The organism is Allobosea sp. 05T439, from assembly GCF_056396005.1.
Map to the genome: position 1 here is coordinate 57,672 of NZ_JBFTKP010000020.1, position 50,161 is coordinate 107,832.

Genomic DNA, 50,161 nt, shown 5'->3' on the forward strand with positions numbered 1-50,161 from the left:
CGTCCCGGCGTCGTCGGACGGMGACAAGCGCTTGCTCCGGGATTATCAGGGCGATCAGCGAAAGCCGGTGCCCATGCTCGAATCGCCCCTGTTCCTGCGCGTCATCCCGCTCGTCTTCACGCTTCTCTGGTCGAGCGGCTGGATCGTTGCCGGCTATTCCGCGCGCTATGCCGACCCGCTGACCTTCCTGGCCGTCCGCTATGCCTGTGCCGGCCTGCTGCTCATCGGCCTGGCGCTCGCCGTCGGTGCCCCCTGGCCGAAGGGCCGCCGCGCGATCATCGACTGCATCGTCACCGGTATCCTGCTGCATGCCGTTTATCTCGGCGGCGTCTGGTGGGCGGTGCGCCATGGCCTGCCGGCCGGAGTTTCCGGCCTGATTGCCGGCCTTCAGCCCGTGCTGACTGCGCTGTTTTCCCCCCTTCTGGTCGGCGAACGCATCTCGCCGGTGCGCTGGGCCGGGATTCTCTGCGGTTTCCTCGGCATCGCCCTGGTGCTCGAGCCGAAGCTGGTCGGCGTCGATCCGCAGGCGCTCGCCGGCATCCTGCTGCCGGTCGGCGTCAATATCGTCGCGATGTTCGCCGTGACCTTCGGCTCCTTCTATCAGAAGAAGCGCATCGTCACCGGCGATCTGCGGACCGTGACCGCCTGGCAGTACACCGCGGCCTTCCTCGTCACGCTGCCCGTCGCCTATGCGCTCGAACCGATGCGGATCGAGTGGAACCTGACCATGGCCCTGGTGCTGGCCTGGTCGGTCCTGGCGCTCTCGCTCGGTGGAATCGGGCTCTATCTCTGGCTGATCCGGCGTGGCGAAGTCTCGCGCACCGCGACCTTCCTCTATCTCGTGCCGCCGGCCGTCGCGGTCGAGGCCTGGTTGCTCTTCGGGGAGACGCTGACGCCGCTCCAGCTCGTCGGCATGGCTGTGGCGGTGCTCGGCGTCGTGCTGGCCAGTCGAAAATAGTCTGGCCCCCAGCCGAAAGGTGGATTTCGGATTCGCCAGGTTCTCTCCTATGCTGCGTCGCAACAAAGGGAGAGAGATCATGAGCGCCAACGTCGCCCGCCACTCCGAGGCCCCTGGCTCCGCCGTCGAGCTGATCGGTGCCGCGCTGCCAGGCTTCGAGACGCTGCTCGACCAGGCGATCGCTGCGGTACGCCAGAAGGTGCTGGTCGACGGCAAGATCTCGTCTTCGAGGCTCGAAGCCGAGCAGCACGCGGCGCATGGCCTGTCCTGGCTCGCGACCTATGTCATGGCGTTGCGAGAGCTGAAGGCCTATGGCGAGCGCCTGCAGGTGGAGGACCGCTACGGCGCCACCGAGGATTACGCGCTGCGCGTCGGCGCCGGTGAATATGCAGCCCAGATCTTTGGCGGCATCCCGATGAGCCAGGGCGAGATCGTCAGGCTCCCGGCGCTCGGCCTTGGCCAGAAGTCGATCGCCGCCGCGCGTGGCGAAGCGGCGGAAACCCTGATCTCCGAGGGCAACACGCCGGAAAACCGCGCGCGCCTCGTCGCCTTGTTCAGCCAGTCGCAGGGGCTCGCCAGTGTCGGCGATCCCGGCCTCGACGAGACCCTGGAAGCGATCCGCTCCGAGATGCGCCGCTTCTGCGAGGCGGAGGTGACGCCGCATGCGCACGAATGGCATCTGGAGAACCACTACATCCCGATGCCGGTCGTCGAGAAAATGGCCGAGCTCGGCGTCTTCGGCCTGACCATTCCCGAGGAATTCGGCGGCATGGGCCTCAGCAAGGTCTCGATGTGCGTCGTCTCGGAGGAGCTTTCGCGCGGCTATATCGGCGTCGGCTCGCTCGGCACCCGCTCCGAAATCGCGGCCGAGCTCATCCTCTGTGGCGGCACGCCGGAGCAGAAGGCGCATTGGCTGCCGAAGATCGCCGCGGGCGAGACCTTGCCGACGGCCGTCTTCACCGAGCCCAATACCGGCTCGGACCTCGCTTCGCTGCGCACCAAGGCGGTGCGGGATGGCGATGTCTTCAAGGTCCATGGCAACAAGACCTGGATCACCCATCCCGTTCGCGCCGATATCATGACGCTGCTTGTCCGCACCGATCCGGACGCACCGGGTTATCGCGGCCTCTCCATGCTGATTGCCGAAAAGCCGCGCGGCACGGACGAAGATCCGTTCCCGGTTGCCGGACTGACCGGCGGCGAGATCGAGGTGCTCGGCTATCGCGGGATGAAGGAATACGAGCTCGCCTTCGACGGTTTCGAGGTCAAGGCCGGGAACCTGCTCGGTGGCGTCGAAGGCCAGGGCTTCAAGCAGCTCATGCAGACCTTCGAGGCGGCCCGAATCCAGACGGCGGCGCGCGCCATCGGCGTGGCGCAATCGGCTTTCGATCTGGGGCTGCGCTATGCGCAGGAGCGCATCCAGTTCGGCAAGCCGCTGATCGCCTTCCCGCGCGTCGCCGACAAGCTCGCGATGATGGCGGCTGAAATCCTGATCGCCCGCCAGCTCACCTATTTCGCCGCTCGCGAGAAGGATGCCGAGCGCCGCTGCGACCTCGAGGCCGGCATGGCCAAGCTGCTCGGCGCCCGGGTTGCCTGGGCCGCCGCCGATAACGCGCTGCAGATCCATGGCGGCAATGGTTTTGCGCTGGAATACCCGATCAGCCGCGTCCTCTGCGACGCCCGCATCCTGAACATTTTTGAGGGTGCGGCGGAGATTCAGGCGCAGGTGATCGCACGGCGGCTGGTCGAGGGCTGACAGCCCCCGGACCCGCCGGAGGAAGCCGGCTGTGTTTGCATCGGCTTTTCCGAAAACCGCAATCCACTTTTCGGGTCGATGCGTTAGCGCTTCGCCTTCCCGGCAGGCTCCAGGGCGGTCGCGCCATCGAACGGGTAGGCCGCGCCGGAGACCTCGATCGCCACATGCGTTCCCGGCTCCGGCGGGGACAGGTCGGATGAGCGCAACTGCAGCAGGGTGTCCGTATCCGCATCGAGCGCGATCGTGACGAGGCTGCTGGCGCCGCCGAACTCGACCTCGACGATCCGCCCTCCGGTGCCGCCAGCGAGCTCTGAGGCGGCCGATGGCCGCAGGCGAAGCTGTTCGGGGCGCAGCAGGATCGTTGCCGGGCCGCGCCGGGTTCGGTCGGTGATCGCAATCTGCCCGAGTGCGCAGCGCGCCGCGCCATCGGCCAGCTCCGCCTGCAGCAGGATCGCGTCGCCGAGGAAACGAGCGATCGCGGGGTTGCGGGGTTGCATGTAGAGCAGCCGCGGCGGCCCGGCCTGGACCAGCCGGCCCTCCTTCAGAACGACGAGCTGGTCGGCGAAGCCGAGCGCTTCGCCCTGGTCATGCGTGACGAGGATCGCGGTCACCGCGAATTCTCGCAGCACGTCGGCCACCTTGCGGCGCATGGTCTCGCGCAGCCCGGTATCGAGGGCGGAGAAGGGCTCGTCCAGAAGCATCAGCCGCGGCCGCCGGGCGAGCGCACGGGCGAGGGCGACGCGCTGCTGCTGGCCGCCGGACAACTGGTGGGGGCGCCTCTCAGCCATGCTGCGCGGCAGTTCGACAATGTCCATCAGCTCTGCAATCCGGGCATCCCGGTCGGTCTGGTTCCGCGTCAGCCCAAAGCCGATATTCTCGGCGATGCTGAGATGCGGGAACAGGGAGCCGTCCTGCGTCACGACGCCGATCCCGCGCAGATGCGCGGGGACGCCAAGCCCGCCATCGACGATGATCTCGTTGCCGATGGTCACGGTGCCCGCAGCGGCCGTCTCGAAGCCCGCGATGATGCGCAGCAGGGTCGTCTTGCCCGATCCCGAGGGGCCGACGATCGCGGCCCGTATGCCGGGCGCGACCGAGAAGCTGATATCGTCGAGGGCAAGCGTCGCGCCGTACTGCTTGCTCAGGCCGGAAACGGTCAGGACGCTCACAGGCCGTTCGCCTTTCGCGACTGCCGGTGCAGCATCACGGCCATCGGGATGGAGAGGATGATCATCAGGACCGCATAGGGCGTCGCCGCGACATAGTCGATCTCGCCGGTCAGCGACCAGAACTCCGTCGCCAGCGTCCGCGTCCCATTGGGCGAGAGCAGGAGCGTGGCGGTCAACTCCGTGGTGATGCCAAGTCCGACCAGCGCCATCGCCGCGCCAAGCCCGGGCGCGGCCAGGCGCAGCGTGACCTGCAGCACCGCCAGCAAGGGCGGCCGCCCGAGCGCCGAGGCTGCCCATTCGAGCTCGACCGGCACCTGCGCGAGGCTGCCGCGCAGACCGATCAGCGCGCGCGGCAGGAAGATCAGCGCATAGGCGACGAGCAGCATGAACCAGTTCTGGTACAAGGGCAGCGCCACGCGGACGGTGATCGTGACCAGCGCGAGCGCGACGACGATGCCCGGCAGCGAGCCGACATAGACATGGCAGGCTTCGAGCCGCCGTTGCCAGAGCCCCGGCCGCCGCACGCACAGCCAGGCGATCGGGATAGCGGCAGCACTCGTGAGGGCGGCGCCGGCCACGGCATAGAAGACGGTCGTGCCGAAGGCGCCGACGAGATCGGAGATCCGCCAGGCGTCCGCTCCGCCGAGAACGAGCCAGCGTCCGAGCGTCAGGCTGGGGACGCCGAGCGAGAGCAGTGCATAGGTGAGAAGCAGGCCGAGGCACGGCAGCGTCCAGATTCGGCCGGGCTTCAGCCGGGGAGCCGTACGCGGCGCCCCACTGCCGACGCGGGCCTGACGTTCACGGCCGCGCAATGCTCGGTCGAGCACCAGCAGGCCGAGACAGCACAGCACCAGCACGCCGGCCAGCATGTTGGCTGCCGGACCGTTATAGCTCGACTGGAACTGGTMGATGATCGCCGTTGCGAAGGTGTCGAAGCGGATCATCGCGAACAGCCCGTATTCGGCCAGCAGGTGCAGGCCGATCAGAAGTGCTCCGCCGGAAACCGGGAGGCGCAGCTGCGGCAGCACGACCTGGGTGAAGACCTGGCGGGGCGAGCGTCCGAGGGAGGTCGCAATCTCTTCCAGCGCCGGGTCGAGCCGGCGGAGCTGCGCTACCACGGGCAAATAGATGAAGGGCGTATAGGCCAGTACGGAGATCAGGGTCGCGCCGGGCAGGCCATGGAGGTGGGGGGCAAAGCTCGCCCAGGCATAGCCCTGGACGAAGGCCGGTACCGCCAGGGGCGCGACGGCAAGCCATGACCAGGCGCGTGCCCCGGGGATCGTCGTCCTCTCGGTGAGCCAGGCGAGCAGGATGCCGAGCGCAGCCGCGGCCGGGACGACGCAGAGCTCGAGCAGCAGCGTGTTCAGCAGGAGTTCGCCGACGCGCGCGCGGAAAACCAGCGCGATGACCGTGTCCGCGCCGGTCTGGATGGTGATCGCGATCAGGAACGCGAGCGGTGCCAGGCAGAGCAGGGCGACAAGCGCGGCTGCAACCGTCACGGCCTCGTTCAGGCGCCCGTGCAGCGGCCGCAGGGCTGGGTGTCTCTGCAGCGACGTGCTGACAGCGGGCTCGGATACCGTGCTCATAAGATTCTCGATTTGCACGGGCAGCGATGGCGGCTCGCTGCCCGGCAGAGGGGCTGTCAGAGCAGCCCGGCCTTGGTCATGAGTTCGGTGACCGCCTTGCTGTCAAGCTTGGACGGTTCGACCTTCGGCGCTTCGAGTTGCGGCAGGGGCACGAGCTTGGGGTTGGATTCCGCGCCCTTGGCGACGGCATACTCGAAGGAATCCCCGATCCTCAGGATGTCCTGGCCACCCTTGCCGGCGACCCATTTCACGAAGGCCTCGGCCTCCGGCTTGTGCTTGCTCGAGGCCAGCACACCGGCGCCGGAGACGCTGACGAAGGCGCCTGGATCCTGGTGCCGGAAATAATGCAGCGCGACATTGCCGCTGTTCTCGGCGGTCTTCGCCTGATCGCCGAAGAAGTAATAGTGGTAGATCACGGCGCCTTCGACTTCGCCCGTATTCACCGCCTTCATCGCGACGCTGTTGCCGCGATAGGGCTTGGAGCCCGCCTTCATCGCCTTGAGCCAGGTCGCGGTCTCCGCCTCGCCCTTGAGGACGAGCATCGCACCCACGATTGCCTGGAAATCGGCGCCGGACGGCGAGGCGCCCCAGCGATCCTTCCAGGCCGGTGAGGCCAGATCCATGATCGACTTCGGCAGCTTGTCCTCGCTCAGCTTCGTCTTGTCATAGGCGAAGACGGTCGAGCGAGCCGCAACGCCGAGCCATTTTCCATTGGCCGGACGCAGCGCGTCGGGGACGAGGTCCAGCGTGGCGGGCGAGAGCGGGGCGAACAGGCCGGCATTGTCGACCAGCACCATCGCGGGCGAGTTCTCGGTGATGAAGACATCGGCCGGGGAGGCCGCGCCTTCCTGGACGATCTGGTTGCCGAGCTCGGTATCGCTGCCCTTGCGGTGCGTCACCTTGATCCCGGTTTCCTTGGTGAAGGCGTCCGACCAGGCTCGCGTCAGGCTCTCATGCTGGGCGTTATAGACGACGATTCCCTCGGGGCTGGGGGCCGGCGCCGCCTGGGCGAGCGCAAAGCTCGAAACCCCGGACGAGAGGATGCCCAGCATCAGGGCGGACGCCAGATGTCGGAAGGAGAAAGCCATGGCGTGTCTCTGGGTTGAAATCTATCGGCGCGACAGTTGATGTCGCGCGAATACGTATTGGCATCAAAAATATCGCTGTCAACGAAGATGACAGTTATTAGAATTCATCTAAACTGAGGTTTGGGAAGGTAAGATGATTTGCCGACAGCTTACTCTCTGTATTAACGACTGTTTGCTGTGCGTGATGTCGTAAGGTTGTCTTACAGAAGACGGTACTTCACGAATCCGTCACCACCATCGCCAGCCGGTTGCGCCTTCAAATCAGCTGGCAGTTTTCCGGCTGCGGCTGGCGAAGTCAGGAAGGTGACGTTCACGCCGGCCGGAAGTGCTACTAGCGACCAGTTGCCATCGGCCTTGGGTTCGATCGTTTTCTTCTCGATGATGTAGCGTACGATCACGTCGCGGTTGAGATCGGGCGCCTCCAGCACCACGGTCGTCCTGGTGCCGGGAAAGTTCCCGCCGCCCGAGGCACGGTAATTATTGGTCGCGATGATGAACTCGGCCTGGTCGTCGATCGGCTTGCCAGCATAGGCGAGGTCAACGATGCGGCGAGCGTCGCGCGCGACAAGCGCGCCATTGCCGTCATAGCGCGAGGGCTGGGTCACATCGATCCGGTAGGTCACGCCGTCGATCACATCGAAATTGAAGGGGGGGAAGCCGGGGTCGATCAGCGGCTGCTCCTCGGTCTTGGCCGGGTCGATGCGGTTGAAGATGCCGGCCGAGCGCTCCAGCCACTCGCGCACCTCGGCGCCGGTGATCTTCACCACCTGCACGGAGTTCGGGTACAGGTAGATATCGGCGACGTTCTTGATCGCGATCGGGCCGGCCGGGATATCGGTGTAGAAGCTCGGCCCCGCGCGGCCGCCGGACTTGAAGGGCGCGGCCGCAGAGAGCACGGGCAGCCCCTTCCACTGCGTCTGCGCCATCAGGCCTTCCACATAGGCCGTCTGCGCCTCGGCCACGATCTGGACCGAGGGATCGTCGGCAACCAGCGCGAAATAGCTGTTGATCGGGCTCGCGGTGGAGCCGACCGGCTCGCGCATATAGATCAGCGTCGCCTCGTGATCGGCCTTCACGGTTGCGAGCACCGATTGTTCGGTGGCGGCCTTCGACACGATCTTGCGGTCCGGCGTGCGCTCGAAGATCGGGCGCGGTTCGACCTTGAAGGCGGCAACCTTCCAGCGCCCGTCGCGCTTTTCCAGTTCGAGATCGATCAGTCCGAGATGCGACCCCCAGAAGCCGGGCTGGCAGGCCGGCTTGCCGTGCAGAGAGCCCAGCTTGTTGTCGACGCCCTCGATGCCGTCAAAGGCCTTGCCGCCCGGGAAAACCAGATGCTGGTGGCCGGTCAGGATCACGTCGATGCCGTCGAGCCTGGCGAGATGCAGTGCCGCATTCTCCTCCATGCCCTTGCGAACGCCGCCTGCGATGCCGGAATGACAGAGCGCGACGACCAGGTCGGGTCCGGCCCTGAGCAGGTCGGGCAGGTGCTTGCGGGCGGCATCGACGATGTCGGTTGCCACCAGCTTGCCGTCGAGATTGCCCTTGTCCCATTGCATGATCTGCGGCGGCACGAAGCCGATCACGCCGATCTTGAGCAGCTGCCTCTGGCCGGCCTCGTCCTCGAAGCTCTGGTCGAGCATGATCCAGGGGTCGATCAGCGGTGTGCCTTCGGGGCGCGTGACATTGGCGCAGACCAGCGGGAATTCCGCCTTGGCGAGGCCGTTCTCGAGGAACGGGAGGCCATAATTGAACTCGTGATTGCCGAGCGTACCGCAGGCATAGGGCAGGGCGTTCATGGCAGCGAGCATCGGGTGCGTCTCGCCGGGCTTCAGCCCCTTCTTGTAGGCGATGAAGTCCCCGAGCGAAGAGCCCTGCAGGAAGTCGCCATTGTCGAACAGGATGCTGTTCCTGGCTTCCGCCTGCGCCAGCTTGATCAGGCTCGCCGTCTTGGCGAGGCCGACCGTGTCGTCGGCGGCGTCACGAAAATAGTCGTAGGGCACGACATTGACATGGAGATCGGTGGTCTCCAGCACGCGCAGCTTGAGCTTCACGGGGCTCTGCGCAGCGAGGCCGGAAGGCAGCGTCGCTGCGGCGGCCATGGCTGCTCCGGCCTTGAGGGTTTCACGGCGGCTGAATTCGGTTGCGCGTAACATCGGACCCAGCCTCTGGATATCTGTTCTGAATGTCGCGAGGCTAGAGCATGCTGCGAAAAACTGGCAACGGTTATTCGCATAAAGCATGCTCTAAACTATTAGAGTCGACCGCGTTTCCTGCGTTTGGATGATTTCGTCCAAACGCAGCTTGGGCGAGCATCGTGCCGGTCGTATGGCACGCCAAAGATGAGTGGCTGCTTGCAGCTCTCCCGCCTTGCTTGCCTGGACGCGTCGGCCGATGGCAGGCTTCGACAGGAGGCGCCCCGCATGATCCTGATCGGCCAGTATGATTCCCCCTTCGTGCGGCGCGTCGGCATCGCATTGAGGCTGTACGAACTGCCCTTCGAGCATCGGCCATGGTCGGTCTTCGGCGATGCCGAGAAGATCCGGCCCTACAACCCGCTGACGCGCGTGCCGACGCTCGTGCTGGATGACGGTCTCGTGCTGGTCGAAAGCCACGGGATGCTCGACTATCTCGACGGTCTCGTCGCCGCCGAACGCCGTCTGTTCCCGGTCACGGAACCGGCCCGGCACCGGGCGGTGCGCACGGCCGGGCTGGCGATGGGCTTCGCCGAGAAGGCCGTCAGCCTGTTCTACGAGTTGAAGCTGCATCGGGAGGTGTCCCAGGTCTGGGCCGAGCGCTGCCGCGCCCAGATCCTCGCGTCGCTGACCGTCCTGGAGACAGAGCGCAGCCAGCACAGTGCAAGCGGTGCGTTCGCCGGGCGTGTCGGGCACGCCGATATCGCGCTTGCGGTGGCCTGGCGCTTCCTGATGGAGGCCCATCCCGGTATGGCCTCGCCCAGCGACTACCCGACACTTGCCGATGAGGCCGCAAGGCTGGAAGCGCTGCCGGTCTTTCAGGCGATCGCGCAGCCCTTCATTCCTCCGGCCTGACCGCTACGCAGCGCGGCTGACGCCTTCCATGCGTACCCGGCCATCGGAGCCTTCGGTCCAGGCTGCGATGCCGCCATCGGGCAGGCGCTTGGCCTTGACCAGGAAGTCGTCGCCTGCGATCAGTGGCGCGACGCCGCGGTAATCCAGCCTGATCGGTTCGCCGCCCGATAGCGTCGCGATGATGTTGAGCAGCAGCGTCGCCTGGATCGGCCCATGTACGACGAGGCCGTCATAGCCTTCCTCACCAGTCACATAGGGATAGTCGAAATGGATGCGATGGCTGTTGAAGGTGATCGCGGAGTAGCGGAACAGGAAGACCGGTGAACTCGCGACCTGCCAGACCAGATCGGCTGGCCGCGGCTGCTCTGGTGCCGCGGGGGAGGCCGGCGTGCCCGGCTTTGCGGCTTCGCGGTAGACGATGTTGTGGCGCTCGCGAAGCGCGACGCCGCGCGGGGTGACGAGTTCGTGGTCGACGGCGACGAAGCAGAGCGGCCCCGTGCGACCCTGCTTGTAGGAGATGTCGCCGATCACCGAGCGGCGCGTGACCTCGTCGCCCGTGCGCAGCGGCGCAAGGGTCTCGATCGTTCCGCCAGCCCACATCCGGCGCGGGAGCGGCACGGGCGGCAGGAATTCGCCCTTGGCGGCATGGCCATCAGTGCCGATCGCGCCCATCGGGGCGATCGGTGGCGCCAGACACCAGTGCAGGGCAAGCGGCGCCTCGCCCTCGGCATAGGGCGCCAGATGCGGCGCGAAGGTCGCTTCGAAGCTCCGCACCAGGCGCGGCGTGACCAGGTCGGCGGCTTCTTCGGTCCTGCCGGTCCAGCGCTTGAGGGCGTCAAGATCGATGCTCATCTCAGTAGGACCTCGGCATGCCCAACACATGTTCGGCGAGATAGGACAGGATCAGGTTCGTCGAGATCGGCGCGACCTGGTAGAGCCGTGTCTCCCTGAATTTGCGCTCGATGTCGTATTCCTCGGCAAAGCCGAACCCGCCATGCGTCTGCACGCAGGCATTGGCCGCCTCGAACGAGGCGTCGGCCGCCAGCATCTTCGCCATATTGGCTTCGGCCCCGCAATCCTTGCCCTGCTCGTAGAGCCGCACCGCCTCGCGCACCATCAGCTCGGCGGCGCGCATGTTGGCGTAGGCCTTGGCGATCGGGAACTGGACACCCTGGTTCTGGCCGATCGGCCGGCCGAAGACCTGCCGTTCCCTGGCATAGTTCGAGGCTTTCTCGATGAACCATTTCGCATCGCCGACGCATTCGGCGGCGATCAGGATACGCTCGGCATTCATGCCGGACAGGATGTAGCGAAAGCCCTTGCCCTCCTCGCCGATCAGGTTCTCGGCAGGCACGCGGACATTGTCGAAGAACACCTCTGTGGTGGCATGGTTCATCATCGTCCGGATCGGCCGGATGGTGAGGCCGGCTTTCAGCGCTTCGCGCATGTCGAGGATGAAGACCGAGAGCCCCTCGGTGCGCTTGGCGACCTGCTCGCGGGGCGTCGTGCGGGCCAGAAGCAGCATCAGGTCGGACTGCGCGGCGCGGCTCGTCCAGATCTTCTGCCCGTTGACGACATAATGGTCGCCCTCACGCCGGGCGAAGGTGCGCAGCGAGGTGGTGTCGGTGCCGCTGGTCGGCTCGGTGACGCCAAAGGCCTGCAGCCGCAGGGCGCCGGACGCGATCCTGGGGAGATAGTTGCGCTTCTGCTCGGCCGAACCATGCCGGAGCAGCGTGCCCATGATGTACATCTGGGCGTGGCAGGCGCCGCCATTGCAGCCTTGTCGCTGGATTTCCTCCATGATCACGGTCGCGGCCGAGAGCGGCAGGCCGGCCCCACCATATTCCTCCGGGATCAGCGCCGAGAGGAAGCCGCTTTCGGTCAGCGCGGTGACGAACTCGGCGGGATAGGCCATCTCGCGGTCGAGTTTGCGCCAGTACTCGCCGGGAAAGCCGGCACAGAGTTTTGCGACGGCGTCGCGGATCTCGGTGTGATCGAGGTCTTGCATGGCGTGCTGCTTGTCTCAGGCGGATTGGGTGGCGGCTGTCGCGGCGAACTCGGCCCGCAAGCTGGCTTCATGCTCGCCGAGCTCCGGCACGCGCCGCATCTGCGCGCGCTTCCCGTCGACGATGGCGGGAGGGGCCAGGACCTCGATCGGACCCGCCGGCGTCTCGACCGTCAGCGTCGTCGCGGCCGGGTGGGTGATCAGGTCGCCGACGCTGGACACCGTGCCATAGGCGATTGCGGCCTGATCGAGCGCGGCGGTGACGGCCGCAAAGGGCCTTGCGATCAGGATCGCCTGGATCGCGGCATCGAGCGCGGCCCGTTCCCGGACGCGGAGCACATTGCTGGCGAAGCGCGGGTCGTTGGCCAGGGCCTCGTCCTGAAGCACCTCGCGCGCCAGGACCTGCCATTCGCGCTCGCTCTGCACTGCCAGAAGCACATTGCCATCGGCGAGCTCGAAGACGCCATAGGGCGCGATCGAGGGATGGGCGAGGCCGAGGCGCGGCGGCTCGATCCCGCCATAGCGCCGGGTCAGATAGGGCACGTTCATCAGGTCGGCGATGGTGTCGAACAGCGAGAGCGCAATCTGCGAGCCTTCGCCGGTGCGGGCACGCCGGAGCAGAGCCTCGAGAATCGCCGCATAGGCGGCATTCCCGGTGGCGATATCGGCGATGGAGACGCCGATCCGCGTCGGTCCGGAGCTTTCGTTGCCGGTGATCGAGGACAAGCCGGCCTCCGCCTGGATCAGCAGGTCATAGGCCTTGCGCGTGTAATGCGGCGTGCCGGGCGCATAGCCCGAGACATCGCAGGTGATCAGGCGCGGATGGCGCTTGCGCAGCTCGGCGCTGCCGATGCCGAGGCGGCCGGTCGCGCCGGGAGCGAGATTCTGGATGAAGACATCGGCCTTGGCCAGCATCGCCTCGACCATGGCGAGGTCGTCGGGCTGCTTCAGGTCGACGCGGCAGGATTCCTTGCCGCGGTTGATCCAGACGAAATAGGAGGACAGGCCATTGGCGTAGTCGTCATAGCCGCGCGAGAAGTCGCCCTCCGCCCGTTCGAGCTTGATGACGCGCGCGCCGGCATCGGCCAGCCGGCAGGTCGCCACCGGCACGGCGACGGCCTGTTCCAGCGCCACGACCAGGATTCCTTCGAGAGCATTCGTCATCACGTTGAGCCAGTTGGTCTTGTCCTGCGGGCGAAACGGACCTTTCGAGCCACGCAAGTCAAATAGAGTTTTGCGATGGCATCCATAGCGCGGCGAACCGAGCGCGTCCGGCGGACGGACTATAGAAAATCGCTATGGCCTTCATCGCTTTATTCTTCTTGTCGGCCTCTTTCGCCTATGCGCCCCTTTCGGCCCCGGGAGACGCGCCGCCGCAAGAGCGCGCCCCAGTGCAATGAGGGAGATGCACCATGGTGAGGATGAAATGGGCGGCGGCGCTTGCCGCTGCTGCGATGCTCGGCGCGCCGGCGCTGGCGCAGGACAAGCCGAAGGAGCTCGTGGTCGGCATCGCGACCTTCCTCTCCGGCCCGGCCTCCGTCTTCGGTGTGCCGGGCAAGAACGCGGCCGATCTCTTGATCGAGGAGCTCAACGCCAAGGGCGGCGTTCTCGGCGTGCCGGTGAAGCCGGTCTATGTCGACGAGGGCGCCGGCACGAACCAGCTGCTCTCGGAATACCGCCGCGTCGTGCAGGAACAGGGCGCGCAGGTGATGTTCGGCGCGATTTCGAGTGGCAGCTGCAATGCGCTCGCTCCCGTTGCGGAGGACCTCAAGGTCGTCAACGTGATGTGGGATTGCGGCACGCAGACCATCTTCGAGGAGGGCAAGTGGAAATACTCGGTGCGCACGCAGGCTCATGCCGGCGCCGAAATGATGTCGACCTTGCTCTACCTGATGAAGGCCAAGCCGGACTTCAAGACGATTGCGGTGGTCAACCAGGACTATGCCTGGGGGCGCGAATCCTGGGCCCTGTTCCAGGCTGGCCTTAAGGCGCTGAAACCCGATGTGAAGGTCGTTGCCGAACTCTTCCCGAAATTCGGGGCTCCCGACTTCTCAACCGAGATCACGCGCCTCTCCGCCCTGCGGCCCGATGTCGTGCTCTCGACCTCCTGGGGCGGCGATCTCGACACCTTCGTCCAGCAGGCGGCGGCGCGCGGCCTGCTCAAGCAGTCGACCTTCGTGCTGCCGCTCGCGGAGAGCTCGCTGGAGCGCCTCGGCAATGTCCTGCCCGAGGGCGTGATCATCGGCGGGCGCGGCGACCATTACTGGCTGCACCCCAAGCACAAGAACTCGCCGGAGATGCTGTCCTTCGTGAAGAAGTACAAGGACAAGACCGGTGTCTACCCGATCTATCCGACCTTCCACATGGCGCAGGCCGTGATCGGGCTCGCCAAGGCCTATGAGAAGGCAGGCCAGGCCGCGGGCGCAAAATGGCCGAGCAAGGAGCAGGTGATCGCGGCCTTCGAAGGGCTCGAGTTCAAGAGCCTGACCGGGACGATCTCGATCCGTTCGGACCATCAGGGGCTCGAGGACCAGTTGCTCGGCACCACCAAGCGCGTGCCGGACTATCCCTTCGCCGTCTACGACAAGATGGCGCTCTATCCCGGCAAGCTGGTGACGACGCCGCTCGGCGAGAAGTCGCTGGAATGGTTCGCCAAGGTCAAGCCGGATCTGGTGAGGGATAAGTCGATCGAGACCTTCGACTACGCGAAATGAGGTGGATGGCGGGCTGTCCCGGTTCAAGCCGGATCAGCCCGTTCACCCCCTCCAGACTGCTGCCGTCACTCCGGGCGGGCCGGAACCATCGTCGATCACTGACCCCGCGATGGATGCCGGCCTTGGCGCTTCGCCGCAGCCGGGATGACGCTTCAACCCTGTGGCGCAAGGACGAAAAGCCAGTTCATGCCTCCTGAAATGCTCCTTCTCGCGGCGCTCGACGGCCTCGCCTATGGCTCGCTGATCTTCCTGGTCGCGGTCGGGCTGTCGCTGATCTTCGGCGTGCTCGGCGTGCTCAACGTGGCACATGGCAGCTTCTACGCGATCGGCGCCTATGTCGCGGCCGCCGGCGTGCTGGCGATGACAGGCAGGGGCTTGCCGGTCTGGCTGGCCTTTCCCTTCTTCATCGTCGCAGCCGTGCTGGTTGGCGTCGTCGTCGGCGGGCTGGTCGAGACCCTGCTGCTGCGGCGGATCTACGGCAAGGAGGAGGTGCTGCAGCTCCTCGTCACCTTCGCCGTCTTCATGATCCTCGAGGATGCGCAGAAGGTCGTCTTCGGGGTGCAGCCCTATTTCGCCAATGCGCCGATGAACTGGCTCGGCACCATTGAGGTCTTTGGCATCTTCTACACCCAGTACCAGCTCATCCTGATCCCGGTCGTGGCGCTTCTCGTGCTGGTGGGCTTGCGCCTCTTCCTGCGCCGCACCGCCTTCGGCCGTGCCATCGTGGCCGTGACGCAGGATCGCGAAGCGGCAACCGCGATGGGGATCGACGCGACGCGGGTCTACCTGATCACCTTCATCATCGGGGCCTCGCTTGCCGCGCTTGGCGGCGCGCTCTCCTCGGCCACGACCTCGCTCACCCCCGGCATCGGCTCGGGCATGATCGTGCTCTCCTTCGCGGTCGCGGCCACCGCCGGGCTCGGCCGCATCGAGGGCGCGGCGGTCGCGGCCCTGCTGATCGGGCTCGGCCGCTCGGTCGCCGTCTATTTCGCGCCAGAATTCGACGTGCTGATCCCCTATCTGATCATGGTCGCGGTGCTGCTGATCAAGCCCGAGGGCCTGTTCACCACCGTACAGACGAGGAAGGTGTGATGGCCCGCCAGCTCATCATCGGCGCGGGCCTGCTCGCTGCGCTCATCATCTTCCCGCTGCTCTCGCCCTGGTCGACGGTCATCCTGACCGTCGCGCTGTGCGAGGGGTTGGCGGCGCTCGGCATCCTCGTGCTGCTGCGGGCCGGGCAGGTCTCCTTCGGCCATGGGCTCTATTTCGCCTTCAGCGCCTATGTCGTGGCCTTCATGGCGGCGGCCCGCTTCGGCCATGAGGTGCTGATCCTCGTGCCGGTCGCAACCGCGGCCTCCGGGCTGCTTGCGGCCCTGGTCGGGCTCTTCGTCGTGCGCTACCGGGCGATCTTCTTCGGCATGCTGAACCTTGCCATCTCGATGGTGTTCTTCTCGCTGCTGGAGAAGCTGTTCTCGATCACGGGCGGTGCCGACGGCAAGCGCGTCCCGCGCCCCACGCTCGCCGGCATCAGCCTCGAGCGCGCCGAGTTCGAGCTCTGGATCTTCTACATCACGCTGGGCCTGGCGGTTCTCGCAGCGCTCGGCGTCGCGCGCTATCTCCTTTCGCCCGGCGGCAAGGCGTTGGAGGCGATCAAGTCGAACGAGACGCGGCTCGAATATCTCGGCGTCTCCAGCCGCAAGGTGCTCTTCGGCGCCTATGTGCTGTCGGGCCTGCTGGCCGGCCTCGGCGGGGCGGTCATCGCGCTCGTCTCCGGCCATGTCACGCCGGAACTGGCCTATTGGGTCCGTTCGGGCGAGTTCGTCTTCATCGCCATCCTGGGCGGGGTAGGCGGCGTCGTCGGCCCCTTCCTCGGGGCGTTGATGTTCCAGATCATCCGGGGCTATGCGGCGGTCTACGCGCCCGAGACCTGGCATGCGGTGCTCGGCGTGATGCTTCTCGTCATCATCTTCTTCGCGCCGAACGGGCTCTATGGCCTGATGACGGGCCGCAAGCCGGCGGGGACGGGCCAATGAGCGCACTCATCCTCGAAGCCCGGGACCTCGAGCTGCGCTTCGGCGGCGTGCAGGCCGCGAATGGCGCGAGCCTCAAGGTCCACGCCAATGAACGCATCGCGATCATCGGACCCAACGGCGCCGGCAAGACCACCTTCATCAATCTCTGCACCGGCTATCTCAAGCCGCAGGCGGGGTGGGTGTTCTTCGCGGGAAGCGACATCACGGCGCTCTCGCCGCGCGCCATCACCCGGCTCGGCGTCGGTCGTTCCTTCCAGATCCCGCAGCTCTTCCTCGAGAACACGGTGATCGAGAACCTCTTGCTGGCGCTCAGCGCCCGGGAGGGGACATGGTCGCCCTTCCTCAGGCTCGACCGTCATCCGAAGACCGAGGAGATGTGGGCGCTGCTCGACATCGTCGGGTTGAAGGAGGCCGGCCGCCGCATCGTGCGCGAGCTGCCGGAGGGCATGCGCAAGCTCATCGACATCGCGGTCGCGCTCGCGCTCGAACCGAAGCTGATCTTCATGGACGAGCCGACCAGCGGCGTCTCCAGCCACGAGAAGTTCCAGGTGATGGATACGCTCACCCGCGCGCTCGATGCCCGCGCCACCACCGCCATCTTCGTCGAGCACGACATGGATGTGGTCGCGCGCTACGCCAGCCGCGTCGCCGTCTGGGCCGGCGGGCGCATTGCCCATGAGGGCACGCCCGACGAGATCCTGAACCATCCCGAGGTCCGCGAGACCGTCATCGGCGTGGGAGTCTGATCATGCTGGAGATCAAGGGCCTGACTGCCGAGATCGAGGGCGTGCAGGTGCTGCGCAAGGTCGATCTGTCCCTGGCCGAGGGCGCGACGGTGGCGCTGATCGGCCGCAATGGCGCGGGCAAGACCAGCCTGCTGCGTGCCATCATGGGCTTCTTGAAGGTGACTGCCGGGGAGATCTCCTTCGACGGCAGGCCGTTGCTGCAGGTCAAGCCGCATGAGCGCCCGCGCCTTGGCATCGGCTACGCCCCGGAAGACCGCCGCCTGTTCTCGACATTCACCATCCAGGAGAATATCCGCCTGCCGGCCGAGGTGATGAGGGTGCGCGAGGCCGAGATCGCCAGGCGCCTGGAAGGCGTCTACCAGGTGCTGCCGGAACTCGCCGATCTGCGCCACCGGCCGGCCGCCGGCCTCTCCGGCGGGCAGGGCAAGATGGCTGCGCTGGCGCGCGCACTGATGGTCGGCACGCGCATCATTCTGCTGGATGAGCCGTTCCAGGGGCTCGCCCCCGTGCTCGCCAATCGTTATGCGGCTGCCTTGCGCGCCCTGCGCGACAGCCATCCCGACATCGCCTTGCTCATCACCGAATCCAATCCCAGCCTGCTCCGGACCTTCGCCGAGCGCAGCTATGCGATCGAGCGCGGCGAGGTGACCGAGATTGCCGGCGGTCTGGCGGCGAGTTCGCTGGAAGCCGCAGGCCTGCATTGACTTCGGAAGGACACCCTATGACGCAGCATTTCATCAATGGCCGCCATGTCGACGGCCGGACCGGCGAAACCATGGCGGTCCTTGCGCCCGCGACCGGCGAGGAATTCACCCGCATCGCCTGCGGCACGGCCGAGGATATCGACGATGCGGTGAAGGCGGCTCAAGCCGCCTATGAGGGCGCCTGGGGCAAGCTGACGGCCGCAGAGCGGGGCCGGCTGATTGCGAAGCTTGCGCTCAAGGTGCAGGACCATTTCGACGAACTGGCCAGGATCGAGGCGCAGGATACCGGCAAGCCGATGGCGCAGGCCAGGGCCGATATCGAGGCGACGGCGCGCTATTTCGAATTCTATGGCGGCGCGGCGGACAAGGTGCATGGCCATGTCATCCCCTTCATGAACGGCTACAGCGTCAGCGTCGTGCACGAGCCGCACGGCGTCACCGGCCATATCCTGCCCTGGAACTATCCGGCGCAGATGTTCGGCCGCTCGCTGACGGCGTCGCTCGCCATGGGCAATGCGGTGGTGCTCAAACCCGCGGAGGAGGCCTGCCAGACGGCGCTCAGGCTGGCCGTCCTGGCTTCCGAAGTCGGCTTTCCCGATGGCGCGATCAATATCGTCACCGGGCGCGGCCATGAGGCGGGCGCTGCGCTCTCGGCCCATCCCGGCATCGGCTTCATGTCGTTCACCGGCTCGCCCGAGGTCGGCAAGATGGTGCAGAAGGCCTGCGCCGAGAACCTGATCGGCTGCACGCTGGAACTCGGCGGCAAATCCCCGCAGATCGTCTTCGACGATGCCGATTTCGACGCGGCGGTTCCGATCGTCTGCAAGGCCATCGTGCAGAATACCGGGCAGACCTGCTCCGCCGGCAGCCGCGTGCTGGTCCAGAAAAACGTCTATGACGCCTTCGTCGGCGCCGTCGCCAGGCAGTTCTCCACGCTGCGGGCCGGAACGCCGGAGATGGATCTCGATTGCGGGCCGGTGATCAACGCCAGGCAGCAGGGCCGGGTGCAGAGCTTCATTGACCAGGCCCGCGAGCAGGGCATCCCGGTCCTCGCCGAAGGGCAGATCGCGCAAGGCGTGCCGAATGGCGGCTTCTACGTCACGCCGACCCTGTTCGGCCCGGTGCCCCGGGGCAACCGGCTGGAGCAGGAGGAGGTCTTCGGGCCGGTGCTCTCGGCGTTCCCGTTCGAGGACGAGAGCGACGCCATCCGGCTTGCCAATTCGACCGCCTATGGACTCGTGGCCGGCATCTGGACCGGCAATGGCGGGCGTCAGCAGCGCGTGGCGAAGGGCGTCCGCGCCGGCCAGGTCTTCATCAATGGCTATGGCGCCGGCGGCGGCATCGAGCTGCCCTTCGGCGGCACCGGCAAGAGCGGTCATGGCCGCGAGAAGGGCTTCATGGCGCTGGAAGAGTTCGCGGTGACCAAGACGATCGTCCACAAGCACGGCTGACTCTTTCACGGTGAAGCGCCGGAACCTCGCCGAAAACCCTCTCCGATAGTTATCGGGAGGGAATTGCGCCCCACCTTCTCCCCTTGCGGGAGGAGGTGGCCCGAAGGGCCGGATGAGGGGGCGCGGTGCCCTTGCCGGTTATCGCCCCGCAAGCCTCAAACCTTCCAACGTCGCGCGACCCCTCACCCCAACCCTCTCCCGCAAGGGGAGAGGGGGCAGATCGCGCCGAATCCCGCCTCGGTCGCTGCCATCTATCTTGCGATGGTGGCGGCATCGAGCATGCGCTACGGCCTGTTCGGCATCGCCTTCGCCTGGGGCTCGCCAACCACGCGGGCCGCTCTACGATCATGCCGGGTTCGCGGCGCTGGCAGTGGTCGCTGCCGCCTTGATGCTCGCGGCCACGCTTGCGGCTGCGCTGGCGCGGCGCGCGCCGACGCCCTCCAAGGCATGAGCCTCGAGGCGGATGCCTACATCAGGATCACATGGCGGATCGTGCGGCCTTCGGCCAGCGCGTCAAAACCCTCGTTGATCTCGTCGAGCCCGCTCGTGCTGGTCAGCAGCTTGTCGACCGGCAGCTTGCCGCGCAGGTAGAGGTCGATGAAGCGCGGGATGTCGCGGCCGGGGATGCAGCTCCCGACATAGGAGCCCTTCAGGGTCCGCTCCTCGCCGACCAGCTTGACCGGAGCGAGCGCGAGCGTGTGCGCCGGGTTGGCAAGGCCGGCCGTGGTCGTCGTGCCGCCGCGCCTGGTGATCTGATAGGCGAGCTCGAGTGCCTTGACCGAGCCTGCCATCTCCAGACCGTGGTCGACGCCGCCTTTGGTCGCCGCGCGGATCGCCTCGACGGCGCCGGGATCGCCGGCATTGAAGGTGTCGGTAGCGCCCAACTCGCGGGCGATCCGGAGCTTGTCCTCGGAGAGATCGACCGCGATCACGCGGGCGGCGCCGCAGGCGACAGCGCCGAGCAGCGCGCTCAGCCCGACGCCGCCGAGGCCGACGACGGCGACGCTCTCGCCGGCGCGGACCTTTGCCGTGTTCACCGCGGCGCCAACCCCGGTCAGCACCGCGCAACCGAACAGCGCCGCGATCTCGTGCGGGATATCGGCCTCGATCTTCACCAGCGAGTAGCGCGAGATCACCGCATGCTCGGCAAAGGCCGAGACGCCGACATGGTGGTTCACCGCCCGGCCATGGGCCGAGAGCCTGCGCCCGCCGCCGAGCAGCTCGCCTGCGCCATTGGCCGCGTTGCCGGGCTCGCACAGGGCAGGGCGACCCTCGCTGCACGGCGCGCAATGGCCGCAGGAGGGGACGAAGACCATGATGACGCGGTCGCCCTTCTTGAGGTCGTTCACGCCGGGGCCGGGCTCGACGACCTCGCCGGCCGCCTCATGGCCGAGCACCATCGGCACCGGACGGGGCCGGTTGCCGTCGATCACCGAGAGGTCGGAATGGCAGAGCCCGGTGGCCCGCACGCGGACCAGGACCTCGCCCGGGCCGGGCGGCGCAAGCTCGACCTCTTCGATCGCAAGCGGCCTGGAACGCGCATAGGGCGCGGCGACTGGGCTGGCATTCAGGACGGCGGCGCGGATCTTCACGGGCGTTTCCTTGGGCAGGCTGAGTTCTATGGCCGGCCGAAGGTCKGGCGCGATGCGAGCCCTGTCAAAGAGGAAATCGCGATCAGCCGTATAAGGCCGGGCGATCACCGTCCTCACCGAGCGTCGCCGTCCAGGTTTCGTCGGCCACCAGCCCGCGCAGGATCTCCCAGGAAAGCTGGCCGATGGCGCGCGCCGCAGCCGGCATCGGGCGCTCGGTCGAGTAGGCGAGATAGACCTTACGATGGAGTGCGGGCCGGTCGATCCGCCAGGTCTGGAAGATGCCGGCCCTGGCCTGCGCGCTGACGGCCATGCGGGGCAGGATGCCGTAGCCCAGCCCACGCTCCGCCAGCCGCTTGATCTGCGAGTAGGATTCGATCTCGATCGCCGGGTTGATGGCGGCGTGGACGCCAAGCGCGGCCTCGTCGATCTGGTCGCGCAACCCGTGCCCCTGGCCCGGCAGGATCAGATCGAGTTTGGCCGCCTCGGTCAGGCTGACGGTGCCCCCGGCCGGCGCCGCGACAGCATTCAGCGAAGGCGCTCCGAACAGGCAGAGCTCCTCGGTCAGGACATGGTGGATGCCGAGGCCCTTGGGGTCGGAGGTCGAGTAGATCACCGCGAGGTCGACCTCGCCGCGGCGGAGCCAGTCGAGCACGAAGCCGCTCATCGCCTCGGCGATACGGATGCGCACCGCGGGGTAGCGGTCCCGCGCCGCCTCGATCAGCGGCACGCTGAACTGTTCGCTGACGGTGCCTGGCAGGCCGATGCGGACCTCGCCGCCGGGCGCGGCCGATACGCCGCGCACGGAGTCGCGCAGTTCGGCGAATTCGGCGAGGATGGAGCGGGCCCGCGCGAGCAGGCGCTCGCCTGCTTCGGTCGGGATGACGCCGCGCGTGCCGCGATGCAGGAGCGGCACGCCGAGCTCATCCTCCATATGGCGCAGATGCTGGCTGAGCGCCGGCTGGGCGACGCGCAGCTTGGTTGCAGCCTTCGAGAACGAGCCCTGTTCGACGATCGCGGTGAAATAGCGGAGCTGGCGCAGATCCATCGCGGCTTCATCTCTCCCGGCGGCCCATGAATGATCGCCGCATGGTGGTAGCGTCCGCGGCGTGCGAAGGCCAGAGACCCCCGGCACGGCGATGCAACGGCTGAACGGCAACGCGCTGCGGGGCGCAGCGAAACGACGTGAAATCAGCGTCGTGTCGCGCGCTCCCTGAAACACTCTTGCCGGGGGGCGCCCAAGCTTTCGGTTATGCGCGCCAGAGCGAAGGCTTATTGGCCGTCACGCAACGGCACGTGCATCCTCGCAGGTGGCGTGAGGACGGGAGGCCCTCTTCAAGGAGCGCCTCATCCGAAACGCCCAGCAGCAGCAACCGGCGCAAGACGCCGGATGGTCACGTTCAGGAGGAATGCCATGTCCAGGGATCTGATCTTGCCGAGCCGTGCCAGCCGTCGCGGCTTCCTCAGCGGCGCTGTCGCGCTTGCGGCGGGGGCGACCATGCCGATCGGCGCCATGTCCTTCGCCAAGGCGCCGCTCTCCAACAATCAGGCGCCCTATTTCTACCGCTTCATGCTCGGCCCTTCCGAGGTGACGGTCATCTCCGACGGGCCGCTGCCGCTCGGGGACCCCGGCACGAATTTCGTCGGCGTCGCCAAGGACGAGGTCTACAGGATGCTGGAGACGAACTTCCTGCCGAAGGACAATGTCGTCCTCGAGCAGAACGTTCCGGTGGTGAATTTTGGCGATCGGCTGGTGATGTTCGACACCGGCATGGGCTTTTCGAAGGCCTTCGGCCCGACGACCGGGCGCCTGCAGAAGAGCCTGCAGGAGGCCGGCATCAAGCCCGGGGATATCGACGCCATCGTCTGCAGCCATGCCCATATCGACCATATCGGCGGCATCTGCACGGCGGACGGCAAGGCCAATTTCCCCAATGCGCAGATCTATATCAGCCAGATCGATTTCGATTTCTGGACGGATGAAAGCAAGCTCGGCTCGCCTCTCAAGGCCTTCGTCGAACACGCGCGCGCCAATCTTCTGCCGGTGCGCGACCGCATCGTCTTCTTCCGGGATGGTCAGGAATTCCTGCCGGGCATCCAGGCGATCGCGGCGCCGGGCCACACCGCCGGCCATCACATCTTCATGGTGTCCTCGGGCGGAAAGACCTTCGCATTCCTTGGCGATCTGACCCACCACGCGGTGCTGCTGCTCGAGAAGCCGCTGATGGAATTCGCCTATGACAGCGACCCCAAACAGGCCGCACAGTCGCGCGTGAAGCTGCTCGGCATGCTGGCGGCCAACAAGACACCCGTAATGTCCTATCACTTTGCCTGGCCGGGTTTCGGTAATCTGGCCAAGGCGGGCGATGGCTACCGTTATTTTGCCGCACCTATGGACATGCTGCGTGGGTGAGTGAGCTGCGCTGCGGTGCTCCTCCCCCTGCGGCGCCTCACCGGGGCCGGGGTCTGCACGAATGCTTCGGCCTTCGCGCAGGCTCCGGCCTTCCCTTGCCGGGCCTTTCAGTCTCGCAGGGGGCGGGGCACCGTCACCGGGCGTGCCTCGCGGGCCTGGGCGGCAAGGCGCATCGGTGCATTGACCGCGCCAAAACCGGAATAGCCGCCGCGACGCTCGACGATCTCGAAGAAGAAGCGCTGGGCGAAGACGTGACTGTAGACCTGCAGGAACTCGGCCTCGCCGTCGCGGTCGTAGAGGATGTGGTGCTCGCGCAGCCGGTCGATGACGTCGGGCTCCAGTCCGTGCCGGGCCTCCAGGTCGTCGTAATAGTTCGCGGGGATGTCGAGGAAGGACAGCCCTGCCGCGCGCATCGCCGTGACGGCGGCAAAGATGTCGGGTGCGCTGAAGGCGATATGTTGCACGCCAGAGCCGAAATGCTCGGAGACGAAGCGCGAGGAGAGCGTCCGTGTCGCCTGCGAACCGTTGAGCACGAAGCGGACGGCACCGTCTCTGCTGATGATCGGCCGGCTCGCGACCAGTCCGGCGGGATCCGCGACATCGGTTTGCTGGATGCGCTCCAGTTCGAAGAGCGAGGTATAGAACAGCAGCCAGGACAGCATCTCCTCGTAGTCCATCGACTGCGAGATATGGTCGACGCTGTCCAGGAGGGCAGGTGAGGGCGCGCGCTCATCTACCGTTGCGATGAACTCCTTCTCCCAGACATGGCCGAGCTCGCCCTTGGGCTCGGTGAAGTAGATCAGCGCGCCGCCGACTCCACGGATCGCCGGAATATGCATCTCGCCCGGCGCGATCGGCTGCTCGAAGGCTGCGATTTTGAGCTGCTTCGCCCGCGCCATGGCCTGCGCCACATCCGCCACCCGCAGGCCGATCGCACAGACGCCGGGCCCGTGCATGATCGCATGCGACTGGGCAAAGCCGTCCTTCTCGGTGTTGAGCACGAGATTGATGCCGCCCTGGCTCCAGCGCGTTACCGCTTTGCTGACATGGTGCCCGGTCTGCCGGAAGCCGAGCGCGGTGAAGAGTTCCGCCAGGCTGTGGGCCGTCTCCTCGTCGAGCGCGAACTCGATGAACTCGACGGCAAGGCAGGGCGCGCGCGGTGGCAGCTCCGGCGCGACCTGGTCGGCGAGCTGGATCAGCGAGCGCACGCCGTCGGTCGCGAGCCGCCGGGCCGAGCCGGCGCGAAACTGGTCGTTGAAGACCTCGAGTGAGAGCGGCCCGGAATAGCCCGTCGCCTCGACGGCCCTGACGAAATTCGCCACCGGCAGATCGCCCTGTCCGGGGAAGCAGCGGAAATGCCGGCTCCAGCTCAGCACATCCATGTCCAGCGCGGGCGCATCGGCGAGCTGGACGAGGAAGATGCGGTCTCCGGGGATCGTCGTGATCGGCCCCAGGGGCGAGCGCCGCGCAAGCGTGTGGAACGAGTCGAGGATCAGGCCGATGCGCGGATGGTCGGCCCGGCGCACGATCTCCCAGGCGTCGCGGTAGTCGTTGATATGCCGGCCCCAGGCCAGCGCCTCGAACCCGACCTTGACGCCATGTTTCTCCGCCAGGGCTCCGAGCTCTCGCAGATCGGCCGCTGCACGGTCGATGCCGGCCTCGGCCGGCGGCGAGACATTGGAGCAGATCAGCATCAGCTCGGCGCCGAGCTCGTTCATGATCGCGAATTTGCGCTCGGCCCGGGCGAAGGCGCGGGCGCGCTGCGGCTCCGGCATGCCCTCGAAATCGCGGAAGGGCTGGAAGGCGGCGATGCCCAGGCCGAGATCGGCGATCATCCGGCCGACATCGCGCGGGCTGCCGTCGAAGGTCAGGAAGTCATTCTCGAAGACCTCAACCGCATCGAACCCGGCGCCGGCGATGGCTTGCAGCTTCTCGGCAAGATCGCCGCTGAGCGAGACGGTGGCGATCGAGGTCGGTTTCATGCTGCACCTGTCCCGGACAAGACCCGCAGCGGAGCGGGCTTGACGGTTGCCCCGGTTCGGGCTGCCTCTGCAACGGCCTCGACGACCGCCAGCGTGCGGGCGGCATCGGCTGCGCCGGTCAGCGGCGCTTCGCTGCCGCGGATGACGGCGCAGAAGTGCCTGAGTTGTTCGGCCAGCGGTTCGACAGGCTCGACGCCACGGCTCTCGTGCTGGAGCGGCTCCCACCAGCCGGCCTTGTCCCCGTAGTGCCAGAAATCGAGCTTCGGCAAGGCCAGCGAGCCTTCGCTGCCGACGATCAGGTAACAATGGCCCTCGCGCTGCGGATAGGCCTTGTTCTCGCCCGAACTGAGCTCCCAGCTCCAGGGCGAGGGCGTTACGTCCGAGACGGTCGCGGTCCCGAGTGCACCATTGCTGAAGCGGAAGATCAGGGCGGCGCTGTCCTCGACGGCAAAGCCGCGTGTCGCGTTGGAGGTGATGGCCTGCACGCTGTCGATCTCGCCGCAGATGAAGCGGAGATTGTCGATATCGTGGATCAGGTTGATCAGCACTGGCCCGCCGCCCGGCTCGCGCCGCCAGGCGACGTCGAAATAGTCGTCCGGCTTCTTGATCAGGAACAGCGCATTGACGGCGACCAGTCGGCCGATGCCGCCTTCGCCGACGATCCTTCGCGCCGCCTTGACGATCGGGTTGTGGCGGCGGTGATGGCCGGCAAGCACGGCGACGCCCGTGCGCGCCTGGGCATCGACGAGCTGTTGCGCCGCAGCGACGCTCTCGGCGAGCGGCTTCTCGACCAGCACCGGCACGCCGGCCTCGAGGCAGTCGATCGCGCCCGGGACATGCAGCGCATTGGGCGTCGCGATGATGGCGCCGTCCGGCTTCATCGCTGCCAGCATCTCCTGCTGCGACGGGAACCAGCGCAGATTCCGCTCGGCCGCGATGGCCTTTGCCGCCTCGGTCGGGTCGCAGATGGCGGCCAGTGAGCAATCCGGCGAGGCCTCGATGCGCAGGAGATGGGCGCGGCCGATCAGGCCGGCGCCGACGAGCGCGATCTGGAGAGGTTTGCTCATGCGGCCTCCGTCATTGCGCCGCCGAGGAAAAGCTGGCCGACGCGCGGATCGGCGAGGATATCGGCAGCCGGTCCCTGCATCCTGGTCTGGCCCAGCTCCAGCACAAGCCCCTCATCGGAGATCTCCAGCGCCGAGCGGGCATTCTGCTCGACCATCAGGATGGTGACGCCGCGCGTGCGCAGATTCTGCAGAATGCCGAAAGTCTCCTGCACCATCATCGGCGACAGCCCGATCGAGGGCTCGTCGATCAGCACGAGCTTGGGGTCGAGCAGCAATCCGCGCACGATCTCGAGCTGTTTCTGCTCGCCGCCCGAGAGGGTGGACGCCTGCTGGTCGGCCTTGCGGCGCAGCGCCGGAAAGCGATCGAGCGCGGCTTCCAGCCGCTTCGGCATATCGGTGATGCGCGAGCCCGCCGCGACTGCGCCGAGCTCGATATTATGGCGCACGGAGAGCTCGGGGAAGATGTTGCGCCCCTGCGGCACATAGCAGATGCCGGCCTCCAGGAGCTTGCGCTGGTTCCAGTGGGTGATTTCGGTGCCGTCCAGCCGGATATGGCCCTCGCGGACCTTGAGCAGGCCGAAGATCGCCTTGAAGACGGTCGACTTGCCGGCGCCGTTGGGGCCGATCACCGTGGTGATGGCGGCGCGCCGGACCTTGAAGCTCGTGCCGTTCAGGATGGTCATGGCGCCATAGCCGCCGACCACGCCGTCGAGTTCGAGGATATGGGCGTCCATTCCAGTCGCTCCTCAATGGCCGAGATAGGCTTCGATGACCTGTGGATTGGCCCTGACTTCGGCAGGCGTTCCCTCGGCCAGGACCTTGCCTTCCGCCAGCACGAGCACGCGGGTGCAGAGCGACATGACGAAGTCCATGTTGTGCTCGATCACCACGAAGGTCGCGCCCTGCTCGGCATTGATGGCGCGCAGGCGCTCCTTGAGGTCGCCGAGCATGGTCAGGTTGACGCCGCCCGCCGGCTCATCGAGCAGCACGAGGCGGGGCCCCGCCATGAAGGCCATCGCGGCATCGAGCAGCTTCTGCTGGCCATAGGAGAGCCCGCCCGCCTTGGCGTCGACGAGATGGCCGAGTTTGAAGAAACCGATCATCCGGTCGGCCTTCTCCGTCAGCCCGGCATCGCGCCGCCCGAAGAAGCGCGTGAGCATCGTGCCCTCATGTTCCTGGCCGGCGAGGATCAGGTTCTCGCGCACCGAGAGCTCGGGGAAGACCTGGAGCAGTTGGAATGTGCGGCTGACGCCGAGGCGGTTGAGGTCGGAGGGGCGCATGCCGGTGACCTCCTTGCCGTCGAGTTTCACCGTGCCCTCGGTCGGGTCGAGCTGGCCCAGGATGCAGTTGAACAGGGTCGACTTGCCGCAGCCATTCGGCCCGATGATGCCGAGGATCTCGCCCTCCTTGACGGAGAAGGAGACACCGTTCACCGCCTTGATGCCGCCGAAGGCCTTGTGGATGTTCGAGACTTCKAGGACCGGGCTCATGAGCGGCCTCCGGTGTTGGCGGCCACGCTCTTGCCGATCTTGCCCTTGCCGGTGAGCTTCGCCCAGCCGCGTTCGAGCAGGCCGCTCACGCCCTGCGGGCAGGCGATCAGCAGCAGCATGACGATGGTCGCGAAGATGATCAGGTAGAGCGACCCGACGACGCGCAGCCATTCCGGCAGCACCACGCCGAGCAGCGCGCCGATGAACGGGCCGAGCAGGTAGCCGGCGCCGCCCGCGACCACCATCAGCAGCAAGAAGAAGCTCTGCGACAGCGAGAAGGGCGAGGGGTCGATGAATTCGACCAGCGGAGCGTAGAGCGCGCCGGCAAAGCCGGCATAGGCCGAGCCGATGGCGAAGGCGAGCAGCGTGTACATGCGCGTGTCGATGCCGAGGCTGGCGGCCCGGATCGGGTTCTCGCGCAGCGCCGTGAAGGCGCGGCCCCAGGGCGAGCGGATCATCCACCATAGCGCGATCGCCAGGATCAGGGTGACGATGACGACGAAACGGTGGAAGGCGAGCGCGCCGTCGAGCTTGAGCCCGAAAAAGCTGGGGCGCGGGATGTTCGAGAGCCCGAAGACGCCGCCGGTCAGCCATTGCTCGTTGCGCAGGATCAGCCAGATCAGCGTGGAGAAGGCGAGCGTGACGAAGGCGAGGTAATGCGCCTTGACCCGCAGCGCCGGGAAACCGAGCACCAGCCCGACCGCGAAGGTCAGCAGGCCCGAGATCGCAAAGGAGGCGTACCAGTTCAGCCCGGCCTTGGTGGTCAGCAGCGCCGTCGCATAGGCGCCGAGCCCCATGAAGGCGGCCTGTGCCAAAGACTTCAGGCCGGCATAGCCGAGCGTCAGGTTGAGGCCCATCACGGCAATGCTCATCACCAGCCAGAGCGAGAGCACATAGGTACCATAGCGGCCCATGCCGGCCGGGGCGAACCAGAGGATGACGGCGCCGAGCATCAGCGTGATCAGGGTGCCGTCGGCGAAGGCGGCAAGGGACGGCACTCTTGAAAGGCGGCCGCGCTGCTGCGGCAGGCTTGCCTCGGTCGCGGGCGCGGTCATACGCGGCGCTCCTCTTTGCGGCCCATCAGGCCTTCCGGCTTGAGCAGGATGATGACGACGAGAAGAACGAGCGGCACGGCCAGGCGATAGGAGGATGAGATATAGGCCGCCGCCATGCTGTCGACGATGCCGACCACGAGTCCGCCGACCAGCGCGCCGCGCACCTGGTTGAAGCCTCCGACGATGGCGGCGATGAAGGCGAACAGGCCGATGACCTCGCCGTTCGAGAATTTTGCCAGATAGATCGGTGAGATCAGCACCGAGGCGACGACGGCGAGCGCGGCGTTGATCACGAAGGTCAGCAGGACCATGCGCTCGACCGGGATGCCGAGAATGCGCGCGACGGTCGGGTTCTGGGCCGTGGCCTGCATCTGTCGGCCAAGCCGCGTGCCGCCGACGAACCATTGCAGCAGGCCGATCACCGCGAATGCAACGACGATGATGGCGACATGCTGCAGCGAGATCGAGGCGCCGAAGACCGAGATCGTCTGGGTCGGCACGAACGAGGGGAAGTTCTGTGCCTCCGCCGAGAAGCCGTCCTTGGCGCCTTCCTTCATGATGATCGAGAGCGCCATCGTGGCGATGGCAAGCGGCAGGACGCCGTGCCGGATCATCGGATCGACCACCGCGACCTTGAACCCGACGCCGAAGATCAGGATGAAGGCGGCGATGCCGATCAGTGCGCCCAACCAGATCGGCGCGCCGAACAGCTTGATGGCGAGCAGGACCAGCACCGCCGGCAGCATGACGAACTCGCCCTGGGCGAAATTGATCGTCTGAGAGGTCTGCCAGACCAGCGTGAAGCCGATCGCGGCCAGCGCGTAGATCGCGCCGGTGGCGATGCCGGCGATGAGATAGGCGATGAATTCAGCCATGGCGCGTCCTTGTCCTGTTGGCGCTGCCTGTGTTCCGACCTGCCGTGGTCCCCCCGGCGCTGGCGGCCGCAGGCCGCATGGAGCCGCAAGCCAGTTCCGGCGCGTTGCGTCCGCTTCTGGATCCCGGGCGTCCGTGCGGTCGCCCGGGATGACGTGACGAGGTGTCGTCGTCGTGAGGCTGGGTCTTACGGCTTGATCTTGGGCAGGGTCGCGTTGATCACCTGCTTGCCGTTGATCACCTCGGCGAGGAAGCTCTCGCGGTCGAGGTCGCCATTGCTCTCGATGGTGGTTTCCATCAGGATTCCCGGCTCGTCCGAAGGCTTGATCGTCGCGCCGCGCAGCGTATCGGCGAGGCCCTTCTTGTCGAACTTGTTCTGCTTCTCGGTCGCCCACTTGATCATGTAGACGGCCATGTAGCCCTTCAGGCCGTTATGGTCGGAGGCATAGTTGTACTTGGCCTGGTACTTCTTGCCGAATTCCTGGAAGGCCGGGATCGGCGCGTCGATCGAGAGGCCGACATGGCCCTTGACGCCGTTGGCAGCGTCGCCCGCGAGCTCGATGACCTTGGCGCCGAGCAGCGTCGTCTCGCCGACCATTGGCTTGCTGATGCCCTGCTGCTTGGCGGCGCGCAGGAAGCGGGCGCTCTCTTCCTCGTTGAGATAGACGAAGATGGCGTCGGCATTCGAGTTCTTGATCTTGATGGCGTCGGCGGCGAAATCGGCCTGGCCCTGTTCGGTCGCGACATCGGCCGCCACCTTGATGCCGGCCTTCTCGAGTTCGGGCAGGATGGCGTCGCGCCCGCCCTTGCCGAAGTCGTTATTGACCCAGACGACGGCGACCGAACCCGCCTTGACCGTGTTCTTCAGATAGTTCGCGATCTTCGGCATCGCCGCCGCCTGGCTGAGCGAGGTGCGGAACAGGTACTGGTTGCCCTGCTTGGTCAGGCCGGCAGCCTCGCCGCCGACGAACTGGGCGATCTCTGCACGCTGGGAAATCTGCATCGAGGCGCCGATCGGGCCGGAGAAGACCGGGCCGAGCACGGCATAGGTGCCCTCGTCGATGGCGCGCTGCACCGCGGCGCGGGTGTTCCCCGGGTTGGTCTGCGTGTCGTAATGGACGATCTCGATCTGCTTGCCGAGGATGCCGCCCTTGGCATTGATGTCGGCGACGGCGAGATCGATGCCGTTCTTCCAGTTGGTGCCGGCGGTCGCGCCCGCACCCGAGAGCTCGACGACGTCGACGAGCTTGACCTTGTCCTGCGCCAGCGCCGGCGTCGCGAGCCCTGCGCCGAGGGCCGCGGCGATGATCCATTTGAATGTCATGATGTTTCCTCCAGTTGTCCGGTTTCTTGTCTCCGCCCGGTCTCGCCGGGGCGTCGCTCAGGCAGCGCGATCGATCGTCGCGCGCGCCGCCATGACCCTGTCGAAGGCCTCGGCCTTCGCGTTATCCGAAGGCTCTGCGCCGATGATCTCGATCAGGTGGCACCGCGCTTCGAAACGGGCGGCCCGTGCGGCCGCCGCGTGCATCGCCAGTGACACAGAATGCGCGATCGGCGAGCCGAGCAGCACACGCGTGGTCCTGTTGGCGACGGCGATTGCCGGCATGTCCGATCCCTCTTGGCTCGCCCGTCATGGTCGCAGGCGTTGCCATACGTCAGATAAACCGATTTAGGCTAGTAACGCGATAACCAATTCAATCGCATTACCTAACCTGATGTTATCTTTTCCACCGCCTTGACTGGGGCGCGCAGGCGGGATGAGACCACCGCGTTCATCTCCTCGCGCAGCAGGGTGACGAAGGTTTCGGCATAGAGCGAGGGCGCCTTGTCGTTCTTGATCGCAACATAGGTCTGGAAGCGGGTCGGCTCCTCGATCGGGATCGCGGTGATGCCCTGCATCGAGCCATGCGCGACGGTGAACTGGTCGATGATGGCGATGCCGAGCCCGGCCCGCACGAGCGAGCAGACCGTGGTGCCGAAGCGGGCCTTGATCCGCATGTCATAGGCCAGGCCCTGCCGGCTGAAGATCTCGCTCATGACCCGGCCATAGGGATCGTTGGGATCGATGCCGATCAGTTCGTGCTGCACGATCTCGCGCGCCGACAGGCAGGCGCGGCCGGCAAGCTCATGGCTGTCGGGGACGATGCAGAGCAGTTCGCCCACCGCCAGGGGGACGAAATCGATACCGGGATGGTCGAGCTTGTAGCTCATCGCCGCGATCTCGCCCTTGCCGAGCAGGAGATAGTCGAGCGCCTCCTCGATCTTCAGGATGTTGATGTCGATGCGCAGGTCCGGATGCTTGCGCCGCAGCCGCTCGATCGCACGAGGCACCATGACATGGCAGATGCTCGGCACGGAGCCGAGCTTGAGCTCGATCTCGCCGCCGCGCTCGATGCGGGCGAGCGTGTAATGCAGGTCGTCGACCTTCTTGTAGACCCCGTTGATCTGCTCGAAGATGTCGTTGGCCTCAGGGGTCGGAATGTAGCGCCCATGCCGGCGCTCGAACAGTTTCAGCCGCAGCGTACGCTCGGTATGCTTCATCAGGCGGCTGATGCCCGGCGCCGAGACGCTGAGCAGCTTGGCCGCCCCGGCAATCGTGCCGGTGATCATGATGGCGCGGATCACCTCGATCTGGCGGAGGGTCAGCATGACCGGCGTATCCTTCCCCATCCAGTTTTGCGACAAGCGGAGGCGAGGGCCGGATGACTGTCAAGCGGGCCGGACGGGAGCAGATCGTGGAAGTCGAGATCAGGCGGGTAACCGCGGCGGACATGGCCCTGTTCGACCGCGTCGACGAGGATGTCTTCGACGAGCCGGTCGATCCGGCAAGGCTCAGCGCTTATCTCGCCTCGCCGGGCCATCTCATGCTTGTCGGGCTTCGCCAGGACGTGGTGGTGGCGCAGGTCGCTGCCGTGATCCATCGCCATCCCGACAAGAAGACGGAACTCTATATCGATGAGGTCGCCGTTGCCCCCGCGCTGCAGCGCCAGGGGTTGGCGCGGCGGATGCTTGACGACATGTTCGCCTGGGGCCGCGAACTCGGTTGCGAGGAGGTCTGGGTCGGAACCGAGCTGGACAACGAGCCGGCGCGCGCGCTTTACGAACGGCCGTTCGGATCGGGCGGCGTCTTCGTCATGTATGCCTGCGTGCTCTAGGCTTGGGGCCTGTCACTCGCGCTATCGCTCTGGCACCGCAATCGGGCTTTCGGTGCCTCGCCAGGGACGACGATGGCTGACGACGAGACCGCGATGCAACTCGGCGAGGACGAACTGCGCGCGATCGCGCTCTATGCCGCAAGCTGTGCCAGGCAGGCGCTGCCGCTTTTCGAATCCAGATACCCTGCCGATCATCGTCCGCGAGACGCGATCGAGGGTGCGGAGGCGTTCGGGCATGGAGGCAGGCGGACCGCTCTGTTACGCTCGCAGGCCTGGGCGGCGCATGCCGCCGCTCGCGAGGCGCAGGATCCTGCCGCCACTGATGCCGCCCGAGCCGCCAGTCTCGCGGCCGCGGCCGCGTATCTGCACCCCAAGGCCACTCCGCACCAGGTCAGGCACATCCTCGGCGCAGCGGCTCATCAGGCACAGGCCCTGGAAATCGCAGCGGGAGATGACGAGACCGTCGGCAATGAGCAGCTTCGCTGGGCTCTGAAACACGCGCCTCCGGCCGTTCGCGACGTCTTGCGGCGCATGCCCAACGTGCCTGCCGGTCGAAGCCGCATGGGAGATTTCCTCCGTGAGCTCGACACCGGCCTTCGGGGCTAGTGGCCGGCTCTTCTGCGAATTCGCGCAAGGGTCGCACCCCGGTCTTCAGGGGTCGGAACCCGGGCCGGGGCGCTCGAGACGACGCCGTGCCGGGGAGCGCGCTTCAGTCTGCGCCCGGCAGTTTTCGGGTCAGTTCGGCCTGGGTTTGCAGGAGCGGCAAGGTCTTGCTGGCAAAACCCTTCAGTTCGGTATCCGTGCCAGCCTGGGCGTAGCCGGAAAACAGCGCCATCGCCTCGTCCTGGGCTTGCTTCTGCGCGCCGACATAGGCGCGGTCGAACTCAGGCCCCTGCTTGTCGCCGAGCTCGCGCAGGATGTCCTGATGCGCCTGGTCGGGCCGTTCCGGCAGGGCGATGCCAGAGCGCTTCGCCACGATCTGGCGCAAGCCGGTGCCTGCGATCGTGCGGTCGTTCACGGCCTGATGCGCAAAGGCCTTGATCTCGGGCGAGGAACTCTTCTGCAAGGCGAGCGTGCCGAGCTCGACGGCCATCATGTTCGAGACTGCGGCTCGTCTGACGAATTCATCGGCCTGGAGCGCTTCCTGTGCAGGAGCACGGGAAACGCAAAACGCCAGTGCCACCAGGGCAAGCAGGACTGCTCTCATCAATTCCTCGCAGCTGTGCGGCCCCCCAATGAGGGATAACCTGCAATCCGCGCCGAGGTTCCGGATATCGGGGTTAGAGGACGTCGCTGACACGCAGCCGTGTCGAGTCCATGTGCCGGCCGATGACGTCCGCCAGTGCGTCCGCGTCGCGCTTCTTCAGCGCGACGATCATCTCCTCATGCTCCGCCACGGCCCCGGCCCATTTCACCGGGCCCTCATTGCCGATGAAGCGCAGCCGTTTGATCCGCGCCTGCAGGGTCTCGTGCATCTCCATCAGCACGGCATTGCCGGAAGCGGCCACGATGGCGCTGTGGATCGCCTGGTTGAGCTTGAAATATTCGAGCCGGTTCTTGGTCTCATATAGCTCCAGCATCTGCCTGTGCAGTGCGTGGATCGCCTCGATCGTCTCGTCGCTGGCCAGCTGACAGGCCATCCGGCCTCCGAGTTGCTCGAGCGTCTTCAGCACCTGCAGGATCTGGGCGAGATCCTTGTCGGTGAAGCGGCGCACGATCGCGCCCTTGGCGGGCAGGATCTCGACCAGACCTTCGCTTGCCAGCGTCTTGATCGCCTCGCGCAGTGGAGTGCGCGAGACGCCGAGCTGGGCGCCGACCTGCCCTTCGTTGATCCGCTGGCCAGGCGCGAGCCGGCCTTCGATGATCATGTCGCGCAGGCGCTCCAGGACCTCGTCATGCAAGGTGCGCCGGGTGATGCGCGGATAGATATCCGGCGCGGCCCGGGTGATGTCGGCTTCGTTTGTCATCGCCGTCCCTCGTTTTCATCGTTACGGCATGGGGTCGTCAGCCTGTCAACGCGCCGCAGCTGCGCGCTCCACCGGGCTTTCGGCGAAGATCTCGTCCTGCCTGCGCCGGGTCTGGAGGAGGGCCGAGCCCTGATCGATCTCGACATCGCCGAGTTTGATCGCGGCTCCGGCCGCCACGGGGCGAACCAGCTTGCGGTTGGCAACCAGGTAGAACGGGGCAGGGCGGTCATCGGCGAGCGCCGCGGCCGGACGCATTTCGGCGCCGACGCTGTCGATGCTGTGGTGATGGCCGCCCATGGTGAGCACGGTGCCGGCCGGCAGGTCCCGCTCCGCAACGGCAACCAGGTCCCAGCGCGGACGATAATCCTCGCCATAGCCGGACCGGCCGAGCCCGGCCGCATCGAGAATGCTGGTCGCGGCCTCGATGCCGAGCAGGTGTCGCGGCAGGTAAAGCATCGCGGTCTTGGCAGTGCGGCTGACCACATGGCCCTTGCCGGCAAGCATGTCCCAGGTGGCATCGTCCTCGCAGCGCACGACGATGAAGACGCCGCCGGCGAAGCTCGCTTCCTCCGCCAGACGGAGATGATGGAAGACATCGACGCGGCGTGTGCCGGCGCTCAGGCCACCCTGGCGGCGTTCGGCGAAGAGGTCGGCGATTTCGGGAATGCGGGCCGGCGGGGCATGGAAGCCGGGCGTATCGGGGCCAAGCCCGGTCGCATTGGCGACAAGCGTCATTTCGCAGAGATCAGGAACGGCCCTGAGCGGGAAGGCGCTGCCCAGGATGCGGGCACGCTCGGCGGCATTGCGGACGGTCGAACGCGAACCGGGCAGCCAATGCTCGCGCAACTCAGGGAGCGAATGCGTCACCCCGTTGCAGGTCACCGCACCGGTCGCGGCATCGAGAACGAAATCATATTCGCTCGACTTGCCGGCGGCGATGATCTCCAGCCCGAGCACCTCGGCCCAGGTGACGAGGGCAATCAGCAGGCTCGGCTGGTCGCCGTCCACCGGCGTGACGACGACGCCCTTGTCCTGCGCCATGCGGGCGAGACCGGGGCCGACGACGCTGTCTGCTTCCTTGGAAACGAGCGCGACATGGCGCCCGGCCTCGATCGCCGCCAGGCTGTGGCGGGTTGCGGCTTCCGGGCTGCCGGTCGCCTCGATCAGCAGGTGGAAGGGCAGGTCGATGACGGTCTCCAGACGCCCGGCGGCAATATGGCGACCGGCCTCCCAGGCCGCCTTGGCTTCCGCCGGTGTTTCGCAGGCGACGATTTCGGAGGCGGGGATGCCGGCGGCCGCCATGGCACGGGCCGCGCCCTCAGGTGTCATGTCCACCGCGATGCGCGCATTGACCAGCCTGATCCGCCTTGCCTGGCCCAGGAAGCTCTGGCCGAAGCCGCCGCTGCCGACCAGACAGGTCTCGATCGGGGTCTTGATGCCGCTGTAGAGCGAATGAAAGTTCATGGGCAGATCCTCCGGGCGCCGCGTCGCGACTCTGAACCGGCCGCCACTTTGCGCTCAGCCTATAGCAAGATGGATATGCTGCATACAGCATACTTGTAGCGTTTAGAGGGCTATGCTAGGTCGATGGCCAAGTCTGGCCCTGATCACATCCGGCCATGTGGGAGAATGAGAGCGATGGACATGCGCGCAAACGGATCACTGCCGACGATAGCCGTCGCGATGGGGGATCCGTCCGGCATCAGCCCCGAATTGCTGGCGCGCATCCTGCTCGAGCCCGATCTGCGCTCGTCTGCCCGCTATGTCGTCTTCGGCGACAAGCGCCTGCTCGATCTCGGCGCTGCGGACGCCAAGGTCGATCCGGACGTGCTGGTCATTCGCGAGGGCGAAGAGATTCCGGCACAGTCGGCGAAGCCGGTCTTCATCGATCTCGCCAATCACGATCCGGCCGCCCTCGAGCGTGGCAAGGCGACGCTCGCCGGCGGCCAGGCGGCGACCGATAATTTCCGTCGGGCGCTCCGCTTCGCTGGGGAAGGCAAGGCCGATGCCGTGTTCTTCACGCCCTTCAACAAGGCTGCGATGCGCTTCGCCTATCCGGGCTATGACGACGAGATCCGCTTCGTGCGCGATGCCATCGGCTATGAGGGCGATGCCAGCGAGTTCAACATTCTCGACGGGCTGTGGAACGCCCGTGTCACCTCGCATATCCCGCTGTCCGAGGTCGCGGCTGCGATCAGCCAGGAGCGCATCCTCAAGGCGCTGACGCTGGCCGACGGCAATCTGCGCGCTGCCGGCTTCAACCCGCCGCGCATTGCCGTGGCCGGCATCAATCCGCATGCCGGCGATGGCGGCAATTTCGGCCGTGACGAGATCGAGACGATCGAGCCTGCCGTGAAGCAGGCCAAGGCCCGGGGCTTCACCGTCGAGGGGCCTTTCCCCTCCGACACCGTCTTCCTGCGCGCCAGGAACGGTGATTTCGATGCCGTGCTGACGATGTATCACGACCAGGGCCAGATCGCGATGAAGCTGATCGGCTTCGACCGTGGCGTCACGCTGATCGGCGGCTTCCCGTTCCCGATCTGCACGCCGGCGCACGGCACCGCCTATGAGATCGCAGGCAAGGGCATCGCCAATCTCGGCGCGACCCGTGCGGCGCTCAGCCTCGCCATCAAGATGGCGAATGAAGGAAGGGCCGCACGCAAGGCGGCTTGAGTTCACCGCGGCCGGGCAGCCGTTTCATGAGCCGCCCGGCATCTAATCACGAAGGGAGAAACGAATGAAAAAGACGAGCATTGCGGTTGGTATTGCGGTCGCGTTCAGCCTGGCCGGTGCAACCGCCGCGCAGGCCTGGCAGCCCACCAAGCCGGTGGAATTCGTGGTCACCTCGGGCGCCGGCGGCGGCACCGACAATTTTGCCCGCGTCATCCAGTCGATCATCACCAAGCACAAGCTCTTCGACCAGCCGATCGTGGTGGTGAACAAGGGTGGCGGCAGCGGCGCTGAAGGCTACATCCATGGCCGCGCCGGCAAGGGCKACCCCCATCGCGTCATCTTCGGCACCAATAACGCCTATCTGCTGCCTTACGTCGCCAAGCTCGGCTACAAGCTCTCGGATCTGACGCCGGTCTCGGCGCTGGCGCTGGACGAGTTCATCCTCTGGGTCAACGGCCAGGCTCCCTATGCCGATGCCAAGAGCTATATCGATGCGGTCAAGGCCAAGCCCGGCTCGCTCAAGATGGGCGGCAGCCAGTCGAAGGACACCGACCAGACGCTGACCTCGATGATCCAGGAAGCCGCTGGCGTGAAGTGGATCTACGTGCCGTTCCAGGGCGGCAGCGCAGCCGCCGTGCAGCTCGCCGGTGGTCACATCGACTCCAACGTCAACAACCCCAACGAGAATATCGGCCAGTGGAAGGCCGGCCAGGTGAAGCCGCTCTGCGTGTTCAGCCCGGTGCGTCTCGCCAAGGGCGAGGCGGTCTTCGAGGGCAAGGGCTGGGGCGATATCCCGACCTGCAAGGAGGCTGGCCTCCCGCTCGAGACATTCCAGATGCCGCGCACCGTCTGGCTGCCGGCCGAAGTTCCCGCCGATGCGGTCGCTTACTACGCCGACATCATGGAAAAGGTCAGCAAGACGCCGGAGTGGCAGGAATTCATCACCCGCACCTCGCAGACCGGCCGCTTCATGAAGGGCAAGGAATTCGCCGATTTCGTCGCCAAGGACGAAGCCGCGAACAAGAAGACCTTCGAAGCCGAAGGCTGGGTCGTCAAGTAAGACGGTTCCCTGCCGCCGGCCGGCCCACGGGCCGGCCGGCGGCAGGTCGTTTCCTGACCCGGCGCCTTCGACAGGACCGGGACAGGCGCGTTGAATGTGAAGAGACGGCCTGAAGCCGTTCGCTGGAGGAGGCTGCGATGATCACCCGCTTCTGGGCTGAATCCGCCATGGCCGTGGTCACGATGATCTTCGGGCTCGGCATCGTCTATGGTGCACTGGACTTCGGCGTCGGCTGGGATTCGTCCGGGCCACAGCCGGGCGCCTTCCCCTTCTATACCGGTCTGCTTGTTGCCGCCGCGAGCCTCGGCACCTTGGTGCTGACGCTGAGCAAGCGCTTTACCGGAAGCGGCAATCTGCAGGACGTCTTTCTCGATCGCGAGCAGGGCAAGCGCGTTGCCGCCTTCTTCCTGCCGATGCTGGCCTTCGCCGTGCTGAGCGTCACGCTCGGCATGTATGTCGCGACCATTCTCTATCTCGTCTTCACCATGCGCTTCCAGGGTCGCTACAGCTGGTTCGCCTCGCTCGGCACCGCCTTCGTGACGGCCGTGCTGTTCTATCTCGCGCTCGAAAAGTTCTTCCAGATCGGCCTGCTCAAGGGGCCGCTCGAGTCTTTCCTCGGCCTGTGATCATCTCCCTTTCCGGATCGGTGCCGCCTCATGGATAATGTCGCCTCCCTGATGCACGGCTTCTCGGTCGCGCTCACCACTCACCACATCCTGCTGATGATGGCGGGCGTCCTGCTCGGCATACTGGTTGGTGTCCTGCCCGGCCTCGGCGCGCCTAACGGCGTGTCGCTGATGCTGCCGCTGACCTTCTCGATGGATCCGGTCTCCGCGATCATCCTGCTGACCTCGCTCTACTGGGGCGCGCTTTTCGGTGGCTCGACCACCTCGATCCTGTTCAACATCCCGGGCGAACCGTCCTCCGTCGCAACCACATTCGACGGTCACCCGATGGCCAAGCAGGGCAGGGCGACCGAAGCCTTGTCCTTCGCGTTCCTCTCCGCCGGCTTCGGCGCGATGGCGGGCGTCATCCTGATCACGCTGCTCTCCGGCTGGGTTGCCAAATTCGCGCTGAAATTCTCCTCGCCCGAGTATTTCGCGGTCTATTTCATGACCTTTGCGAGCTTMATCGGCCTTGGTGGCGCCACCCCCTTGAAGGCCATCGTCTCGATGGGTGTCGGCTTTGCGCTCGCCTCGGTCGGTATGGACTCGGTCTCCGGCAGCGTCCGGTTGACCTATGATCTCGACGTGCTGCTCGCCGGCGTCAGCTTCCTCATCGCGGTCATCGGGCTGTTCGGCATCGGCGAATTGCTGCTGACCATGGAGGAGGGGCTGAAGTTCGACGGTGTCCACGCCAAGGTCAGGATGACCGACGTTCTGAAGACCGCAGCCAAGCTGCCGCGCTACTGGCTGGCGCTGCTGCGCTCCAGCGTCATCGGCATCTGGATGGGGATCACGCCTGGAGGCCCGACCGCGGCCTCCTTCATGAGCTATGCCATGGCCAAGCGCTCCTCGCGCAATCCCGAGAAGTTCGGCAAGGGCGAGCCCGAGGGCGTGATCGCGCCCGAGACCGCCGACCACGCGGCCGGTTCGGCCGCGATGCTGCCAATGCTCGCGCTTGGCATTCCCGGCTCGGCGACGGCCGCCGTGATGATGGGCGGCTTGATGATCTGGGGGCTCAATCCCGGCCCGATGCTCTTCGTCKAGCGCCCGGATTTCGTCTGGGGCCTGATCGCCTCGATGTATCTCGGCAATGTCGTCGCGGTCATCGTCGTGCTGGCGACCGTGCCGCTCTTCGCCTCGATCCTGCGCATCCCGTTCTCGATCGTCGGGCCGCTGATCGTGATCATCTGCTTCATCGGTGCCTTCACCGTTGCCAGCAAGGAATTCGACATCTGGCTGGCGCTGATCTTCGGGATCGTCGGCTACCTCTTCAAGAAGCTCGATTATCCGATCGCGCCGCTGGTGCTCGCCATGGTCATCGGCGACAAGGCCGAGGATGCCTTCCGGCAATCGATGATCTTCTCGCAAGGGTCGCTCTCGATCTTCTGGTCGAACCCGCTGGTCTCGACCCTGATGTCGATCGGTGTCCTGCTCCTGGTCATGCCGCTGCTCGGCTCAGGCCTGCGTCGTCTCAAGGGCGGCCGCGCCACGCGCCCGGCCTGACCGTTGCCTCGATCCTCCGTATCTCCGCGAAAACAGAGTCCGACCATGACCGAACCCTATAGGGGCATTCTGCCGATCGCTCCGACGATCTTCCACGACAACGGCGACCTCGACATCGAGGGCAACAGGCGTGTCATGGACCTGATGGTCGATCAGGGCGTCGACGGTATCTGTATCCTGGCCAATTTCTCCGAGCAGTTCCTGCTCACCGACGAGGAGCGCGACCAGGTCATGCGCCTCTCGATCGAGCAGGTCGCCGGCCGCGTGCCGGTGATCGTCACGACCTCGCATTTCTCGACCCGGATCGCGGCGCAGCGCGCCAAGGCCGCGGCGGATGCCGGCGCGAAGATGCTGATGATGATGCCGCCCTATCACGGCGCGCTGCTCAAGGCCGACGAGCAGGGCATGATCGAGCATTTCAAGCATGTCACCGATGCCTGCGGCCTTCCGGTCATCCTGCAGGACGCGCCGCTCTCCGGCGTCACCATGACGGTTCCCTTCATGGTGCGGCTGGCGAAGGAGGTCCCGCTCGTCCGCTATTTCAAGATCGAGGTTMCCGGCACGGCGAACAAGCTGCGGGCCCTGATCGAGGCGGGCGGCGAGGCCGTCGTCGGCCCGTTCGATGGCGAGGAGGCGATCACGCTGATGGCCGATCTCGATGCCGGCGCGACCGGCACGATGACCAGTGCCATGATCCCCGACCTGATCAAGCCGATCCTGACCGCGCATGCCTCGGGCGATCGCAAGACGGCGGCGGCGCTCTATCGCGACGTGCTGCCGATCATCAATTACGAGAACCGCCAATGCGGCCTGCGCTCGGCCAAGGCGGTGATGAAGGAGGGCGGCGTGATCAGGAGCGAAGCCGTCCGCCACCCGCTGACCCCGCTGCACCCGAAGACCCGCGAGGGCCTGATCGAGTTGGCGCGCGAACTCGACCCGCTGGCGCTGCGCTGGGGGAAATGAGGCGGCGCGCCGCGGCTGGCGCCCGCCGGGAGAGGATCAGCGTCGGGTCAATAGGACCCGATGCCGCCGGACGGCGGCGGCAGGTTGCCGCGACGGTCTCTCGTGATGAATTCCGGCGTCACCTGGAACGCCCGGGACAGCCAGGTGATATAGGCCGACAGCAACTGCTCGATGGCACGCATGGGTTGCCTCCACATATGCAGGAGCAACCCTAGCATGAAACGCGGCGTCTTGCCCGGGATTTTGGACGAAGGCGCCTATGCCTTCGTCCAGACCGCGAGCTCGTAGCCGTCGGGATCGGCGAAGTGAAAACGCCGCCCGCCGGGGAAATCGAAGGCCGGCTTGACGATGCGTCCGCCTGCGGCTTCGACCTGCGCCTGTGACGCGGGAAGATCATCGGCATAGAGGATGATCAGTGGGCCGCCCGGTTGCGGCGTGCCCTGGGTGGTGAACCCGCCTTCGAGACGGCCGTCAGTGAAGGCGCAATATTCCGGCCCGTAATCGGTCATCGTCCAGCCGAAGGCCTTCTCGTAGAAGGCGCGCGCCCGGCCGAGATCGGAAACGACGAACTCGACATAGTCGATGCGCCGGTCATTGGACGATGGGCTCATGACGTTCTCCTTCGATTCATGTTCGTCTGATCTGATGGAGCAGCCTCCGGTCATGATCCGGCAGGAGGTGAAGGATCAGGGGCGCTGCTGAGGCGCATCTTGTTCAAGGGCGCCGTGCTGCTGTAGCAGCTTGGCAATCACCGGGCCTCCTGTGCACCATGCACATCCACAGGCTCAGACTGATAGGGGCGAGACGCATGCCGACGACGACCGAAACCTCCTTGCGTGAAGCCTTCGTCCGGGCGCGCCGCAGCCGCAGCCTCGTCGACATCGAGACGCTTCCCGTTCCGGCCGATCTCGAAGCGGCTCTGGCCGTGCAGGCCGATGTCAGCAGCGACATGGGCTATGCGCATCTCGGCTGGAAGGTCTCGATCACGGATGGGCGCGGGCTCGTCGGACTGATGCCCGGGCCGTTCCTGAAGCCTGGCGATACCTATCGCTCGGTGCCCGGAGCCGAGCTGCGGCTCGAGGTCGAGCTCGCGATCCGACTCGGGCGCGACATGCCGCGCCGTCCTGGCAAACCCTATAGCCGGGCCGAACTTCTGGAGCATTGCCACAGCGCCTTCGTCGGCATCGAGATCATCGAAAGCCGTATCGCCGACTGGACCCATGTTCCATTCCCGCTCTGGTTGGCCGATGCGATGGGCCATGGCGGCTATCTGATCGGCCAGGACGTTCCCTTCGAGGTCTTCGACGAGATCGCCGATCTCACCTGCACGGTCGAACTCGACGGCGACGTGCTCTATGACAAGCCTGCTCACCACGCCAATGGCGACCCGCTGACCCCGGTGCTGGCCTGGGCCAATCGTGAGACCGAGAGTGCGCTTGGCGGCCTCGTGGCCGGCCAGATCATCACCACCGGCAGCCTTTGCGGCGGCGTTCTGGCGCCCAATCTCGGCCCGGTCATCGTCAGGCTCGATCCGCTGGCCGCGATTTCTTTCGCGCTCGCCTGACGTCGGGACCGCCGGGCAGGACGAGGCAGCTTGCAATCGAGCCCGCTTTCGCCGCGCGGCCCGAGGCAATTATCGCGGGCTGCAGGCGTGCCACGGACAGCTTTGACGAGCAGAATTGTGGTCATGACGAGGCATGACCACAAAATCATCTCATTCTATTGGTCTTGATAGTGTTGCGTTGGAGGAATGATGCGGGGTTTGCGGCGTAGGGTGCGCGGGGTTGCAGGCGGAGGCGGTTACGCTTTCGCCGCTATGCTTGCCATCCAGCCGGTACCCGCCGAGGCTTTCGACCTCTCCTCGCTCGACATATTCGGCTTGTTCGGCTCCTCGGATAAGCCGCCTGCGGTCAGCAGCACGACGCTGCCCTATCAGCTCGAGTTCGACGTCAGCGGGGCCACCGATGCCAAGGCCCTGACGCTGACGCTGCGCGACGCCTCGCTGCTTTACCGGCTCAGGCAGGATGCGCCGCCCGATGGCGAGACCCTGGCCCGGCGCATGGTCGCCGATCTCAACCCGCTGATCGATGCCCTCTGGTCGCAGGGCTATTTCAATGCGGATGTGACGATCGCGGTCGACGGTAACGGTCTGCGCCTCGGCAACGAGCCCGGCCCGGCGCTGGTGCGCGCGCTTGAAGCCTATCGCAACCGGGCCCCGGCGCCGGTCACCGTGCGGGTTGTGACCGGCCCGCTCTTCAGCCTGCGCAATGTCGAGGTCGTCGAGCAGGGCAAGGGCGGGGGCGGTGCCATTGCCGATMCCCACAAGGTCGCGCGCCTGAAATCGGGCGACCCCGCGACTTCGGCCGCCTTGCGTTCGGCGCAGTCATCTCTGGTCGATCACCTGCGCAACCAGTCGCGCCCGCTCGCCAGGGTGGTCGCGCTACGCCCGGTCGTCGATCATGCGGCGAAGATCATGGATGTGACCTATGTCGTCGAGCCCGGGCCGGTCGCCGGTTTCGGCGATGTCGGGATCGAGGGCACGGTCGATGTCCCGCCGCATGTCGTTCGCTCCTTCATCTATCTGGAGCCGGGCGACCCCTATTCGCCCAAGGCGCTGGCCGACACGCGCAAATCGATCACCTCAATTCCGGCCATCGGCTCCGCCCGTATCCGCGAGGCCGACCGGCTCGACGCCAATGGCAACCTGCCGATCTTTGTCGACATCACGGAGCGGCCGAAGCGGCTGATCGGCTTTTCCAGCCGCTTTTCCACCATCGATGGTCCGGCGGTCAGGACCTATTGGGAGCACCGCAATCTGCTCGGCGGTGCCGAGCGGCTCAGGCTCGAGGGCGATCTCTTTCTCGCACCGCGGATCAACGGCACCACGATCCAGAGATTTGGCGATTTCGAGCAGTCCGACCTTGGCGGGCGCTTTGCGTTCAGCTTCATGAAGCCGGCGCTGAACGGAACCCGTTACGACCTGCTGGTCGACGGCGTCGCGACGCGCGAGCGCGTCGGCACCAATCGCTATGGCGGCTATACCGCCCGCTACGCCAATGTCACCAGCAGCATTCGCCGGCGTTTCAGCGACACCTTCTCGGTCCAGGCCGGCCTGGAGGTCGAGCGCGGCCAGACCAGCGATGTGCTGGGTCAGATCACCTACACCCTTGTCGGAATCCCGCTTTCTGTCCGATACGACACGACCGACAGCCTGCTCGATCCGACGCGCGGTGTCCGCCTCACCGCCTCCGTGGCGGCATATCCGACCTTCATGGGATCGACGGTCGGCATCGTCCAGACCAAGGGCGCGATCTCCGGCTATTACGCGCTCGATGAGGAGGCCCGTTATGTGCTGGCTGGGCGCATCGGCTTCGGCTCCGTGGCCGGCGCAGCGCTCGACGAGATCCCGTCGACGCGGCGCTTCTATGCCGGCGGTGGCGGTTCGGTGCGCGGCTACGCCTATCGCACGCTGTCACCGCTTGGCCCCTACAACCAGCTGATCGGCGGACGCAGCCTGTTCGAAGCCTCGGTCGAGGCGCGGATCAAGATCACCAACACCATCGGCATCGTGCCGTTCTTCGATGTCGGCACGGCCTTCGAAGAGAGTTTCCCGGCCTTCAATCAGACGCTGCGGATGTCGGCTGGTCTCGGGTTGCGCTATTATACGCCGATCGGCCCGATCCGCTTCGACGTCGCTGCGCCGCTCAATCCGCGCAAGGGCGACAAGCCGGTCGCGGTCTATATCAGCATCGGGCAGGCCTTCTGATGGGCAACCGGCTCACCCTTTCGCGCCTGGCGCTTCTGGCCCTGCTGCTGGTGGTGGGGCTGGTCGTCTCGGCCCGCTTCGGCGGTTTCGCTCAGAACGCGCAGAATGATCGCGGGGTTCTGGCCGACCTGATCTCGCGCGCCCTGTCGACACCGAACAGCCAGGTCTCGATTGGGGCGGTCGATGGCGCGCTGTCCTCCGACGCGACGATCCGTGATGTGGTTCTCTCCGATCGCGACGGCGCCTGGCTGAGGGTCGACCGCGTACGGCTGATCTGGACCCGCACGGCCCTGCTGCTCGGCAGGCTCGAGGTCGACCGGCTCGAGATCGGCAAGCTCGAGATCTTGCGCAAGCCGATTGCCGATCCGGCCGCAGCGCCGACCAGCGACCAGCCGCTCCTTCCGGAGCTGCCGGTCAAGGTGAACATCACCGCCTTCCAGCTGGGCGAGTTGTMGCTGGGCGCCCCGATCGTCGGCGTGCCGGCCCGGTTGGGTGCGACCGGCGCAGCATCGCTCGGCGCTCCATCCGAGGGGCTTTCGCTGCGTCTCGAGGCGCGCCGGCTCGACGCGCCGGGCGAGTTCACGCTCAGGCTCGGTTTCGTGCCGCAGACTACGCGCCTGCAGATCGCCGCCAAGGTCGACGAGCCGCAGGGCGGCCTGATCGCGCGTGTCGCCAATCTCCCGGACCAGCCGCCGGTCAAGCTCGACCTCAATGGCGATGGCCCGCTCGACGCCTTCCGCTCGACCCTGACCTTCACGGCCGGCCCGACCATTGGGGCGCAGGGCTCGGCCAATCTCTCGCGCGTCGGTACTGGCCGTGACCTGGCCCTGGCCCTCGATGCCCGTATCGAAGGGCTGATGCCGGCGCCGGCCGCACCGGTCTTTGCCGGCTCGACCCGTCTCGACGGCACGGTCGGCTTCGTCGATGACGGTGCCGTCGACCTGCGCAACATCGCGCTCGTTTCGGCGCTGGCGCGCCTCGATGTCGTCGGCCGCTACGGGGCCGACAAGAATCTCGATATTCGCGTCACGGCCGCAGCCGTGCCCAATGCCAATGGCCGCACTGTTGCCGCCGGCACCGAGATCGGCAAGCTCGCCCTGGATGCCACCGTCAATGGCCCGGTGAACGGGCCGCGCGTCGTCGCCTCGCTCGACGCTCAGGATCTGCGCCTGCCGACCGGTCGTCTTGGCAAGCTCGTGGCGCGGTTCACCGCGACGCCGAACGGATCGATCGGCAATGCCGACACGCGCATCGCGCTAGTCTCGGACGGCGAGGCGACGGGCGTGGCGCTAGCCGATCCCAGGTTCGCCCGCGTCGTCGGCGACCGCATCGTCTTCACGCTGCGCGGGACAGGGCGGGGCGAGGGGAGTGCCGATTTCGAGACGTTGCGGCTCGCGATGTCCGGCGTGGAACTCGACTACAAGGGGCAGCTCGGCAAGGCCCGCATCCTGGGGCAGGCTCGCGCAGTCCTGCCCGATCTCTCGCGCCTCAGCGGGCTTGCCGGCCGCAAGCTTTCAGGCAAGGCACAGCTCGGCGCCGATCTCGATGCGGTGCCGCCCCAGAACATCTATTCCGCGAGCCTCGATGGCCGTGGCGATCAGATCGGGACCGGGGAGGCGGCGCTCGACCGGCTGCTCGCCGGCAATCTGACGCTGGCCGGGCGCGTCGGGACACTCGCTGACGGCGGCGTGAATGTCAGTGGTCTTCGTCTCGCCGGGCAGCATGTCGCCCTCACGGCCGATGGCGGCATCGGCCGCGAGCGCTCGGATCTGCGGGCTGCCATCACCCTGCCTGACCTGAAGCGGGCCGATCCACGCCTCTCCGGCAAGGGCGAGGTCACGGCACAACTGACCGGACCGCAGGACAAGCTCGATGCCTCGGCACGGATCGCGGTGACGAATGCGAGCGCGCTCGGTCGTCCGATCCCGCGGCTGTCGATCGATGCCGTGATCCGCGACCTGCAGGGCGCGCTCGAGACGCGGGCGACGCTCGCGGGTGAGATCGAGGGCAAGCCCGCGACCGGCACGCTGCAATTTGCACGCCTGCCCGATGATGCCTGGGACCTGTCGAAGCTCGATCTCGCCATCGGCTCGGTGAAGCTGACCGGCGCGGTTACGCTCGACCAGGCCAGGCGCGCAGCCGGTCGGCTGACGCTCGCCGCGCGCAATCTCGACGATCTCTCGGCTCTGGCCCTCACCAGGCTCGGCGGACAGCTCGATGCGGACCTCACGCTCGCTCTTGTCGAGGGGCGGCAGAACCTGGACCTGAAAGCCAAGGGCACGCGCATCAATGCCGCCGGGGTTTCGCTCGACAAGCTCGATGCCAGCGTCGGTGCCACGGATCTCCATGGCCGCCCGGCGATCGACGCTGCGATCGCCATCGATCGCGCGGTGATCTCTGGCGAGGCGATCAACGCGATCCGCTTCGATTCGAAGGGCGGGCCGGATGCGAGCGCCTTCACCCTCAGCGCCAATGCCCGGGGCTTCACGCTCAATGGCGCTGGCCAGCTTGTTCCCGGCGATCCGCTGCGGCTCGACATCGCCTCCTTCGATGCCCGGCGCGAGGGCAAACGCATCACGCTGGCCAACCCCGCTTCGCTGAGTTTCCCCACTGGCGGTGTCGAGATCTCGAAGCTGGTGCTCGCCATCGACGCCGGCCGGCTCAGCCTTGATGGCCGGGCGGGCGAGACGCTCGATCTGCGCGTGAATGCGAAGGACATCCCGCTTTCGGCGGTCAAGCTGGTGGCCCCGAAGCTCKATCTGTCCGGCACCTTGAACGCCGAGGCGCAGATGTCCGGCAAGCCGGATGATCTCGCCGGTCCCTGGCAGATCCGGATCGCGCGGCTGGTGACTCCCGAAACCCGGAGCGCCGGCCTGCCTCCGGTCGAGATCAGCGGCAACGGTCAATTCTCCGGCCGGCAGACCAGCGTCGAAGCGACGCTGACGGCCGGCCGCGGCGCGAATCTCGCGGTTCGCGGCACGGCGCCCCTGAGCGCAAGCGGCGCGCTCGCTCTCACCATTCAGGGCAAGCTCGACGCTGCTCTCGCCAATGCGCTGCTCGCGGCGCAGGGGCAGCGGCTGACCGGCACAGTGACGCTCGACCTGCGGGCCGGTGGCACGGCGGCAGCGCCCGAACTGAACGGCGTTGCGACCCTCGCCAATGGCAGTTTCACCGACGCTCTCCAGGGCGTGCGGTTGACCGGGATCGAGGCGCGCATTGCTGCCAATGGCGACAATCTGCGGATTGAACGCGCGGTTGCCCGCGCGGCCAATGGCGGCACGTTGTCGGCGTCAGGCCAGGTCCGCGTCGACCCCGCCGCCGGTTTCCCGGGAGAGATCAAAATCGAGGGACGCCGTGCCCAGCTTGTCTCGAACGGCATCGTGACATCGGTCGCCGACCTCAATCTCGCGATCGGCGGTCCCCTGGCGCAGCGCCCGCGCGTCGATGGGCATGTCGATATCATCTCGCTTGACGTCGCGGTGCCGGATCGGTTGCCGGCTTCCTTGCGTCCCGTCGACGGAATTCGTCACGTCAATGCGAAGGGCGCTGCGGCGGTGCGGATTGCCGCGCAACGCAAGGCGGCGCGCAGCGCCGGCAAAGGCGGACGCGCGGCGCCTGCCTTCGATGCCGCACTCGCCGTCACCATCTCTGCGCCGAACCGCGTCTTCATCCGTGGACGCGGGATCGACGCTGAGCTTGGCGGCGAGTTGCGCGTCGGCGGCACGCTTTCGGCCCCCGTGCTCGATGGCGGCTTCGATCTCAGGCGCGGCCGCTTGTCGGTCGCGAGCCAGCGGCTCGATTTCAGTCGCGGCCGCCTGACCTTCACGGGTGGCGTGATTCCGGAGCTCGATTTCGTCGCCGAGACCCGCGCCTCGGACGTGACCGCGCGAATCCTCGTCACCGGGCCGGCGGACCAGCCCGCCTTCGCCTTCACCTCTCAGCCCGAGCTGCCGCAGGACGAGGTGCTGTCGCGTCTGCTCTTTGCCCGTGCCTCCGGCTCGCTCTCGCCCTTCCAGGCCCTTCAGCTGGCGCAGACGGCCGCGCAATTCGCGGGGACCGGTGGCGACGATGCCTTCGAGAAGCTGCGCAAGTCGCTCGGCGTCGACAATCTCGACATCCAGATGGGTGCCGGCGGACCCACCGTCGGTGTCTCCCGCTATATCGGCGACAACGTCTCGATCGGAATCAAGGCCGGCGCCAAGCCCGAGGATAGCGGCGTCTCGATCGGCATCGATGTAACGAAGCGGCTTCGCATCCAGGCCGAAACCGGCGCGGATGGCAGCGCTGCCGTCGGCGTCGGCGCCGAGTGGGAATACTGACTGGCGCCAGCGCGCCGTTCCGGATGGCTGTGGCTTGAGTCGCCCATCCCGATTCGAACAGGCCGTGATTCTGCCGCCTTTTGCCTGCAGGACATGCCCAGCCGGCGCGCGCGGTTAACGGCGGGTAAATTTCGACCCTCAAAGCGTGGCGCGCCTGCAACACCGGGTTTCAAAGCACCCCCTCGGACCTCGCGGCGGCGTGATCTCGGTTGATCGGCCACCCGGCATTCGTATGGTGAAGGTGCGTCGGGACGTTCCCGGTCGCTGTTTTTCGTCTTCGCCTCTGAATGGTTCAGGGACGTGGGCGAAAGACCGGGATAGGCGGGTTCGCCGGTTTGGTCTCCTGGGGCCGATCGTCAAGAAC

The 50,161-nt window shown here is 66.4% G+C and carries 43 protein-coding genes; 20 read left to right on the top strand and 23 right to left on the bottom strand.

Annotated elements, in window-relative coordinates; all coding sequences use genetic code 11:
* Window positions 1-73: 73 nt before the first annotated feature.
* Both AC1DIO_RS21845 and AC1DIO_RS21850 read left to right on the top strand, forming a co-directional pair.
* Complete coding sequence (locus tag AC1DIO_RS21845) at window positions 74-958, top strand: DMT family transporter (protein WP_441478411.1); 885 nt, start codon at window positions 74-76, stop codon at window positions 956-958.
* 79 nt (window positions 959-1,037) lie between these two features.
* A complete protein-coding gene (locus AC1DIO_RS21850; protein WP_441504811.1) occupies window positions 1,038-2,714 on the top strand; it encodes an acyl-CoA dehydrogenase family protein in 1,677 nt (558 codons plus the stop codon).
* An 83-nt stretch (window positions 2,715-2,797) separates the two neighbouring features.
* Here the strand turns inward: AC1DIO_RS21850 and AC1DIO_RS21855 are convergent, their stop codons facing one another.
* The 4 genes from AC1DIO_RS21855 to AC1DIO_RS21870 form a co-directional block, all read right to left on the bottom strand.
* Window positions 2,798-3,883, bottom strand: a complete 1,086-nt coding sequence (locus AC1DIO_RS21855; RefSeq protein ID WP_476854062.1) for an ABC transporter ATP-binding protein — start codon at window positions 3,881-3,883, stop codon at window positions 2,798-2,800.
* Window positions 3,880-5,469, bottom strand: a complete 1,590-nt coding sequence (locus tag AC1DIO_RS21860) for an ABC transporter permease (protein ID WP_476854063.1) — start codon at window positions 5,467-5,469, stop codon at window positions 3,880-3,882. Before AC1DIO_RS21860 ends, AC1DIO_RS21855 begins: the two co-directional genes overlap by 4 nt.
* Before the next feature lie 56 nt (window positions 5,470-5,525).
* Window positions 5,526-6,521 carry an iron ABC transporter substrate-binding protein gene (locus tag AC1DIO_RS21865; RefSeq protein ID WP_476854079.1) on the bottom strand — a complete coding sequence of 332 codons (996 nt, stop codon included), beginning with the start codon at window positions 6,519-6,521 and terminating at the stop codon, window positions 5,526-5,528.
* Window positions 6,522-6,757: 236 nt separating this feature from the next.
* On the bottom strand, window positions 6,758-8,710 hold the full coding sequence (locus tag AC1DIO_RS21870; RefSeq protein ID WP_476854064.1) for a bifunctional 2',3'-cyclic-nucleotide 2'-phosphodiesterase/3'-nucleotidase: 1,953 nt from the start codon (window positions 8,708-8,710) through the stop codon (window positions 6,758-6,760).
* A gap of 267 nt (window positions 8,711-8,977) precedes the next feature.
* Here AC1DIO_RS21870 and AC1DIO_RS21875 point away from each other — a divergent pair, with 267 nt between their 5' ends.
* The gene (locus tag AC1DIO_RS21875) at window positions 8,978-9,604 is read left to right on the top strand and encodes a glutathione S-transferase family protein (protein ID WP_476854065.1); all 627 of its coding nucleotides are present in this window, start codon (window positions 8,978-8,980) and stop codon (window positions 9,602-9,604) included.
* Between the two features lie 3 nt (window positions 9,605-9,607).
* Here AC1DIO_RS21875 and AC1DIO_RS21880 read toward each other — a convergent pair whose 3' ends face one another.
* The 3 genes from AC1DIO_RS21880 to AC1DIO_RS21890 are packed head-to-tail and all read right to left on the bottom strand — an operon-like array spanning window position 9,608 to window position 12,773.
* On the bottom strand, window positions 9,608-10,456 hold the full coding sequence (locus AC1DIO_RS21880; RefSeq protein ID WP_476854066.1) for an HTD2 family dehydratase: 849 nt from the start codon (window positions 10,454-10,456) through the stop codon (window positions 9,608-9,610).
* A 1-nt stretch (window position 10,457) separates the two neighbouring features.
* A complete protein-coding gene (locus AC1DIO_RS21885; protein WP_476854067.1) occupies window positions 10,458-11,612 on the bottom strand; it encodes an acyl-CoA dehydrogenase family protein in 1,155 nt (384 codons plus the stop codon).
* Between the two features lie 15 nt (window positions 11,613-11,627).
* Complete coding sequence (locus tag AC1DIO_RS21890; protein ID WP_476854068.1) at window positions 11,628-12,773, bottom strand: CaiB/BaiF CoA transferase family protein; 1,146 nt, start codon at window positions 12,771-12,773, stop codon at window positions 11,628-11,630.
* A gap of 248 nt (window positions 12,774-13,021) precedes the next feature.
* On the opposite strand from AC1DIO_RS21890, the gene AC1DIO_RS21895 reads away from it, so the two are divergent.
* From AC1DIO_RS21895 to AC1DIO_RS21920, 6 genes are all read left to right on the top strand, one after another.
* Window positions 13,022-14,323: an ABC transporter substrate-binding protein gene (locus AC1DIO_RS21895; RefSeq protein ID WP_476854069.1), complete on the top strand. Its 1,302-nt coding sequence runs from the start codon at window positions 13,022-13,024 to the stop codon at window positions 14,321-14,323.
* A 186-nt stretch (window positions 14,324-14,509) separates the two neighbouring features.
* A complete protein-coding gene (locus AC1DIO_RS21900) occupies window positions 14,510-15,415 on the top strand; it encodes a branched-chain amino acid ABC transporter permease (RefSeq protein ID WP_441504802.1) in 906 nt (301 codons plus the stop codon).
* Entirely contained in the window at window positions 15,415-16,356 is a 942-nt protein-coding gene (locus AC1DIO_RS21905; RefSeq protein ID WP_113510798.1) for a branched-chain amino acid ABC transporter permease, read from the top strand. Before AC1DIO_RS21900 ends, AC1DIO_RS21905 begins: the two co-directional genes overlap by 1 nt.
* Window positions 16,353-17,102 carry an ABC transporter ATP-binding protein gene (locus AC1DIO_RS21910; protein ID WP_441488765.1) on the top strand — a complete coding sequence of 250 codons (750 nt, stop codon included), beginning with the start codon at window positions 16,353-16,355 and terminating at the stop codon, window positions 17,100-17,102. The genes AC1DIO_RS21905 and AC1DIO_RS21910 overlap by 4 nt, the downstream gene beginning before the upstream one ends.
* Window positions 17,103-17,104: 2 nt before the next feature.
* Window positions 17,105-17,806: an ABC transporter ATP-binding protein gene (locus tag AC1DIO_RS21915; RefSeq protein ID WP_441504800.1), complete on the top strand. Its 702-nt coding sequence runs from the start codon at window positions 17,105-17,107 to the stop codon at window positions 17,804-17,806.
* A gap of 17 nt (window positions 17,807-17,823) precedes the next feature.
* Entirely contained in the window at window positions 17,824-19,257 is a 1,434-nt protein-coding gene (locus AC1DIO_RS21920) for an aldehyde dehydrogenase family protein (protein ID WP_441504799.1), read from the top strand.
* Window positions 19,258-19,724: 467 nt separating this feature from the next.
* On the opposite strand, the gene AC1DIO_RS21925 is transcribed toward AC1DIO_RS21920, so the two are convergent.
* Window positions 19,725-20,849 carry a zinc-dependent alcohol dehydrogenase family protein gene (locus tag AC1DIO_RS21925; RefSeq protein ID WP_476854070.1) on the bottom strand — a complete coding sequence of 375 codons (1,125 nt, stop codon included), beginning with the start codon at window positions 20,847-20,849 and terminating at the stop codon, window positions 19,725-19,727.
* A gap of 82 nt (window positions 20,850-20,931) precedes the next feature.
* Window positions 20,932-21,894: a LysR family transcriptional regulator gene (locus tag AC1DIO_RS21930; RefSeq protein ID WP_441504797.1), complete on the bottom strand. Its 963-nt coding sequence runs from the start codon at window positions 21,892-21,894 to the stop codon at window positions 20,932-20,934.
* A gap of 366 nt (window positions 21,895-22,260) precedes the next feature.
* Here AC1DIO_RS21930 and AC1DIO_RS21935 point away from each other — a divergent pair, with 366 nt between their 5' ends.
* Entirely contained in the window at window positions 22,261-23,259 is a 999-nt protein-coding gene (locus tag AC1DIO_RS21935) for an MBL fold metallo-hydrolase (protein ID WP_441504796.1), read from the top strand.
* Between the two features lie 107 nt (window positions 23,260-23,366).
* Here the strand turns inward: AC1DIO_RS21935 and AC1DIO_RS21940 are convergent, their stop codons facing one another.
* The 9 genes from AC1DIO_RS21940 to AC1DIO_RS21980 all read right to left on the bottom strand — a co-directional run bounded on the left by AC1DIO_RS21940 (window position 23,367) and on the right by AC1DIO_RS21980 (window position 32,375).
* A complete protein-coding gene (locus AC1DIO_RS21940) occupies window positions 23,367-25,241 on the bottom strand; it encodes a bifunctional sugar phosphate isomerase/epimerase/4-hydroxyphenylpyruvate dioxygenase family protein (protein WP_441504795.1) in 1,875 nt (624 codons plus the stop codon).
* Window positions 25,238-26,308, bottom strand: a complete 1,071-nt coding sequence (locus AC1DIO_RS21945; RefSeq protein WP_476854071.1) for a Gfo/Idh/MocA family protein — start codon at window positions 26,306-26,308, stop codon at window positions 25,238-25,240. The genes AC1DIO_RS21940 and AC1DIO_RS21945 overlap by 4 nt, the downstream gene beginning before the upstream one ends.
* Entirely contained in the window at window positions 26,305-27,042 is a 738-nt protein-coding gene (locus tag AC1DIO_RS21950) for an ABC transporter ATP-binding protein (RefSeq protein ID WP_441504793.1), read from the bottom strand. The genes AC1DIO_RS21945 and AC1DIO_RS21950 overlap by 4 nt, the downstream gene beginning before the upstream one ends.
* Before the next feature lie 12 nt (window positions 27,043-27,054).
* A complete protein-coding gene (locus AC1DIO_RS21955; protein ID WP_441488756.1) occupies window positions 27,055-27,798 on the bottom strand; it encodes an ABC transporter ATP-binding protein in 744 nt (247 codons plus the stop codon).
* Complete coding sequence (locus AC1DIO_RS21960) at window positions 27,795-28,853, bottom strand: branched-chain amino acid ABC transporter permease (protein ID WP_441504792.1); 1,059 nt, start codon at window positions 28,851-28,853, stop codon at window positions 27,795-27,797. The genes AC1DIO_RS21955 and AC1DIO_RS21960 overlap by 4 nt, the downstream gene beginning before the upstream one ends.
* Complete coding sequence (locus tag AC1DIO_RS21965) at window positions 28,850-29,728, bottom strand: branched-chain amino acid ABC transporter permease (RefSeq protein ID WP_441488754.1); 879 nt, start codon at window positions 29,726-29,728, stop codon at window positions 28,850-28,852. The genes AC1DIO_RS21960 and AC1DIO_RS21965 overlap by 4 nt, the downstream gene beginning before the upstream one ends.
* Window positions 29,729-29,913: 185 nt before the next feature.
* On the bottom strand, window positions 29,914-31,050 hold the full coding sequence (locus tag AC1DIO_RS21970; RefSeq protein WP_441488753.1) for an ABC transporter substrate-binding protein: 1,137 nt from the start codon (window positions 31,048-31,050) through the stop codon (window positions 29,914-29,916).
* A gap of 57 nt (window positions 31,051-31,107) precedes the next feature.
* Complete coding sequence (locus AC1DIO_RS21975; RefSeq protein ID WP_441504791.1) at window positions 31,108-31,332, bottom strand: hypothetical protein; 225 nt, start codon at window positions 31,330-31,332, stop codon at window positions 31,108-31,110.
* Between the two features lie 101 nt (window positions 31,333-31,433).
* On the bottom strand, window positions 31,434-32,375 hold the full coding sequence (locus tag AC1DIO_RS21980; protein ID WP_441504790.1) for a LysR family transcriptional regulator: 942 nt from the start codon (window positions 32,373-32,375) through the stop codon (window positions 31,434-31,436).
* A 53-nt stretch (window positions 32,376-32,428) separates the two neighbouring features.
* Here AC1DIO_RS21980 and AC1DIO_RS21985 point away from each other — a divergent pair, with 53 nt between their 5' ends.
* Both AC1DIO_RS21985 and AC1DIO_RS21990 read left to right on the top strand, forming a co-directional pair.
* Window positions 32,429-32,881, top strand: a complete 453-nt coding sequence (locus tag AC1DIO_RS21985) for a GNAT family N-acetyltransferase (RefSeq protein WP_441504789.1) — start codon at window positions 32,429-32,431, stop codon at window positions 32,879-32,881.
* Between the two features lie 72 nt (window positions 32,882-32,953).
* Window positions 32,954-33,487, top strand: a complete 534-nt coding sequence (locus tag AC1DIO_RS21990) for a putative immunity protein (RefSeq protein WP_476854072.1) — start codon at window positions 32,954-32,956, stop codon at window positions 33,485-33,487.
* Window positions 33,488-33,590: 103 nt separating this feature from the next.
* Here the strand turns inward: AC1DIO_RS21990 and AC1DIO_RS21995 are convergent, their stop codons facing one another.
* From AC1DIO_RS21995 to AC1DIO_RS22005, 3 genes are all read right to left on the bottom strand, one after another.
* Complete coding sequence (locus tag AC1DIO_RS21995) at window positions 33,591-34,088, bottom strand: DUF4142 domain-containing protein (protein WP_441504787.1); 498 nt, start codon at window positions 34,086-34,088, stop codon at window positions 33,591-33,593.
* A 73-nt stretch (window positions 34,089-34,161) separates the two neighbouring features.
* Window positions 34,162-34,848 (bottom strand): GntR family transcriptional regulator, encoded by a 687-nt coding sequence (locus tag AC1DIO_RS22000; RefSeq protein ID WP_441504786.1) that lies wholly within the window; start codon window positions 34,846-34,848, stop codon window positions 34,162-34,164.
* Between the two features lie 45 nt (window positions 34,849-34,893).
* The gene (locus AC1DIO_RS22005) at window positions 34,894-36,312 is read right to left on the bottom strand and encodes an NAD(P)H-dependent oxidoreductase (protein ID WP_476854073.1); all 1,419 of its coding nucleotides are present in this window, start codon (window positions 36,310-36,312) and stop codon (window positions 34,894-34,896) included.
* A gap of 180 nt (window positions 36,313-36,492) precedes the next feature.
* Between AC1DIO_RS22005 and AC1DIO_RS22010 the strand changes: the two genes are divergently transcribed.
* From AC1DIO_RS22010 to AC1DIO_RS22030, 5 genes are all read left to right on the top strand, one after another.
* On the top strand, window positions 36,493-37,521 hold the full coding sequence (locus AC1DIO_RS22010; RefSeq protein WP_441488745.1) for a 4-hydroxythreonine-4-phosphate dehydrogenase PdxA: 1,029 nt from the start codon (window positions 36,493-36,495) through the stop codon (window positions 37,519-37,521).
* A gap of 64 nt (window positions 37,522-37,585) precedes the next feature.
* Window positions 37,586-38,581 (top strand): Bug family tripartite tricarboxylate transporter substrate binding protein, encoded by a 996-nt coding sequence (locus tag AC1DIO_RS22015; RefSeq protein WP_476854074.1) that lies wholly within the window; start codon window positions 37,586-37,588, stop codon window positions 38,579-38,581.
* 137 nt (window positions 38,582-38,718) lie between these two features.
* On the top strand, window positions 38,719-39,207 hold the full coding sequence (locus AC1DIO_RS22020; RefSeq protein WP_441504784.1) for a tripartite tricarboxylate transporter TctB family protein: 489 nt from the start codon (window positions 38,719-38,721) through the stop codon (window positions 39,205-39,207).
* Between the two features lie 30 nt (window positions 39,208-39,237).
* Complete coding sequence (locus AC1DIO_RS22025; protein ID WP_476854075.1) at window positions 39,238-40,749, top strand: tripartite tricarboxylate transporter permease; 1,512 nt, start codon at window positions 39,238-39,240, stop codon at window positions 40,747-40,749.
* 45 nt (window positions 40,750-40,794) lie between these two features.
* Window positions 40,795-41,712, top strand: a complete 918-nt coding sequence (locus AC1DIO_RS22030; RefSeq protein WP_476854076.1) for a dihydrodipicolinate synthase family protein — start codon at window positions 40,795-40,797, stop codon at window positions 41,710-41,712.
* A gap of 47 nt (window positions 41,713-41,759) precedes the next feature.
* Here AC1DIO_RS22030 and AC1DIO_RS22035 read toward each other — a convergent pair whose 3' ends face one another.
* Both AC1DIO_RS22035 and AC1DIO_RS22040 read right to left on the bottom strand, forming a co-directional pair.
* Window positions 41,760-41,894 carry a hypothetical protein gene (locus tag AC1DIO_RS22035; protein ID WP_441478378.1) on the bottom strand — a complete coding sequence of 45 codons (135 nt, stop codon included), beginning with the start codon at window positions 41,892-41,894 and terminating at the stop codon, window positions 41,760-41,762.
* Window positions 41,895-41,969: 75 nt separating this feature from the next.
* Complete coding sequence (locus AC1DIO_RS22040; protein ID WP_441504782.1) at window positions 41,970-42,323, bottom strand: VOC family protein; 354 nt, start codon at window positions 42,321-42,323, stop codon at window positions 41,970-41,972.
* A gap of 197 nt (window positions 42,324-42,520) precedes the next feature.
* On the opposite strand from AC1DIO_RS22040, the gene AC1DIO_RS22045 reads away from it, so the two are divergent.
* The 3 genes from AC1DIO_RS22045 (at window position 42,521) to AC1DIO_RS22055 (ending at window position 49,797) form a co-directional block, all read left to right on the top strand.
* Window positions 42,521-43,276 carry a fumarylacetoacetate hydrolase family protein gene (locus tag AC1DIO_RS22045; protein WP_441504781.1) on the top strand — a complete coding sequence of 252 codons (756 nt, stop codon included), beginning with the start codon at window positions 42,521-42,523 and terminating at the stop codon, window positions 43,274-43,276.
* Window positions 43,277-43,528: 252 nt separating this feature from the next.
* The gene (locus AC1DIO_RS22050) at window positions 43,529-45,478 is read left to right on the top strand and encodes an autotransporter assembly complex protein TamA (RefSeq protein ID WP_476854077.1); all 1,950 of its coding nucleotides are present in this window, start codon (window positions 43,529-43,531) and stop codon (window positions 45,476-45,478) included.
* On the top strand, window positions 45,478-49,797 hold the full coding sequence (locus tag AC1DIO_RS22055; protein ID WP_476854078.1) for a translocation/assembly module TamB domain-containing protein: 4,320 nt from the start codon (window positions 45,478-45,480) through the stop codon (window positions 49,795-49,797). The genes AC1DIO_RS22050 and AC1DIO_RS22055 overlap by 1 nt, the downstream gene beginning before the upstream one ends.
* Window positions 49,798-50,161: the final 364 nt, after the last annotated feature.

What these genes read in the sequence shown, in the direction of transcription:
- AC1DIO_RS22035 (WP_441478378.1), bottom strand. Translation starts at nt 41,894, where the DNA reads ATGCGTGCCATCGAGCAGTTGCTGTCGGCCTATATCACCTGGCTGTCC.
- AC1DIO_RS21895 (WP_476854069.1), top strand. Translation starts at nt 13,022, where the DNA reads ATGGTGAGGATGAAATGGGCGGCGGCGCTTGCCGCTGCTGCGATGCTC.
- AC1DIO_RS21870 (WP_476854064.1), bottom strand. Translation starts at nt 8,710, where the DNA reads ATGTTACGCGCAACCGAATTCAGCCGCCGTGAAACCCTCAAGGCCGGA.
- AC1DIO_RS21985 (WP_441504789.1), top strand. Translation starts at nt 32,429, where the DNA reads ATGACTGTCAAGCGGGCCGGACGGGAGCAGATCGTGGAAGTCGAGATC.
- AC1DIO_RS21990 (WP_476854072.1), top strand. Translation starts at nt 32,954, where the DNA reads ATGGCTGACGACGAGACCGCGATGCAACTCGGCGAGGACGAACTGCGC.
- AC1DIO_RS21900 (WP_441504802.1), top strand. Translation starts at nt 14,510, where the DNA reads ATGCCTCCTGAAATGCTCCTTCTCGCGGCGCTCGACGGCCTCGCCTAT.
- AC1DIO_RS21950 (WP_441504793.1), bottom strand. Translation starts at nt 27,042, where the DNA reads ATGGACGCCCATATCCTCGAACTCGACGGCGTGGTCGGCGGCTATGGC.
- AC1DIO_RS21890 (WP_476854068.1), bottom strand. Translation starts at nt 12,773, where the DNA reads ATGACGAATGCTCTCGAAGGAATCCTGGTCGTGGCGCTGGAACAGGCC.
- AC1DIO_RS21865 (WP_476854079.1), bottom strand. Translation starts at nt 6,521, where the DNA reads ATGCTGGGCATCCTCTCGTCCGGGGTTTCGAGCTTTGCGCTCGCCCAG.
- AC1DIO_RS21915 (WP_441504800.1), top strand. Translation starts at nt 17,105, where the DNA reads ATGCTGGAGATCAAGGGCCTGACTGCCGAGATCGAGGGCGTGCAGGTG.
- AC1DIO_RS21920 (WP_441504799.1), top strand. Translation starts at nt 17,824, where the DNA reads ATGACGCAGCATTTCATCAATGGCCGCCATGTCGACGGCCGGACCGGC.
- AC1DIO_RS21905 (WP_113510798.1), top strand. Translation starts at nt 15,415, where the DNA reads ATGGCCCGCCAGCTCATCATCGGCGCGGGCCTGCTCGCTGCGCTCATC.
- AC1DIO_RS22020 (WP_441504784.1), top strand. Translation starts at nt 38,719, where the DNA reads ATGATCACCCGCTTCTGGGCTGAATCCGCCATGGCCGTGGTCACGATG.
- AC1DIO_RS21930 (WP_441504797.1), bottom strand. Translation starts at nt 21,894, where the DNA reads ATGGATCTGCGCCAGCTCCGCTATTTCACCGCGATCGTCGAACAGGGC.
- AC1DIO_RS21885 (WP_476854067.1), bottom strand. Translation starts at nt 11,612, where the DNA reads ATGCAAGACCTCGATCACACCGAGATCCGCGACGCCGTCGCAAAACTC.
- AC1DIO_RS21875 (WP_476854065.1), top strand. Translation starts at nt 8,978, where the DNA reads ATGATCCTGATCGGCCAGTATGATTCCCCCTTCGTGCGGCGCGTCGGC.
- AC1DIO_RS21980 (WP_441504790.1), bottom strand. Translation starts at nt 32,375, where the DNA reads ATGCTGACCCTCCGCCAGATCGAGGTGATCCGCGCCATCATGATCACC.
- AC1DIO_RS22005 (WP_476854073.1), bottom strand. Translation starts at nt 36,312, where the DNA reads ATGAACTTTCATTCGCTCTACAGCGGCATCAAGACCCCGATCGAGACC.
- AC1DIO_RS22040 (WP_441504782.1), bottom strand. Translation starts at nt 42,323, where the DNA reads ATGAGCCCATCGTCCAATGACCGGCGCATCGACTATGTCGAGTTCGTC.
- AC1DIO_RS21960 (WP_441504792.1), bottom strand. Translation starts at nt 28,853, where the DNA reads ATGACCGCGCCCGCGACCGAGGCAAGCCTGCCGCAGCAGCGCGGCCGC.
- AC1DIO_RS21995 (WP_441504787.1), bottom strand. Translation starts at nt 34,088, where the DNA reads ATGAGAGCAGTCCTGCTTGCCCTGGTGGCACTGGCGTTTTGCGTTTCC.
- AC1DIO_RS22010 (WP_441488745.1), top strand. Translation starts at nt 36,493, where the DNA reads ATGCGCGCAAACGGATCACTGCCGACGATAGCCGTCGCGATGGGGGAT.
- AC1DIO_RS21910 (WP_441488765.1), top strand. Translation starts at nt 16,353, where the DNA reads ATGAGCGCACTCATCCTCGAAGCCCGGGACCTCGAGCTGCGCTTCGGC.
- AC1DIO_RS21935 (WP_441504796.1), top strand. Translation starts at nt 22,261, where the DNA reads ATGTCCAGGGATCTGATCTTGCCGAGCCGTGCCAGCCGTCGCGGCTTC.
- AC1DIO_RS21850 (WP_441504811.1), top strand. Translation starts at nt 1,038, where the DNA reads ATGAGCGCCAACGTCGCCCGCCACTCCGAGGCCCCTGGCTCCGCCGTC.
- AC1DIO_RS21970 (WP_441488753.1), bottom strand. Translation starts at nt 31,050, where the DNA reads ATGACATTCAAATGGATCATCGCCGCGGCCCTCGGCGCAGGGCTCGCG.
- AC1DIO_RS21945 (WP_476854071.1), bottom strand. Translation starts at nt 26,308, where the DNA reads ATGAGCAAACCTCTCCAGATCGCGCTCGTCGGCGCCGGCCTGATCGGC.
- AC1DIO_RS22045 (WP_441504781.1), top strand. Translation starts at nt 42,521, where the DNA reads ATGCCGACGACGACCGAAACCTCCTTGCGTGAAGCCTTCGTCCGGGCG.
- AC1DIO_RS21975 (WP_441504791.1), bottom strand. Translation starts at nt 31,332, where the DNA reads ATGCCGGCAATCGCCGTCGCCAACAGGACCACGCGTGTGCTGCTCGGC.
- AC1DIO_RS21965 (WP_441488754.1), bottom strand. Translation starts at nt 29,728, where the DNA reads ATGGCTGAATTCATCGCCTATCTCATCGCCGGCATCGCCACCGGCGCG.
- AC1DIO_RS21845 (WP_441478411.1), top strand. Translation starts at nt 74, where the DNA reads ATGCTCGAATCGCCCCTGTTCCTGCGCGTCATCCCGCTCGTCTTCACG.
- AC1DIO_RS21880 (WP_476854066.1), bottom strand. Translation starts at nt 10,456, where the DNA reads ATGAGCATCGATCTTGACGCCCTCAAGCGCTGGACCGGCAGGACCGAA.
- AC1DIO_RS21940 (WP_441504795.1), bottom strand. Translation starts at nt 25,241, where the DNA reads ATGAAACCGACCTCGATCGCCACCGTCTCGCTCAGCGGCGATCTTGCC.
- AC1DIO_RS22000 (WP_441504786.1), bottom strand. Translation starts at nt 34,848, where the DNA reads ATGACAAACGAAGCCGACATCACCCGGGCCGCGCCGGATATCTATCCG.